The sequence below is a fragment of the Roseateles sp. GW821-FHT09H10 genome, assembly GCF_059415865.1.
The window spans coordinates 1,002,737-1,057,458 of record NZ_JBWKOB010000002.1; the positions used below are offsets into that span (position 1 = coordinate 1,002,737).

General features: G+C 69.5%; 55 protein-coding genes (2 of these 55 running past the window's edge). 29 read left to right on the top strand and 26 right to left on the bottom strand.

Annotated elements, in window-relative coordinates; all coding sequences use genetic code 11:
• The 4 genes from AC07OY_RS12690 to AC07OY_RS12705 form a co-directional block, all read right to left on the bottom strand.
• Positions 1–1,160: the 5' portion of a cytochrome P450 gene (locus AC07OY_RS12690; RefSeq protein ID WP_495042941.1), read on the bottom strand. The gene continues 301 nt to the left of window position 1, outside the view; 1,160 of the gene's 1,461 nt are visible here — the first part of the coding sequence; its start codon is at positions 1,158–1,160; the stop codon falls past the left edge of the window.
• A 69-nt stretch (positions 1,161–1,229) separates the two neighbouring features.
• A complete protein-coding gene (locus AC07OY_RS12695; RefSeq protein ID WP_495042942.1) occupies positions 1,230–1,679 on the bottom strand; it encodes a hypothetical protein in 450 nt (149 codons plus the stop codon).
• Positions 1,680–1,809: 130 nt separating this feature from the next.
• On the bottom strand, positions 1,810–2,271 hold the full coding sequence (locus AC07OY_RS12700; RefSeq protein ID WP_495042943.1) for a nuclear transport factor 2 family protein: 462 nt from the start codon (positions 2,269–2,271) through the stop codon (positions 1,810–1,812).
• An 8-nt stretch (positions 2,272–2,279) separates the two neighbouring features.
• Positions 2,280–3,686, bottom strand: coding sequence for an FAD-binding oxidoreductase (locus AC07OY_RS12705; protein ID WP_495042944.1), 1,407 nt, complete (start codon positions 3,684–3,686; stop codon positions 2,280–2,282).
• A 91-nt stretch (positions 3,687–3,777) separates the two neighbouring features.
• Here AC07OY_RS12705 and AC07OY_RS12710 point away from each other — a divergent pair, with 91 nt between their 5' ends.
• The 4 genes from AC07OY_RS12710 (at position 3,778) to AC07OY_RS12725 (ending at position 7,115) form a co-directional block, all read left to right on the top strand.
• Positions 3,778–4,005, top strand: a complete 228-nt coding sequence (locus AC07OY_RS12710) for a hypothetical protein (RefSeq protein WP_495042945.1) — start codon at positions 3,778–3,780, stop codon at positions 4,003–4,005.
• A 39-nt stretch (positions 4,006–4,044) separates the two neighbouring features.
• A complete protein-coding gene (locus tag AC07OY_RS12715) occupies positions 4,045–5,991 on the top strand; it encodes a methyl-accepting chemotaxis protein (RefSeq protein ID WP_495042946.1) in 1,947 nt (648 codons plus the stop codon).
• Between the two features lie 43 nt (positions 5,992–6,034).
• Positions 6,035–6,619 (top strand): cob(I)yrinic acid a,c-diamide adenosyltransferase, encoded by a 585-nt coding sequence (locus AC07OY_RS12720; RefSeq protein ID WP_495042947.1) that lies wholly within the window; start codon positions 6,035–6,037, stop codon positions 6,617–6,619.
• Positions 6,620–6,698: 79 nt separating this feature from the next.
• Complete coding sequence (locus tag AC07OY_RS12725; protein WP_495042948.1) at positions 6,699–7,115, top strand: GFA family protein; 417 nt, start codon at positions 6,699–6,701, stop codon at positions 7,113–7,115.
• Here AC07OY_RS12725 and AC07OY_RS12730 read toward each other — a convergent pair.
• The 4 genes from AC07OY_RS12730 to AC07OY_RS12745 all read right to left on the bottom strand — a co-directional run bounded on the left by AC07OY_RS12730 (position 7,112) and on the right by AC07OY_RS12745 (position 9,169).
• The gene (locus tag AC07OY_RS12730; protein ID WP_495042949.1) at positions 7,112–7,417 is read right to left on the bottom strand and encodes a hypothetical protein; all 306 of its coding nucleotides are present in this window, start codon (positions 7,415–7,417) and stop codon (positions 7,112–7,114) included. The genes AC07OY_RS12725 and AC07OY_RS12730 overlap by 4 nt on opposite strands.
• Entirely contained in the window at positions 7,414–7,800 is a 387-nt protein-coding gene (locus tag AC07OY_RS12735) for a phage holin family protein (protein ID WP_495042950.1), read from the bottom strand. The genes AC07OY_RS12730 and AC07OY_RS12735 overlap by 4 nt, the downstream gene beginning before the upstream one ends.
• Positions 7,797–8,105 carry an ElaB/YgaM/YqjD family protein gene (locus AC07OY_RS12740; protein WP_495042951.1) on the bottom strand — a complete coding sequence of 103 codons (309 nt, stop codon included), beginning with the start codon at positions 8,103–8,105 and terminating at the stop codon, positions 7,797–7,799. Before AC07OY_RS12740 ends, AC07OY_RS12735 begins: the two co-directional genes overlap by 4 nt.
• A 95-nt stretch (positions 8,106–8,200) precedes the next feature.
• Entirely contained in the window at positions 8,201–9,169 is a 969-nt protein-coding gene (locus AC07OY_RS12745) for a helix-turn-helix transcriptional regulator (RefSeq protein ID WP_495042952.1), read from the bottom strand.
• A gap of 121 nt (positions 9,170–9,290) precedes the next feature.
• Here AC07OY_RS12745 and AC07OY_RS12750 point away from each other — a divergent pair, with 121 nt between their 5' ends.
• Together AC07OY_RS12750 and AC07OY_RS12755 are read left to right on the top strand one after the other, a co-directional pair.
• Positions 9,291–10,334 carry a hypothetical protein gene (locus AC07OY_RS12750; protein ID WP_495042953.1) on the top strand — a complete coding sequence of 348 codons (1,044 nt, stop codon included), beginning with the start codon at positions 9,291–9,293 and terminating at the stop codon, positions 10,332–10,334.
• Positions 10,335–10,431: 97 nt separating this feature from the next.
• Positions 10,432–11,199 (top strand): PEP-CTERM sorting domain-containing protein, encoded by a 768-nt coding sequence (locus AC07OY_RS12755; protein WP_495042954.1) that lies wholly within the window; start codon positions 10,432–10,434, stop codon positions 11,197–11,199.
• 58 nt (positions 11,200–11,257) lie between these two features.
• Here the strand turns inward: AC07OY_RS12755 and AC07OY_RS12760 are convergent, their stop codons facing one another.
• The 3 genes from AC07OY_RS12760 to AC07OY_RS12770 form a co-directional block, all read right to left on the bottom strand.
• The gene (locus AC07OY_RS12760; RefSeq protein WP_439464501.1) at positions 11,258–11,776 is read right to left on the bottom strand and encodes a GNAT family N-acetyltransferase; all 519 of its coding nucleotides are present in this window, start codon (positions 11,774–11,776) and stop codon (positions 11,258–11,260) included.
• 130 nt (positions 11,777–11,906) lie between these two features.
• Complete coding sequence (locus AC07OY_RS12765; protein WP_495042955.1) at positions 11,907–12,560, bottom strand: 3'-5' exonuclease; 654 nt, start codon at positions 12,558–12,560, stop codon at positions 11,907–11,909.
• A gap of 10 nt (positions 12,561–12,570) precedes the next feature.
• Positions 12,571–12,885, bottom strand: coding sequence for a nucleotide pyrophosphohydrolase (locus tag AC07OY_RS12770; RefSeq protein WP_495042956.1), 315 nt, complete (start codon positions 12,883–12,885; stop codon positions 12,571–12,573).
• A 401-nt stretch (positions 12,886–13,286) separates the two neighbouring features.
• On the opposite strand from AC07OY_RS12770, the gene AC07OY_RS12775 reads away from it, so the two are divergent.
• The 6 genes from AC07OY_RS12775 to AC07OY_RS12800 all read left to right on the top strand — a co-directional run bounded on the left by AC07OY_RS12775 (position 13,287) and on the right by AC07OY_RS12800 (position 18,614).
• A complete protein-coding gene (locus AC07OY_RS12775) occupies positions 13,287–14,378 on the top strand; it encodes an SGNH/GDSL hydrolase family protein (protein WP_495042957.1) in 1,092 nt (363 codons plus the stop codon).
• Between the two features lie 28 nt (positions 14,379–14,406).
• Complete coding sequence (locus AC07OY_RS12780; RefSeq protein ID WP_495042958.1) at positions 14,407–15,075, top strand: OmpW/AlkL family protein; 669 nt, start codon at positions 14,407–14,409, stop codon at positions 15,073–15,075.
• Between the two features lie 145 nt (positions 15,076–15,220).
• Positions 15,221–15,601 (top strand): hypothetical protein, encoded by a 381-nt coding sequence (locus AC07OY_RS12785; RefSeq protein ID WP_495042959.1) that lies wholly within the window; start codon positions 15,221–15,223, stop codon positions 15,599–15,601.
• A gap of 78 nt (positions 15,602–15,679) precedes the next feature.
• The gene (locus AC07OY_RS12790) at positions 15,680–16,291 is read left to right on the top strand and encodes a PH domain-containing protein (protein WP_495042960.1); all 612 of its coding nucleotides are present in this window, start codon (positions 15,680–15,682) and stop codon (positions 16,289–16,291) included.
• Positions 16,292–16,915: 624 nt separating this feature from the next.
• Positions 16,916–17,338, top strand: coding sequence for a GNAT family N-acetyltransferase (locus AC07OY_RS12795; RefSeq protein ID WP_495042961.1), 423 nt, complete (start codon positions 16,916–16,918; stop codon positions 17,336–17,338).
• A gap of 136 nt (positions 17,339–17,474) precedes the next feature.
• Complete coding sequence (locus tag AC07OY_RS12800) at positions 17,475–18,614, top strand: GRAS family protein (RefSeq protein WP_495042962.1); 1,140 nt, start codon at positions 17,475–17,477, stop codon at positions 18,612–18,614.
• On the opposite strand, the gene AC07OY_RS12805 is transcribed toward AC07OY_RS12800, so the two are convergent.
• The 4 genes from AC07OY_RS12805 to AC07OY_RS12820 form a co-directional block, all read right to left on the bottom strand.
• Positions 18,615–19,061 carry a DUF6265 family protein gene (locus AC07OY_RS12805; RefSeq protein WP_495042963.1) on the bottom strand — a complete coding sequence of 149 codons (447 nt, stop codon included), beginning with the start codon at positions 19,059–19,061 and terminating at the stop codon, positions 18,615–18,617.
• A 35-nt stretch (positions 19,062–19,096) separates the two neighbouring features.
• Positions 19,097–19,930: a DUF6597 domain-containing transcriptional factor gene (locus AC07OY_RS12810; RefSeq protein WP_495042964.1), complete on the bottom strand. Its 834-nt coding sequence runs from the start codon at positions 19,928–19,930 to the stop codon at positions 19,097–19,099.
• Positions 19,931–20,126: 196 nt separating this feature from the next.
• Positions 20,127–20,756, bottom strand: coding sequence for a 7-carboxy-7-deazaguanine synthase (queE, locus tag AC07OY_RS12815; RefSeq protein ID WP_495042965.1), 630 nt, complete (start codon positions 20,754–20,756; stop codon positions 20,127–20,129).
• Complete coding sequence (locus AC07OY_RS12820; RefSeq protein ID WP_495042966.1) at positions 20,753–21,847, bottom strand: 6-carboxytetrahydropterin synthase; 1,095 nt, start codon at positions 21,845–21,847, stop codon at positions 20,753–20,755. The genes queE and AC07OY_RS12820 overlap by 4 nt, the downstream gene beginning before the upstream one ends.
• Positions 21,848–21,920: 73 nt before the next feature.
• Here AC07OY_RS12820 and AC07OY_RS12825 point away from each other — a divergent pair, with 73 nt between their 5' ends.
• The 4 genes from AC07OY_RS12825 to AC07OY_RS12840 are packed head-to-tail and all read left to right on the top strand — an operon-like array spanning position 21,921 to position 26,428.
• Positions 21,921–23,282 (top strand): MFS transporter, encoded by a 1,362-nt coding sequence (locus tag AC07OY_RS12825; RefSeq protein ID WP_495042967.1) that lies wholly within the window; start codon positions 21,921–21,923, stop codon positions 23,280–23,282.
• 55 nt (positions 23,283–23,337) lie between these two features.
• Positions 23,338–25,137, top strand: coding sequence for a GMC family oxidoreductase (locus AC07OY_RS12830; RefSeq protein WP_495042968.1), 1,800 nt, complete (start codon positions 23,338–23,340; stop codon positions 25,135–25,137).
• 2 nt (positions 25,138–25,139) lie between these two features.
• Positions 25,140–25,766, top strand: coding sequence for a gluconate 2-dehydrogenase subunit 3 family protein (locus tag AC07OY_RS12835; RefSeq protein WP_495042969.1), 627 nt, complete (start codon positions 25,140–25,142; stop codon positions 25,764–25,766).
• Positions 25,767–25,768: 2 nt separating this feature from the next.
• Positions 25,769–26,428 carry a 3-keto-disaccharide hydrolase gene (locus AC07OY_RS12840; RefSeq protein ID WP_495042970.1) on the top strand — a complete coding sequence of 220 codons (660 nt, stop codon included), beginning with the start codon at positions 25,769–25,771 and terminating at the stop codon, positions 26,426–26,428.
• A 3-nt stretch (positions 26,429–26,431) separates the two neighbouring features.
• On the opposite strand, the gene AC07OY_RS12845 is transcribed toward AC07OY_RS12840, so the two are convergent.
• On the bottom strand, positions 26,432–27,034 hold the full coding sequence (locus AC07OY_RS12845) for a GAF domain-containing protein (RefSeq protein WP_495042971.1): 603 nt from the start codon (positions 27,032–27,034) through the stop codon (positions 26,432–26,434).
• Between the two features lie 85 nt (positions 27,035–27,119).
• On the bottom strand, positions 27,120–27,890 hold the full coding sequence (locus tag AC07OY_RS12850) for a PEP-CTERM sorting domain-containing protein (RefSeq protein WP_495042972.1): 771 nt from the start codon (positions 27,888–27,890) through the stop codon (positions 27,120–27,122).
• A 182-nt stretch (positions 27,891–28,072) separates the two neighbouring features.
• Here AC07OY_RS12850 and AC07OY_RS12855 point away from each other — a divergent pair, with 182 nt between their 5' ends.
• Positions 28,073–29,092 carry a hypothetical protein gene (locus AC07OY_RS12855; protein ID WP_495042973.1) on the top strand — a complete coding sequence of 340 codons (1,020 nt, stop codon included), beginning with the start codon at positions 28,073–28,075 and terminating at the stop codon, positions 29,090–29,092.
• A 12-nt stretch (positions 29,093–29,104) separates the two neighbouring features.
• On the opposite strand, the gene AC07OY_RS12860 is transcribed toward AC07OY_RS12855, so the two are convergent.
• The 4 genes from AC07OY_RS12860 to AC07OY_RS12875 all read right to left on the bottom strand — a co-directional run bounded on the left by AC07OY_RS12860 (position 29,105) and on the right by AC07OY_RS12875 (position 33,817).
• Entirely contained in the window at positions 29,105–29,830 is a 726-nt protein-coding gene (locus AC07OY_RS12860) for a response regulator (RefSeq protein WP_495042974.1), read from the bottom strand.
• 103 nt (positions 29,831–29,933) lie between these two features.
• Positions 29,934–31,160, bottom strand: a complete 1,227-nt coding sequence (locus tag AC07OY_RS12865; protein ID WP_495042975.1) for a glycerophosphodiester phosphodiesterase — start codon at positions 31,158–31,160, stop codon at positions 29,934–29,936.
• A gap of 214 nt (positions 31,161–31,374) precedes the next feature.
• A complete protein-coding gene (locus AC07OY_RS12870) occupies positions 31,375–32,535 on the bottom strand; it encodes a sensor histidine kinase (RefSeq protein WP_495042976.1) in 1,161 nt (386 codons plus the stop codon).
• Entirely contained in the window at positions 32,525–33,817 is a 1,293-nt protein-coding gene (locus tag AC07OY_RS12875; protein WP_495042977.1) for a sigma-54-dependent transcriptional regulator, read from the bottom strand. The genes AC07OY_RS12870 and AC07OY_RS12875 overlap by 11 nt, the downstream gene beginning before the upstream one ends.
• Before the next feature lie 144 nt (positions 33,818–33,961).
• Between AC07OY_RS12875 and AC07OY_RS12880 the strand changes: the two genes are divergently transcribed.
• From AC07OY_RS12880 to AC07OY_RS12890, 3 genes are read left to right on the top strand one after another with little or no spacing between them, the layout of a single operon-like run.
• Positions 33,962–36,436, top strand: a complete 2,475-nt coding sequence (locus AC07OY_RS12880) for an FtsX-like permease family protein (protein ID WP_495042978.1) — start codon at positions 33,962–33,964, stop codon at positions 36,434–36,436.
• Positions 36,437–36,443: 7 nt separating this feature from the next.
• Entirely contained in the window at positions 36,444–37,718 is a 1,275-nt protein-coding gene (locus tag AC07OY_RS12885; RefSeq protein WP_495042979.1) for an efflux RND transporter periplasmic adaptor subunit, read from the top strand.
• Between the two features lie 2 nt (positions 37,719–37,720).
• Complete coding sequence (locus AC07OY_RS12890) at positions 37,721–38,404, top strand: ABC transporter ATP-binding protein (RefSeq protein WP_495042980.1); 684 nt, start codon at positions 37,721–37,723, stop codon at positions 38,402–38,404.
• A 35-nt stretch (positions 38,405–38,439) separates the two neighbouring features.
• Here the strand turns inward: AC07OY_RS12890 and AC07OY_RS12895 are convergent, their stop codons facing one another.
• Complete coding sequence (locus AC07OY_RS12895; RefSeq protein WP_495042981.1) at positions 38,440–38,883, bottom strand: hypothetical protein; 444 nt, start codon at positions 38,881–38,883, stop codon at positions 38,440–38,442.
• Positions 38,884–39,077: 194 nt separating this feature from the next.
• Between AC07OY_RS12895 and AC07OY_RS12900 the strand changes: the two genes are divergently transcribed.
• The gene (locus AC07OY_RS12900; RefSeq protein WP_495042982.1) at positions 39,078–42,149 is read left to right on the top strand and encodes a ligand-binding sensor domain-containing diguanylate cyclase; all 3,072 of its coding nucleotides are present in this window, start codon (positions 39,078–39,080) and stop codon (positions 42,147–42,149) included.
• On the opposite strand, the gene AC07OY_RS12905 is transcribed toward AC07OY_RS12900, so the two are convergent.
• Positions 42,136–42,963, bottom strand: coding sequence for an alpha/beta hydrolase (locus AC07OY_RS12905; RefSeq protein ID WP_495042983.1), 828 nt, complete (start codon positions 42,961–42,963; stop codon positions 42,136–42,138). The two genes, AC07OY_RS12900 and AC07OY_RS12905, sit on opposite strands and share 14 nt — an antisense overlap.
• Before the next feature lie 23 nt (positions 42,964–42,986).
• On the opposite strand from AC07OY_RS12905, the gene AC07OY_RS12910 reads away from it, so the two are divergent.
• The 5 genes from AC07OY_RS12910 to AC07OY_RS12930 all read left to right on the top strand — a co-directional run bounded on the left by AC07OY_RS12910 (position 42,987) and on the right by AC07OY_RS12930 (position 49,285).
• Positions 42,987–44,288 (top strand): M20/M25/M40 family metallo-hydrolase, encoded by a 1,302-nt coding sequence (locus AC07OY_RS12910; protein ID WP_495042984.1) that lies wholly within the window; start codon positions 42,987–42,989, stop codon positions 44,286–44,288.
• Between the two features lie 84 nt (positions 44,289–44,372).
• Positions 44,373–47,204: a xanthine dehydrogenase family protein molybdopterin-binding subunit gene (locus tag AC07OY_RS12915; protein WP_495042985.1), complete on the top strand. Its 2,832-nt coding sequence runs from the start codon at positions 44,373–44,375 to the stop codon at positions 47,202–47,204.
• Positions 47,201–47,728, top strand: a complete 528-nt coding sequence (locus AC07OY_RS12920) for a (2Fe-2S)-binding protein (protein WP_495042986.1) — start codon at positions 47,201–47,203, stop codon at positions 47,726–47,728. Before AC07OY_RS12915 ends, AC07OY_RS12920 begins: the two co-directional genes overlap by 4 nt.
• Positions 47,725–48,690 (top strand): hypothetical protein, encoded by a 966-nt coding sequence (locus AC07OY_RS12925; RefSeq protein WP_495042987.1) that lies wholly within the window; start codon positions 47,725–47,727, stop codon positions 48,688–48,690. The genes AC07OY_RS12920 and AC07OY_RS12925 overlap by 4 nt, the downstream gene beginning before the upstream one ends.
• Positions 48,691–48,706: 16 nt before the next feature.
• The gene (locus AC07OY_RS12930; protein WP_495042988.1) at positions 48,707–49,285 is read left to right on the top strand and encodes a cold shock domain-containing protein; all 579 of its coding nucleotides are present in this window, start codon (positions 48,707–48,709) and stop codon (positions 49,283–49,285) included.
• Between the two features lie 4 nt (positions 49,286–49,289).
• On the opposite strand, the gene AC07OY_RS12935 is transcribed toward AC07OY_RS12930, so the two are convergent.
• Together AC07OY_RS12935 and AC07OY_RS12940 are read right to left on the bottom strand one after the other, a co-directional pair.
• Positions 49,290–49,970 (bottom strand): class I SAM-dependent methyltransferase, encoded by a 681-nt coding sequence (locus tag AC07OY_RS12935; protein ID WP_495042989.1) that lies wholly within the window; start codon positions 49,968–49,970, stop codon positions 49,290–49,292.
• Between the two features lie 127 nt (positions 49,971–50,097).
• Positions 50,098–50,763 (bottom strand): glutathione S-transferase family protein, encoded by a 666-nt coding sequence (locus tag AC07OY_RS12940; RefSeq protein ID WP_495042990.1) that lies wholly within the window; start codon positions 50,761–50,763, stop codon positions 50,098–50,100.
• An 83-nt stretch (positions 50,764–50,846) separates the two neighbouring features.
• Between AC07OY_RS12940 and AC07OY_RS12945 the strand changes: the two genes are divergently transcribed.
• Positions 50,847–51,422 carry a hypothetical protein gene (locus AC07OY_RS12945; protein ID WP_495042991.1) on the top strand — a complete coding sequence of 192 codons (576 nt, stop codon included), beginning with the start codon at positions 50,847–50,849 and terminating at the stop codon, positions 51,420–51,422.
• A gap of 4 nt (positions 51,423–51,426) precedes the next feature.
• On the opposite strand, the gene AC07OY_RS12950 is transcribed toward AC07OY_RS12945, so the two are convergent.
• Positions 51,427–52,842 carry a peptide MFS transporter gene (locus AC07OY_RS12950; protein ID WP_495042992.1) on the bottom strand — a complete coding sequence of 472 codons (1,416 nt, stop codon included), beginning with the start codon at positions 52,840–52,842 and terminating at the stop codon, positions 51,427–51,429.
• A gap of 139 nt (positions 52,843–52,981) precedes the next feature.
• On the opposite strand from AC07OY_RS12950, the gene AC07OY_RS12955 reads away from it, so the two are divergent.
• Both AC07OY_RS12955 and AC07OY_RS12960 read left to right on the top strand, forming a co-directional pair.
• A complete protein-coding gene (locus tag AC07OY_RS12955; RefSeq protein ID WP_495042993.1) occupies positions 52,982–54,031 on the top strand; it encodes a serine hydrolase domain-containing protein in 1,050 nt (349 codons plus the stop codon).
• Positions 54,032–54,104: 73 nt separating this feature from the next.
• Positions 54,105–54,722 carry the 5' portion of an NAD-dependent epimerase/dehydratase family protein gene (locus AC07OY_RS12960; protein ID WP_495042994.1) on the top strand. Its footprint extends 396 nt past the window's final position, so 618 of the gene's 1,014 nt are visible here — the first part of the coding sequence; the start codon lies at positions 54,105–54,107; its stop codon lies beyond the right edge, outside the window.

Sequence of the window (54,722 nt, forward strand, 5' to 3'; positions counted from 1 at the left end):
AGATGGCTTTCGCTGACGGCATCGCGGCGCATGACGGCCATGACGATCATGCCGGTCGGCACCTGCACATCGCCGACGCGCGTGTCGCGCATGGCCTGCATGGTGTTGATGGGCGCCACCGGGCGCAGCCGCATGGTCTCGTGGGCGCAGGCCTCGATGAAGTCCAGCGCGGCCAGTTGCTCCAGGTCTGGCAGGGCGGCATCGCCCAGCACGCGGTCCACCTCGGCGCGGGCCAGGGCCAGGGCCTCGGGGTGCTTGAACAGCAGCCAGATCATCCAGGCCAGCGTGTTGGCCGTCGTGTCCTCGCCGGCCAGCAGCATGGTCAGCACATTGCCGGCCACCTGTTCGTCGTCGATGCCGCTGCCGGGCTCGTCGGCCGCCACCAGCATGCCCTCGAGCAGGTTGGACGGTTCCTGGTGGAGGGCCGGGTTGGCGGCCATGCGGGTGCGCGCCTTGGCGATGAAGCCCTGCACGGCGACATTCACCTCGGCCACGCTGTGGGTCAGGGCCTTGTCCTCGGCCGACGGCCACCAGCGCCACAGCGGCAGCGGCGCAAAGATGCGCTTGAACAGCATCGGGAAGATGCGGTTCAGGTGCTGCTGGATGACGTCCTCGTCGGACTGCAGCGTGTTGACATCCTCGCCGAAGGCCAGGCCGGCCACGGCGTCCACCGTGAAGCGCATCAGGTCGGCCTGCAGGCCTATGGTCCTGTCCTCTCGCGCCGCGACCTGCCAGCGGCCAACCAGGCGCTCGGCGACGCGCCGCAGGAAGGGGTAGTAGCGCCTCACATGCACCGGGTCCAGCCCGTGCATGACCATGCGGCGCTGGCGCTTCCAGACCTCGCCATTGGCGCCGAACAGGCCGGCGTTCAGGCCCATCTCGCGGCCCACGTCTTCCAGCCTCTGCGTGCGCCTGAAGCCGTCGGGACGGTCGCGCAGGGCCGTGCTGATCAGCTCATGGTCGCCGACGACGACGATGCGCCGCTTGCCCAGGCGCAGCTTGAAGACCGGCCCGAATTCCTCGCACCAGCCCTCGACCTGCTGGTGCACCCGCGTCGAGTCGATCTGCAGCAGATTGCCGAACACCGGCACGCCACGCGGGCCGGGTAAATCGTCGAACTGGCGCAGCGCGCCAACGGGAGGGGCGGCGGTGGTGTCCATGGGGGCAGTTTAGGAGGCGGCCTCAATGGATGCGCCGTTCAATTTGATGAGGCGCCTGCCCTGCTAGCTTCACTCTCTCGGAGGCCACTGTTCTCGAGTGGTCTCCGGTGGCCGGATGGTTTCAAGATTGCTTGAACGCGGTGCCGATGCGTCATGAGCGATCAATACAGCCACAGAGGCAAATATCGCAAGCATCCAAAGATAGCCGCCCAAGCCGAAACCGACGGACATGGCCGCGGCGCCCGCCCCATCGCCGCAACTCATGGCGGGCAGCAAGGGGCTCGCGATTGCACTTGCCACGGTGGCCATCACGATGAAAGGCCCCGGCGGCTTGCGCCTGAAAATCACGGACACCAAGATCCAAAAAAAACCGAGGTTTGCAATCCAACGGGGATCAAGGGTCAAAACTCCGAGCCAGCCCGTCAGCAGGACCTGAAGACCCAGCACGCTTTCGCCGCGCTGGCACATGAATATCGGCATGCCAAGGGATATCAGGTAGATCCCCAGAGAAAGCACCAACACGGAAACTTGAGCGCGCCTACCCATGGCGGTCAGACCTTTGTTTTACGCCGCAAAGATCTTCCCCGGATTCAATATCCCCAGCGGCCATCGACTGCGGCGATGGAGGCATTGATGTTCCCGGCCTCGTTCAGTTTGTGGGCTGCTGGGCAGGCATGCGGGTAACGTGGCTGACCACAATCGTCCAACGGCCGTCGGTGCGAACCAGCGTGTCCGTGAAGCGCACATCCAGGGCGAAGGGCTTGCCGCCGGAGCGGCCCTTCAGCGACGTGATGCCCTGCACGACCGCGGTGTCGCCATACACGCGCGCCGTCATGCTGTGGTTCTCGAAGCGCTCGTACTGCGGGTCACCATCGCGCACCTCCTGCAAGGCCTGCGCCCGGCTTTGAACTTCGGCCGTCGTGCTGACGAGGTTGAACTCCGGCGCGAGCAGGCGCTCCAGTGCCGCAAGGTCGCGCAGACGGAAGGCATCACAGGCGGCCTGAGTGGCGGCCATGGCCTGCTGCTCGGGGACCGAAGCCCCCAGCACTGGATGGAGGGCGAAAGCGGTCAGAACCAGGGCGATGAAATGCCGGATGCGAAGCGTGATCATGGCCAACCTCAACCCGCAAAGATCTTGCCGGGGTTCAGGATCCCCAGCGGATCCAGCGTCTGCTTCACCGCCCGCATCAGCGCCACCGCTTCGGCGCCCGTTTCGTCGAGCAGGAAGCCCTGCTTGTGCAGCCCGATGCCATGCTCGCCCGTGCAGGTGCCCTCCAGCGCAATCGCCCGCGCCACCATCTGCGCGCTCAGGCGTTCCGCCGTCTCCAGCTCCCGCGAATCAACGGGGTCCAGCAGATAGGCCATATGGAAGTTGCCGTCGCCGACATGGCCGACGATGAAGTAGGGCAGGCCGGCGGCCTCGACTTCGGCGATGCTGGCATTGATGTTCTCGGCCAGGCGCGAGATCGGCACGCAGGTGTCGGTCGTCACCGCGCGGCAGCCGGGGCGCATCTGCAGGCCGGACAGATAGGCGTGGTGCCGCGCAGTCCACAGCCGCGTGCGCGCCTCGGGCGTCGTCGCCCACTCGAAGGCTTCGCCGCCATGGTCGGCGGCCACCTCCTGCACCACAGCCGCCTGCTCGGCCACGCCGGCCTCGCTGCCGTGGAACTCCATCAGCAGCATGGGCGCTTCCTTCAGCCCCAGCTTGTCGTGGGCATTGACGGCCTTGATGGCGTTGGCGTCCAGCAGCTCGCAGCGCGCGATGGGCACGCCGATCTGGATGATCTGCATGGCGGTGCGCACGGCGGCATCGATGCTGGGGAAGAAGCAGACCGCGGCCGACACGGCCTCGGGCAGGGGATGCACCTTGACCGTCAGCTCGGTGATGACGCCCAGCGTCCCTTCGCTGCCGATGACCAGGCGCGTCAGGTCATAGCCGGCGCTGCTTTTCTTGGCGCGTGAGCCGCTGCGAACCACCTCGCCACTCGCCGACACGAAGCGCAGGCCCAGCACGTTCTCGCGCATGGTGCCGTAGCGCACGGCATTCGTGCCGCTGGCGCGCGTGGCGGCCATGCCGCCCAGGCTGGCGTCCGCGCCCGGGTCGATGGGGAAGAACAGGCCCTCATGCTTGAGCGCTTCGTTCAGCGCCTTGCGCGTGACGCCGGGCTGCACGGTGACCGTCAGGTCCTCGGCATCGACGCGCAGGATGGCGTTCATTCGCGACACATCCAGGCTGATGCCGCCCTGCACGGCCAGCAGATGCCCCTCCAGCGACGAGCCGGCGCCATAGGGGATGACCGGCACGCGATGCGTGGCGCACAGGGCCACGACACGGGCCACCTCGGCCTCGCTGTCGGCGAAGACGACAGCCTGCGGCGGCGGCACGTCGAAGACCGATTCGTCGCGGCCATGCTGCTCGCGCACGGCCAGGGCGGTCGAGCAGCGCTCGGCGAACTCGGCGCGCAGGGTGTCCAGCAAGGCACCTGGCAACGGCGTGACAGAAAAAGTTGTTTCAGGCGCGTTCATGTGACCGATTCCAGGGGGTCGAGAACCGATTGTGTTGCAGTGACGGCGCCATGGTGACAGGATCGCCACACAGCGAACCTGGGAGATCTGCATGGACCCCAATCTGCTTCTGCTCGTGCTTGTCGTCGTCGTGGCCCTGATCGCCTTCGGCGCCGTGCGCTTCGACCTGCTGGCCGCGCGCTGGCGCGAGGTCTTCAAGGACCCGCCACCTCCTCACGATGCGCCGCCCGCACCGCGCTGGACGCCGGCCGCGGGCCTGCACCCGCATGACGGGCCGGTGCACAAACCTGCGTTTCACAGAAGCGGCCGCCGGCACTGAACCGGCGCCAGAACAGGGCCTTGCAACGAGGAGAACGCCATGAGCCCGACAACGAAACTGGACAGCCTGACCATCAGCCGCAAGCTGATGCTGCTGACCCTGCTGGTGCTGGTCGCCATCGCCATACCGTCCGCCTTCCAGGTGCGCCAGTCGCGCCAGCTGGCGCAGGCGGCCCAAGGTGAACTCGACGGCCTGGCACCGGCGCGCCAGCTCGTGCGCCTGACCCAGCTGACCCAGCAGCACCGCGGCCTGTCCGCGGCCATGCTGGGTGGCAACGACGCGGTACAGGCACCGCGCTCGGCCAAGAACGCCGAGGTCGCCAAGCAGTTCGCCGCCGTGGATGCCATGCTCAAGGGCGAGGGTGCCAGCGAGGCCATGCGCCAGACCTGGCAGGACGCGCGCAAGCGCTGGGACAGCCTGTCCGGCCAGGTCGGAGCCAAGGCCTTGAAAGCAGGCGAGAGCAGCACCCTGCACGCCCAGCTCATCCAGGTCTATTTCAAGCTGCTGGACCAGCTCGTCGACCAGTCCGGCCTCATCCTCGACCCCGAGGCCGACACCTATTTCCTCATCAGCGCCACGCTGGCGCGCCTGCCCATGGCGACCGAGGCCCTGGGCCAGGCGCGGGCGCGCGGCGCCGGCTTCCTGGCCGAGGGCAAGATCGGCCCCGAGGGCCGCACCCTGCTGGCGGGCCTGGTGCAGCAGGCCCAGGACCAGCACAGCGGCATGGGTGTCGCCTTCGACAAGAGCTTCGCCGTCAATGCGGCGCTGAAGTCGCGCCTGGGCAGCAAGATCGCCGCGCTGGACGAGCAGGTGCGCGGCTCGCTGAAGCTGACCCGCGATGAGCTCATCGCCAAGGAAGAGCTGGGCTTTGCGGCGCCCGACTACATCGCCAGCTACACCCGCACCATCGACGCGATGTATGCCGTGGCCGAAGATGCGATGACGGCCCTGGACGAATTGCTGGGCGCCCGCGTCTCCAGCCTGCGCACCAGCAGCTGGGTGGTCTTCGGCCTGCTGGCCCTCATGCTGGGGGCCGTCTTCCTGCTGGCCCGCGGCATCTCGCGCAGCATCACCGTCCCGCTGCAGCATGCCGCCGGCCTCGCACAGCAGATCGCCGCGCGCGACCTCAGCGGCCATGTCGTCGTCAGCGCCCGTGACGAGATCGGCCAGCTCACCACCGCCTTGCTGGCCATGCGCGACAGCCTGTGCGGCGTCATCGGCGAGGTGCGCGACAACGCCGACGAGGTGGCCCAGGCCTCCCAGGAGCTGGCCTCGGGCAACCATGACCTGTCGCAGCGCACCGAGCAGCAGGCCTCGGCCCTGGAGCAAACCGCCAGCTCCATGGAGGAGCTGACCGCCACCGTGCGCAGCAATGCCGACCAGGCCGGCGACGCCAGCAGCCTGGCCCAGCGCGCCTGCACGGTGGCCATCTCGGGCGGCGAGGCGGTCGACCAGGTGGTCAGCACCATGGGTGCCATCGAGGCCAGCAGCCGACGCATCGCCGAGATCATCTCGGTCATCGACGGCATCGCCTTCCAGACCAATATCCTGGCCCTGAACGCAGCCGTAGAAGCGGCGCGAGCCGGCGAGCAGGGCCGCGGCTTTGCCGTCGTTGCGTCGGAGGTGCGGGCGCTGGCCGGGCGCTCCGCCGAGGCCGCCAAGCAGATCAAGCAGCTCATCACCGAGAGCGTCGGCCAGGTCGAGAACGGCTCCCGCCTCGTGCAGGGCGCGGGCTCCACCATGCACGAGACCGTGGCCGCCATCCGCTCCCTGGCCGACCTCGTCACGAGCATCAGCCGCGCCTCCACCGAGCAGAGCAGCGGCATCGGCCAGATCAGCGAAGCCGTCTCGCACATGGACCAGCTGACGCAGCAGAACGCTGCCCTCGTCGAGGAAACCGCCGCGGCCGGCATGAGCCTGCAGCAGCAGGCCGAGAAGCTGGCCGGCCTGGTCAACACCTTCCGCATGCCGGCGGCCCGACATTGAGGCAGGATGCGGGTCCGACCACAGACCCGCATCCGCCATCATCATGGGCAACCGACTTTCACAGATCGCCACCCGCACCGGCGACGATGGCACCACCGGCCTCTCGGACGGCAGCCGCGTGCCCAAGACGCATCTGCGTGTTGAGGCCATGGGCGATGTCGACGAGCTGAACTCCAACCTCGGCCTGCTGCTGGCCGAGCCCTTGCCCGACGACATCCGCGACCTGCTCGTCACCATCCAGCACGAGCTCTTCAACCTCGGCGGCGAGCTCTCCTGGCCGGGCGGCGAGCTGCTGAAGGAAGCCGCCGTGCTGCGCCTGGACGAAGCCCTGGAGCACTACAACGAGCATCTGCCGCGGCTGAAGGAATTTATCCTGCCGGCCGGCACGCGCAGCGCGGCCATCGCCCATGTCTGCCGCACCATCGCCCGCCGCGCCGAGCGCGCCGTCATCCAGGTGGCGGCCACCGAGACGATTCGCGCCGCGCCGCGCCAGTACCTGAACCGCCTGTCCGACCTGCTCTTCGTGCTGGCCCGCGTACTCAACCGCGCCAATCTCGACGGCCTGGGTGGCGACGACGTCTACTGGCAAAGCGAGCGCATGAAAAGGCTGGACACGGCAGAGAACTGATGCTCCTCGCGGGGACGGCGATGCTTGCGGCATCGAGCCGCAAGCAATTCACGACGTCAATTGAAGGAAGAGGTCTGCAATGAAGATCACCGGCCAATGCCATTGCGGCAACATCAGCTTCACAGCGCTGGCAGATCCCGCCCGGGTCTTTGCCTGCCACTGTGCCGACTGCCAGATCATTTCCGGCGGGCCTTTCCGGGCCGTGATTGCCGTTCCCGTTGATCAGGTCGGACTTCAGGGCACGCCCAAGAACTATGTGAAGGTGGCAGCCAGCGGCAACCGCCGGGCCCAGGCCTTCTGCGCGGACTGCGGCACCCAGCTCTTTGCCACCGAGGCGGACGAGCCCAAGACCCTGAACATCCGCCTGGGTTGCGTCAACGAACGTGCCCAGCTCAAGCCCACGGTGCAGGTCTGGCGCAGTTCGGCCATGCCCTGGCTGTCCGCGCTGGACGAGGCGCCCGCGCATGCGAAGGGCCGCGACAGCCCCCTCGTCTAGCGCTTGCGGCGGCCCCAGACCTTGTAGGCCAGCCAGGCCCAGCGCAGGACGCGCCAGAGCTTGCCGCGGCGGTCGCCTCCCGCACCGGCAAACAGCGCAGCCACACCGCTGGCTGAAGCCAGCACGACGGGGTTGGACAGCAGGTTGCGCCACGCCAGGATGCGCAGCACCCAGCCATCGGCGCGCTGGCCGATATCGTCCACGGACAGGACCGCCTGACCGCGCATCAGCTCGGAGGCCAGCAACAGATTGGCCTTGCGCTCGCTGCGCTGCCTCGGGTCGTCCGGGATGCGGGGAATCATGGCCCGGGATGGCGACGCAGCGCGTCGGCGTCGGCGCGCAGTTCACCGATGCTGGACTGGAACAGGCTGGCCGGCTGGTCGATCAACTGCTTGACCTTCAGCACGGCGACGACGGCGGCCGCAATCAGCACGACGGTGCTGATGCCCAGGGCCAGCAGGCGGTAGCTGTCCCACAGCATCACCGTGACGAGCACCAGGCCCATCAACAGGCCGAAGCCCGCGAGCAGCGCCGCCAGCACCGCCCAAAGCAGCAGGCTGGCGATGCGCTCCTTCTCCTCCTGAGCCTCGATGGCGAACAGCTCGAGCCGGATGCGCCCGAGGGTCAGCAACGAGACCCCGAGCCGCCGCAGCGGCGCGGAGACGGGCTCCTTGGCGTCGCTCAACGGCGCCCGATCAAGACGCCAATAGCGAGACCGACAGCGGCCGCGGCGCCGATGGCCTGCCAGGGCTTGGCGTGCACATAGTCGTCGGTGGCGGTGGCTGCGTCCTTGGCACGCTGGATGGCTTCATGCTGGGCGTCCAGCAGCTTCTCCTTGGCACCGGACAGCTGGTCCTGGATGCGGGCGCGCAAGGCCTTGACCTCGCCATCCGCCTTGTTCGTCGTGGCCGTCATCAGCGCGTCGATGTCATCCATCACTGCACGGAAATCGGAGGCCAATCTTTCCTTTGCCTGGCTGGTATCACTCATCGTGGGCTCCTAGGTCGGGGGGATCAAACACGCTTGAAGCCTAACGCGATTGGCCGGGGCCTGACACGCCTCACCACGAATGAAGCGGGCTTGTCCTACACGGCCGCGGCGGCCTGTTTCAGGCGCGCCGCAAAGGCCTCACGCAGGTCCGCCGGCGCGACGACTTCGACCTGACCCGCGTGGCGCAGCAGGTCCATCAGCAGTTCGGTGTCGTCGACATAGGGCAGGCGCAGGCGCCAGCGGCCGTCGGCCAGGAACGCGCTCTGCTGGGCCGGATGCCACTCCTCGCGCGACACCCAGGCGGCCGTCTCGGCGCTGAAGACCAGCTCGGCCTGGCGCGGCGTACCGCCGGCGAAGATGCCATAGCCCTGGTCCAGCTCGGCCTCCAGCTCGGCCAGGGGCACGGGCCTGGCCTCGGTCTCCAGCAGCGTCGCGGCCTCGATGCCATCCAGCGCGAAGCGGCGGTAGGCGTCGCTGGCATGGCACCAGGCGTCCAGATACCAGGCGTGGCGGTGATGGACGAGGCGCTGCGGCGAGATCTCGCGTTCGCCGGCCACGGTGTCGCGCTTCTTGCGGTAGCGGATGGCCAGGCGACGGCGCTTGACGACGGCACTGCCCACGGTCTCGAAGCTGTCGCTGGCCACGCGCCGCCTTGCCGTGCCGATGAGCTTGACGCGGCGCCTGAGCTCGTCGGCTTCGGCCGCGTCGACACCCAGCATGCCGGTGATCTTGTCGAACATGGGCTGCAGATGGCGGCCGACGACGCCCTGTTCGTCCAGGCCGGCCAGCATCTGCTGCATGGTCAGCAGGGCATGCAGCTCGGCCTCGTTGAACCAGACGCCGGGCAGCTCATGCTTGCCGCCGCGCCACTGCTGGCCGAAGCGGTAGCCGTTCTCGCCGGCGTCGTACTCGATGGGCGCGTCCAGACGCTCGCGCAGATAGGCCAGGTCGCGCTTGAGCGTCGCCGGCGACACCTCCAGTGCCTCGATCAGCGTCGCGAAGGACACGCAGCCCCGGGAGCGGATCAGCTGTTCGATCTTGTAGAAGCGTTCGGTGCGGTCCATGGATGAAAGCTGAAAATATTTACAGTGTTTTCGAGGTGGATCATCTCATGAGCCAGCTGGCGCACAGACTGCTTGCAAGGCCCGCGATTCATCGGCGTGCCTCTCACTTCAGGAGTCAGCCATGCAAGCCGTCATCAACACCCAGATCGCCGCCCGTCCCGCCCTGGTCCAGTTCGACCTGGACATGGACGACGCCCCCGCCGCGGTCAGCGCCCACGAGCGCACCGGCCTGGCCCTGGGCCGCGACTACGCCCTGCATGGCGTCACGCCGCCCATCGCCCACCTCTACCCCCAGTCGCCGCTGCAGCGCGGCTGGCTGGCCGCCCGCGGCCGCCCGGTGCGCACGCCGGCCAGTGCCCAGGTCGAACGCTGGCTGTCCCTGCGCACCCATGCCTGGGCGCGCGGCCGCAGCTTCGAGGACATCCAGCTGACGCCCCATCACCTGGCCCAGCTCGACACCGCCCACTGCCCCATCACCCGCGAACTGCTGGACGATGACAGCCGCAGCATCGACCGCGTCCGCGACGACGCCGGCTATGCCGCCGGCAACCTGGCCTTCATGAGCCGCCGCGCCAACCAGGCCAAGGGTCAGCGCGACCACGCCGCCCTGGCCGACATGGCCTCCAGCTGCGCCGCCGGTCCCATCACCCGCATCGCCGGCCTGGCCGAGGCCGAATGGGAACGTCTGGCCGTGCTGGCCAGCTTCGTCACGCCCCTCGCCCATGAAGAAGCCGCCCTCGTCCCGCTGCGGGTGCTGCCGCCGAATCGCCTGCGCCTGTTCAACCCCATCCAGGCCCTGCAGGCCCTGGTGACCCGCCAGCTCGCCACGCCGGGCTGGAGCGCCCGCCTGAGCCGCCTCGAGGCCCTGCTGCCGACCGACACGCTGCGCACCGACTTCAACCGCTTCCTGCTGGCCCTGGCCCCGCGTGTGCTGGCAGCTGCCGAGCTGCAGGAGCCCCACCAGATCCGCTGGGCCCTGGAAGACGCCTGGACCCTGCCCCTGGTGCAGAAGCGCTGGGCCCGCTTCGCCCTGCAGCTGAGCGCCGAGCAGGCCGAGAACCTCGTCGAGCGCGCGGCCGCCAAGAAGCTCAGCCCCGTGCACATCCAGCGCCACGACGACGCCACCGACGGCTGGGCCCTGGCCTCGGGCGGCTACGCGGCCTGAGCAGCCCCCCGCAGCCACGGGGGTGGGCGCGGCAGGGCTGTCACGGGGCCTTCACCGCCGCACCGGACAGTGCGGCGATCTTCCCCTGGAGACCCTCATGAAAAAGCATCTCGCCCTGGCCGCTGCAGCCATCGCCGCCATCGCCTCCCAGAGTGCCGTCGCCGCCCTGGGCGCCGGCGATCTCGTCTTCACCGCCTTCAATGCCGACGAGGACGGCTGGGCCATGGTGGCCTTTGCCGACATCACCGCCGGCACCACGGTCTACTTCGGCGACAACGAATGGAACGGCAGCGCCTTCAACACCGGCGAGAGCTTCCACAAATGGGTCAGCGGCAGCAGCACGATCGCCGCCGGCACCGTCATCCGCTTCAGCAAGACCGACCAGGCCTCGCTGTCGTCCTCGCTGGGCACGCTGAGCCGTGAAGCGGTCAGCGGCAGCGCCAACTACGGCACGGCCAACAGCAATGAAGTCATCTACGCCTACCTGGGCAGCAGCGCCACGGCCCCGACGACCTTCCTGAGCGCCATCACCAACGGCAACTTCGCCGTGGACGGCAGCATTGCCGGCACCGGCCTGACCGAAGGCCTGAACGCCATCCGCCTGAACAAGAACGCCACCGGCACCACGCCCGACTTCGGCCAGTACAACGGCCCGCGCAGCGGCCAGGCCAGTTTCGCGGCCTACAAGGCCCTGGTGGGTGATGTGTCCAACTGGACCGTGGACACCAGCAACGGCAACTACGCCGGCACGGTGCCCGACGCGACGGCCTTCGCGGTGACGGCCGTGCCGGAACCCCAGACCTACGCGCTGATGCTGAGCGGTCTGCTGGCCGTCGGCTTCATGGCCCGCCGCCGCAAAGGCTGATCCCCAGCCCTGAACGACAAAGCGCCCCGCGGGGCGCTTTTTTCATCGCGCGATCGTCTCAGACGAGAGAACGATGCAGGCGGATCTCTTCGACGCGGGCGCCACCGACTTCCGTCGTGCGTGCGCTGCCCAGCTCGCGCTTGAAGCCGGCCAGCTCGAAGAAGCGCAGGGCGCGCTCATTGCGCAGATAGCACCACAGCGTGGCCTTGGTGCAGCCCTCTTCCTGCAGGCCGTCGCGCGTGGCATCCCACAGCGCCAGGCCCACGCCCTTGTCCCAATGGACCGGGTCGGCAAACAGAGCCCAGACCTCGCCGGTCGTGGCCGGCGTGCCCTTGTCGCGCGAACGGTCGAAGCCGGCGAAGCCCATGATCTTGTTGTCAAGATGAGCCACGATGACCTGCGGCTCGCAGAGGTCGATGGCTTCACGCCAGAAGGCCTGGCGCTTTTGCACCGACATCGCATCCAGCGCGGCAGCGGGCAGCAGGGCCTTGTAGGCATCCTGGCTGGCGGCGACGTGGATCTCGGCGATGGCCTTGGCATCGCGCAGGGTGGCGGGGCGAACCTGGATCACGGACATGGAAACTTGAAATAGCACGGGACGAAAGGGCGCGATTGTCCTTGCCCCGATTCGCCAACTGGGGTCTTGACAGAATTTTTTATGGGCCCACTGCGCGAACTCGTCACGCACATCGAGCCTGGTTCTGCACTCAGGCCAGCACCGTCGCCGCGCGCCTGCCCTTCACATGCTCGACCAGTCCCCGCCTGAGCCAGCGCAGCGGCGTCTTCTGCAGTTGCTGCATCAGCGCATGGTCGACGGCCATGCCGCCGAGGTCCATGGCGAAGCGACGCGCGACCTCCGCTTGAACTTTCAGTAACAACTCCGCCGTCACGCGCGCATCGGCCATGGCCCGGTGGGCACGGCCATCGAAGCGGATGTCGTGGAACTGCGAGATCGCTCCCAGGCCATGGCTTCTGGCCTCGGGCCAGAGCCGGCGCGACAGCAGGACGGTGCAGGCGAACTCGTGGGCCGGGTCGCGAACCAGGCCGGCTCTCTCCATCTCGGCCAGCCAGAAGCCCCGATCGAAAGAAGCGTTATGCGCCACCAGCGGACAGCCCGCGGTGAAACGGGCCAGTTCGCACATGACGCTGGCCGAGTCAGGCGCATCGGCCAGCATCTCGTTGCTGATGCCGGTCAGAGCCTGGATCTGGGGCGGCACCCAGGCGCCGCTGTTCATCAGGCTGCTCCAGGCATCGACGACGACGCCGTCCCGCACCAGCACGGCGGCGATCTCGGTGGCCCGGCCACCCGTGGTGGGCCCGAGGCCCGTCGTCTCGAAGTCGATGACGGCGATGGTTTCCATCAGGACTTCCTCAAGACTTCTTGGGCGGATGCTTGATGGCATTCATCGCCAGCTTGCGCTCGACGGCGGCATCCAGGTCGACACCGCCATGGTCGGCGATCTGCACGAGATACAGCAGCACGTCCGACAGCTCCTCGCCGAGATGGCGGCGTTGGTCCTCGTCGAGGGTCAGGGATTGCTCGGGCGTCAGCCACTGGAAGATCTCCAGCAGCTCGGCGGCTTCCACCGTCATGGCCATGGCAAGGTTCTTGGGCGTCTGGTAGGGCTGCCAGTCGCGGTCGGCCGCGAACTGGCGCAGGCGCTGCTGCAGGGTCGGGATGTCCATCGGAGGAGCGCTTGGAAGGTCGTTGAAGCGCCGAAAGTGTCCGATGTATTCCTAAACGGTATTCAAGATTTCAAAGGTAGTGGTCGTAGTAGAGCGCCGCCCGCGCTGTGGACAAGCAAAAAAATGCCTTGTGGCACAAGCGCTTGGCTGCGGCACAAGCCTGTGCGCCGCCACCGGGACGAGTTGACCCGCGATTGGGAACAACTTCGACCCAGGCCCTCAGCCTGTGGATATCTGTGCTGTTGTCCCAGCCTCATCCACAGACTTGCTCCTGGCCTTCAGCGTTGATTCTTTACGCGCACTGAGGGGAAAAACGAACGACCGTTCTAAAAAGCTGCCGCTAGAGTTGCGCTCCCGAATTCAATGCGCCGTGCTGTCGCGGTGTCGCCCAGGAGACAACAATGAAACCCTTCCTCACCCGGATCGCCGCAGCTTCGGCGGCACTGATGGCCAGCGTCCTGGTCGCGGGTTGCGGCGGCGGCGGTGCCACGGCCGACACGACGCCCAAGTACACGCCGACCGCCGTGGTGTCCTTCGGCGACAGCCTCAGCGACCAGGGCACCTACAAGGTCGGCACGGTGGCAGCCCTCGGCGGCGGCCAGTACACCGTCAACGGTGTCGGCCCGCACTGGCTGGAGCGCATCGCCACCCTTTACGGCCTGCCCAAGCCCTGCCCGGCCCAGCAAGGCCTGGACGGCCTGGCCTCCCAGGGCTTCGCCGTGCCCGTCAAGAACAACGCCGGCTGCTATGCCTATGGCCAGGGTGGCGCGCGCGTGACCAACCCCGTCGGCCCCGGCAACAAGCTGCTGGGCGGCGCGAATGCGGTGCTGGGCCAGCTCACGGTGCCCGTCGTCACGCAGATGCAGAACCACCTGACGGCCGCCGGCGGCAGCTTCAAGGGCACCGAACTCGTCTTCGTCTATGCCGGTGGCAACGACGTCTTCATCAACCTCGCCACCGTGCAGGCCACCATCGCCGCCGGAGGTGACCCGACGGCCGCCGCCACCCAGGGCGTGACCGAAATGGGCAAGGCCGGCGCCGAGCTGGCGGGTTATGTGAAGGCCCTGGTGCTGGGCAAGGGTGCGAAGAACGTCGTCGTCATCAACCTGCCCGACGTCAGCCTGACCCCCTTCGCCAAGAGCCTGCCCGCGGCGACGCAAGGCCTGGTGCTGCAGATGGTCAACACCTTCAACGACCAGCTCAAGACCGGCCTGGCCGGCTCCGACGTGGGCTGGGTGGATGCCGCCAAGGGCGTGCGCGAGCAGATCGCCGATCCCGCCAAGTTCAGCCTGACCAATGTCACCGTGCCGGCCTGCGACCTCAGCGCCGCCAAGAACCCGCTGGGCTCCTCGCTGGTCTGCAGCCCCAACAACGTCATCTCCGGCGATGTCAGCAAATACCTGTTCGCCGACACCGTCCACCCCACTCCCTATGGCAATCAGCTGCTGTCGCAGGTGGTGTCCCTGGAACTGGCTCGCAAAGGCTGGCTCTGAGTCCGCGTGACCCTTTCAGGAGAACTTCATGAAAAACATCAAATCCCTGTTCGCCGTCGCCCTGGTCTCCGCCTGCGGCCTGGTTCACGCGCAATCGGCCGGCAGCATCGTCGTTTACGGCGGCGCAGCCCAGATCAACCCCCAGGTCGAGAGCGGTGACCTGAGCGCACCCAGCCTGTCCGGCACCAAGATCGACGTGAAGAAGGCCAGCTCCTTCGTCGGCGGCGTGACCTACTACTGGACCGACAACATCAGCATCGACCTGCCCATCGCCGCGCCCTTCAAGCACGACGTGGTCGGCGCCGGCGCCATCGAAGGCTCGGGCAAGCTGGGCACGGTCAAGTCCCTGCCGATGACGCTGCTGGCCCAGTACCGCTTCGGCGAAGCCAACAGCACCTTCCGCCCCTTCGTCGGTGCCGGCCTGACCTATGGCTATTTCTTCAAGCCGCGCGCCACGGCCGCGCTGTCCGGCCTGACCGGCGGCTCGCCCAGCAACCCGACGACCCTGTCGATGAAGCGCAAGCTCGGCACCACCTTCGAGCTGGGCGGTGCCGTCAACGTCACCAAGGACTGGTCCGCCAGCCTGTCGGTCACCAAGACCCTCATCAAGACGACGGGCAGCCTGTCCACCGGCCAGACCATCGAGACCACGCTGGACCCGGTGTCCATCAAGTTCGGCGTCGGTTATCGCTTCTGATCGGCCCAGGCCATCAGCGCAAGGGAGCTTTCGGGCTCCCTTTTTCGTTGGCGCACCTCGGATAGGCGCATGACGGGAAGTTCTCCGACATGCCGCGGTGCGGCGGGCGGACAGACTCGGCCATCCCAGCGAATTCGAGGTCGCCATGCGAATCCATCCCCTTGCACCGCTGATCGTCGTCATTGCCGCCTTGACTGCCTGCAGCAAGTCTGCCGATGCCCCGCGCGCCCCGGCACCTGTTGCCGCCTCGATTGCGCCCAGCGGCTGGGTCGGCCGGTGGCAGGGGCCCGAAGCCACCTTCCTGGAAATCTCCGGCGGCCCCGGGACCTATACCGTCACGGTGCAGAACCTCGACGGGCCGCGCAGCTTCGAAGCCAAGGCCGGCAGCGACACGCTCACGTTCACGCGCGATGGCGTGCTCGAAACCGTCCGCGCCGGCACCGGCCCCGAGACCGGCATGAAGTGGCTGGCCGACAAGCGCGACTGCCTCATCATCAAGACAGGTGAAGGCTATTGCCGCGCCTAGGTGGCCGGCGTTGATATTCACGCGTCCTGCGGCAGGCGGTGGGAGGACACTCGCGCCTCCCTCTAGCGTGGAGCTGTGATGTTCAAGAAACTGGCTTCCGAGGCCCTGGGCCTCAGCGATATCGGCGTCATCGTGCCGGCCGCCGACTTCGGCAAGGTGGACGCCGACGACTACCTGTTCAGCGAGGACGGCGAGAAGATCTTCTTCCTCATCAAGTCCAAGAAGGACGAGTACTGCTTCACCAACCTGGCCCTGGTGCATGTGGACGGCGAATCGGCGGTCTCTTCCAAGCGCGTCATCAAGCGCTACGACTACCTCAGCCACCGCATCAGCCGCGTCACGCTGGAAACCGCCGGCACTATCGACATGGACGTCGAGATCAAGTTCCACATCGGCGAAGGCCCGCCCTTCAGCATCGACGTGCGCAAGAACTTCATCGAGCAGCTGAAGGACCTCTACAAGGCACTGCACAGCATCGGCAAGCTGCAGGAGCGCGACGAGCAGGCGCGCACCATCGCCATGCAATGCCTGGGCGTGACCGGCCAGATGTTCAAGATGGGCCACGAGGTCAGCGAGGAGGCGGTCAGCCGCCACTACCTGCAGCTGCTCAACACCGTGAACAGCGTCGTGCTGGACAAGCTCAGCCGCAAGGACTACGGCGGGGTGTTTGAGCGGTATATCCAGAACTAGCGCGAAGTCAGGCTCCCAAGCCTGTCGAACGGCGGATCAGCGCCTTTCGACGGGGACAACCTGCCTGGCGAGAACCAGCAACCCGGTGTCGCTTTTGCCGGTGTTTCATCGGCACAGTCCTTGTCCATCAAACACTTGCGACGGGGGCGCTGGTTTTATGCAGCAGGGGTTGTCGCTCTAGAACACGTTATGTCTCGCCCTATTAAGCCTCTTGGGAAGTCCGCGCTTGCGTTCGCATGGGTCAATGCGGCCGTCTTCATTGTTGCCGCGGCTTGGGGAACCCATGCAGAGGCGAGTCAGTTGCCACTGGCGGGTCTGCGGCGAATTGCCGGCGATTTATTCATAGCATGGCCACTCGCGGCTTTCGCCAGTTGCGTCGCGGTTCAACTCTCCGTGAAGCGGCTTCGTTCTCGCGAGAGCCTTCTATTCACATCCGGCGTGCTAGCGTGTGCATGGCTCGTACTCGCGCTGTACGTTTCGCCTGGCCCCGCGGTTGGGCTGGGATTGCTCTCGGGCATGCTGTACCGGCATGTGGTCGCGGATGAGGCATAACCTGCCATTGGAGCGGACCGCCTTCGGCGCCCGCTCACCTTCACGTTGGGCTTCGTAGGCACCGCCAATCCTTTGCTCACCATCCGCCCTGCATCGCCCGAAGACGCGGCCGCACTGCAATCCCTCTACGCCGAAGCCATCACCAGCGCCGACTGGCTGCCGGAAAGCGCCAAGCAATCACCGCGCTTCGCCGAGGTCTCCGTGAACGAGGTGGTTCACGTCGCGGTTCGCGGCGATGGCGAACTGCTTGGCCTGGTGTCCGTGCAGGTGGGCGACCCCTTCATCCACCACCTCTATGTGGCTCCGATGGCGCAAGGGCAAGGCGTGGGGCAGCAATTGCTGGCATCACTCCGGCCCTGGCTGCCCAAGCCCTGGCGGCTGAAGTGCGTCAGCCGCAACACACGAGCCATGGCCTTCTACGGCAGGGCCGGTTGGCGCGAGGTGGGCGCCGGCGAATCGGAGCATGGCGCCTATGTGGTGCTCGTCAATGACTGACTGAGCCGCGGCACGCAGGTTTCAATCGTTTCCGAGCGGCGCAACAAATGCAGCCCAAAGTCCGGCTGGCCGCAGCGGTGTTGAAACCCGGCGTCCGCACACTGAAAGGCATTCCAACAGCCTCCGGATGCCCGCCATGCAACTCGCCGCGTCGACTTCCTCCCGTCCCTGCGCCCGCTTCGACGCCCAGGTCGAGCAACTGCACCGACTGGCGCGTGCCGTCGAGGTCGGCAGCCCGGGCGCGCGTGCCGGCCTGCAGCAATGGCTGGACGGCGTGCAGCATTCCGACGACCCGCGCCATGTGGGCCTGTATGTCTTCGGTGCCGCGCTGGCGCAGCGCCTGGAGGGCCGCACGGCCGCCCAGGCCAATCTCTATTTGCAGCGTTACGAGCGCGGTCAGATCGAGCTGTTCAACCTGCTCGGCCGGGCCCTGCCCTTCGTTGGCCTGGCGACGGCGGTCTGCAACCAGGCCATTGCTCAGGCCTGCCGCGGCGCGCGCAGCGCCGTCGTGATCGACGTCGGCATCGGCACCGGCCGGCAGATGCTGCAACTGCTGCCGACGCTGGCCGCGCAGGGCCTGCGCGAGCTGACCCTGATCGGCATCGAGCCGGCCGAAGCCGCGCTGCAGATGGCACACACGCAACTGGTGCAGGCCGCAGGGGAACTCGGCCTGGCGCTGCACATGCTGCCGGTGCTGGGCAGCGTCGAATCGCTGGAGGAGGGCCCATGGGCGCTGATCCGCGGTGCCTGCGCCGGCGCCTCGCCGATCATCAATGCCAGCTTTGCCCTGCACCACATCGACGATGACGCGCAGGGCCGCGATCAGCGTCAACTCGTGCTGCAGCGCCTGCGTGCTCTCGACTCCGCGCTGCTGGTGCTGGCCGAGCCCGACGTCGACCATCTGGAGACAGCCCTCTACCCGCGCTTTCGCAACTGCTTCGCGCATTTCAGCGCCGTCTTCGACACGCTTGACCGGCTGGACCTGGCCCAGGCGGATCGCGATGCGCTGAAGGTCGGCTTCTTCGGCCGTGAGATTGCCGACATCCTCGGCCAGCCCGAGGGCCGCCGCAGCGAGCGCCATGAATCGGCCGCCCAATGGCTGCGCCGCCTCGCCGATGCCGGTTTCGATGTGGCGATCGACGAAGAAGCCGCTGCGGCCGGCACCGCGCTCGGGCCGGTGCAATTGCGCCGTCGCGCCTATCACTGCTCGCTGGAGGCTGGCGGCGAGCCGGTGGTGGCCCTGTTCTGCGCGCGACCGCAACGCGCCCTGCACTAGTCAGCGCGCCACCGGCTTGAACACGAAGCGCTGTGACTTCTCCGTGCCTTCGAGTTCCGCCACCAGCTCGCCCTCGGCATTCAGCAAATAGCGGATCAGCTTGGGATGGTCATGCGCCGGGTTCTCGAAGGTGGCGCTGTTGGGGCCGCTGGCGGTCAACCGGAATTCAGTCTTGGGCTTGCCGCCCGGCTGGGCCACATAGACGACGGCGTCCTTGCGGAACTCCACCCGCAGGAACTCGAAGCCGACGGCGCGATCGCCCTTCAAGGTGCGTGAAACGCCCAGCATCAATCCGCCTGCCTCTTCGGTCCAGCGCTCGTCGAACACCAGCGGACCGGAACGCCCCTCCCAACTGCCCTTCATGAAAGCGAGATCGGCCGGCCCGGCGGCGCTGGCGGCCGTGGTGAGGGTGGCCGCGAGGACGGCGATGACAAGGCGAGCGAGCATGGAAGTCCTCCGTGGGATGGAGTCCCCAGGCTAGGTCAGGCGGCCTTGGCGGTCTTGGACGAAACGGTCAGGAAGAAGTCGGTCAGCGGATCCGCGTCGGCCAGCAACTGGCGTGGCGCCAGGCCGCTGAAGGCACGGAAATCGCGATTGAAATGGGCCTGGTCGCAATAGCCGCATTCCAGCGCCACCTGGGCCCAAGCGCGGGCGTCGGATTCGCGCTGCTGCTCGAACACGCGCTGGAAGCGCAGCAGGCGGGCGAAGCGCTTGGGCGCCAGGCCGACGGCGGCCTCGAAGCGCCGCCGCAGCTGGCGCTCGCCCAGCCCCAGGGCGCTGCCGAGGCTAGGCATGTCCAACTGCCCGGCGGCGGCTTGCAGACGCTGGCTGGCATGAGCCATCAGCGTGTCGGCCGGGCGATGCCGGCCTTGCAGCCAGGCCATCAGCAGCGCCATGCGCGAGGCCGGGCCGCGAGCCCGGCGCAAGCGCGCAGCCAGCGGTGAGAGGTCCTCGCCCAGGGCTGCATCGAGGTCGGTGATGCAGTCCCGAAAGCGCTTCATCGTGCCGTCGACAAAGGCAGCGGCCCCGGCGGGGTGGAAGTGCAGGCCCACCGTGTCGATCTCGCCGGCGGGCTTCACTTCGACGCGATGGGTCATCTGCCCCACCAGCAGCCGTGCGGGCTGCTGCTTCCAGCTGCCGTCGCTGCCCAGTTCCTGGAAAGGTGCGCCGAGCTGGAAGACAAACTCCATGCAGCCATCAGGCAGGATGCGATGACCCTCGGGCAGGGCCGCGGCGCTCGCGCCGCGCATGAACCAGCAGGACTCGACATGGGCCGCCAGTGCCCCAGTCACCGGCAGGCGATCGAACCGCAGCATTCAGTCATCCATTCCGCATTCGCTGTCCCCGCAGTCGACGAAACCGGAGTATTCCGGGCCGAGCGCTGGGCCGCTCCCGAGCCGGCCCGCTATGGCGATGTGCTTGCGGCTCGATGCCGCAAGCATCGCCGTCCCCGCGGGGGACCGGGCAGACTCACCGCGTTCAGCGGTGTGCGGCTGGACGAGGGGCGCCATTTCAGGCAATGCCCACCACCTTGTGCATCTGCACCGACAGCCGCCATTGCGGGTGTTCCATGCAGTACTTCACCGCCGCCTTGGTGTGCTCGCGCTGCAGCACCGAGTCCATGGGCTGCAGGAAGAAGTTCTGGAAGTCCAGATCGGCAAAGCGCTCCGGCTGGGCCAGCGGCTGCGGATAGACCAGCTTGAGCTCATGGCCCGAGGTCAGCACGAGCGGCGCATCGGCCTTGGGGCTGACGCAGATCCAGTCCAGGCCTGGCGGCGCCGGCTGGGTGCCGTTGGTCTCGACGGCGACCTCGAAGCCGCGCGCATGCAGGGCGTCGATGAGCGGCGTGTCCAGCTGCAGCAAGGGCTCGCCGCCGGTGCAGACGACATAAGGTTTCCCACCGCCGGGCCACGCTTTCGCGATCGCATCCGCCAACGCATCCGCCGTCGCGAACTTGCCGCCGCCTTCACCGTCCGTGCCGACGAAATCGGTGTCGCAGAAGGTGCAGACGGCCGTGGCGCGGTCCTGCTCGCGGCCGGTCCAGAGATTGCAGCCGGCAAAGCGGCAGAACACGGCCGCGCGGCCGGCCTGGGCGCCTTCGCCCTGCAGCGTGAAAAAGAGTTCTTTAACGCTGTACGTCATACGGGGATCAATTCTTCGGAGTCGGCCCGGCTGACGATGGCGCCGGAACCGCGCGTCTCGTAGAGGTCGACGCGGTCGATCTGCGGCAGCACGCTGCCGCCTTCGTTCAGCACCCAGGCCGCGATGGACGCGGCATCGCCATCGGGGAGGTTGGCGATCTCGAACAGCGGGTGGTGGTCCAGGCGCTTGAAGAGGGGGTTGAACAGGGTCTTCACATCGCCGAAGTCCACCGTCCAGCCCATGACCTGGTCCAGCGGTGCGGCCAGGTGCAGGCGCAAGGTGAAGGTGTGGCCGTGGATGCCGGCCAGCGGATGGCCCTCGGGCGCGTGGCGCATGCGAACGGCACTGTCCAGCGTCATCTCCTTCCAGATGCGGTAGTTCTGGCCATTGAAGTTGGCGCCGCTGGAGCCGGTCTCGTAGACGGTCACCCAGCTCAGCTCGGGCAGCTCGGGCTTCAGCTTCTGCCACAGCCAGGCCGAGATGTTCTCGCTGGTGGGGTTCTGCAGACCCGGGATGTCGTTCAGGCAGCGGTAGTTCAGCTCGAAATGCAGCGGCGCCCAGACCTCGTCGAGGTGGTCGTAGTCGATCGACAGGTCGCGCTCGCCGAGGTCAGCGTTCGCGTGCAGGATCACCTCGAAGCCATGGCCATGCATGCGGCCGCACTGGTGGCCGGCCGGCACATTCGGCAGCTGGTGGGCGGCCTGGAAGCGGTAGCGCCGCCAGACATGGGCATGGCCGGCGTTGTCCAGGTCCACGCCGCTGTGCGTGGTGCTCTGCACGCCGACCTGCACGATGCCCGGCACCTCGAGGCGGCTGCGCACCCAGCGTGCGAGGTTCTCGTCGGTGGGTTCGGCCAGGTGGTCGTTCAGCAGCGCATGGTCCAGCGGCGCCACCGTGTCGGCCATGCGCGCCCGCAGCGCCTCGACCTCGCCGCCCGGGAAGGCCGCCCAGGCCGCCGGCAGGGCCGTGCGGACGGTGGCGAAATAGCTGTGGCCATGCAGGCCATGGCTGCGGTGCGAGGCGGGCAGGGCGGGAATGCGGCAGGCCGACTCGAAGCCGGCTGAGGCACAGTGCAACACGGAAAGGGACATGCCCCGATTGTCGCGCGGCCCTTTCTGGCCTGTCTTGACTTGAAGTGGGCTTGAGCTTTTAGCCTCCACCGCCATGAATCTTGCCGACCCCGTCGACGCGCCGGACAGCGCGCCTGAAAAACTTTTCGCCCCCGGCCGCAGCGCCGCCTGCATCGGCGCCATCGCGCTGATCTCCATGCTGGCCTTCGAGTCCATCGCCGTCGCCACGGCCATGCCGGCCGTGGCCGAGGCACTGAACGGCCTGCCCTATTACGCCCTGGCCTTCGGCGCGACGCTGGCCACCTCGGTGCTGGGCATGACGGCCGCCGGCCAGCTCTGCGACAAGCGCGGGCCCTACCGCGCGGCGCTCGCCGGCCTGGCGGCCTTCCTGGCCGGCCTGCTGATCGCGGGCTTCGCGTCCTCCATGCCGGTGTTGGTGCTGGGCCGCGCGCTGCAAGGCCTGGGCAGCGGCGTGCTGGGCGTGACGCTGTATGTCGGCGTCGGCCAGGTCGTGCCGCCGTCCCTGCATCCCAAGATGTTCGCGATGTTCGCGGGCGCCTGGGTCGTGCCTGGCCTGGTCGGGCCCGCGCTGGCGTCCTTTCTCGTGCAGTTCCTGAGCTGGCGCTCGGTCTTCCTGGTTGTCGCGGCGGCGGTGCCGGTGGCGGCTGCCCTGGTGCTGCCGGCCCTCAGGCGCGTCGGCACCGGCACCGGCGAAGAGCTGCGCTGGGGCGCCATGCGCTGGGCCCTGCTGGCCAGCGTCGGCGCCCTGACCCTGCACGGCGCCAGCCAGCAGACCGGCACGAACTCGGCCCTGCTGTTCGCGGCCGGCCTCGTCGCCGCCGGCATTGCCGCCCGCCTGCTGCTGCCCACCGGCACGCTGACGGCGGCGCGCGGCCTGCCGACGGTCATCCTACTGCGCGGCCTCATCGCGGCCACCTTTGCCAGCGCCGAGGCCTTCCTGCCGCTGATGCTGACCCAGCATTTCGGCTGGAGCCTGACCCAGGCCGGCATCGCGCTGAGCGCCGGCGCCGTCACCTGGAGCATTGGCAGCGCCGTGCAGGCCCGGGTGCAGAAGCCCGAATCGCGCCGCCTGCTGCTGCCCGCCGGCTTCACGCTGACGGCCCTGGCGCTGATGGTCGTCATCGCGCCGCTGCTGTTCACGGCCCTGCCCTCGGCCCTGGTCTTCGCGGGCTGGGCGCTGGTGGGCCTGGGCATCGGCCTGTCCTTCCCCATCCTGTCGGTGCTGCTGCTCAAGCTGTCGCCGCCCTCCAGCCAAGGCAGCAACACCTCGTCCCTGCAGCTCTGCGACGCGCTGACCAGCAGCGCCGCGCTGGCCCTGGCCGGCCTGCTCTTCGACCCCGTCACGCGCCAGGTCCTGCCGGTGCTGCTGCTGGCGCTGGGCCTGGTGACGGCGGCCGCGCTGCTCAGTCCGCGGGCCCAGCCCAAGACGAGCTGAAAACGCTTTCTCGTGGTGGCACACTGCGCCGGCGTCTCTTACGAGGAGGAACGGCATGGGTTGGGTGACACCGCGCACATTGGCGCGGGAATACGACGTCATCGTCGTCGGCTCGGGTGCGGGCGGGGGCCAGACGGCTTACACGCTGGCCCTCGAAGGGGTGAAGGTGCTGATGCTGGAAGCCGGTCGCCACTACGACTTCCGCACCGAGACGCCGATGTTCCAGACCAGCGCCGACGCCCCGCTGCGCGGCGCCTCCACGCCGGACAAGCCCTTCGGCTTCTACGACGCCACGGTAGACGGCGGCTGGCAGGTGCCCGGCGAGCCCTACACGCAAGCTTCCACTGACCCGCAGCAGCGCTTCGACTGGTGGCGGGCCCGCATGCTGGGCGGCCGCACCAACCACTGGGGCCGCATCTCGCTGCGCAACGGCCCCTACGACTTCAAGCCCCACAGCCGCGACGGCCTGGGCTTCGACTGGCCGATCAGCTACGAAGACGTCGCGCCCTATTACGACAAGGTCGAGATGCTGGTCGGCATCTACGGCAGCGCCCACGGCCTGGAGAACACGCCCGACTCGCCCGAGGGCTGCCTGCTGCCGGCACCGGCCCTGCGCGTCGGCGAGCGCCTCATCCAGAAGCACGCCGCGCCGCTGGGCATCCCGGTCGTTCCCATCCACCGCGCGGTGCTGACGAAGAAGCTCGACGACGCCCGCATCCCCGCCCTGCTGCACCCCGGCAACCCGCGCGCTCAGGCCCTGGTCGCCCAGTCCATGCGCGAGCGCGCCGCCTGCTTCTGGGCCACACCCTGCGGCCGCGGCTGCTCCATCGGTGCCACCTACCAGAGCCCGGCCGTCCACCTGCCGCCCGCGATCGCCAGCGGCAATCTCGACGTGCTCTGCGACGCCATGGTCTACGAGGTGACGACCAAGGACGGCAAGGCCCGCGGCGTGCGCTTCGTCGACCGCAAGAGCGGCAAGCACATCGAGGCCAAGGCCCGCGCCGTCGTGCTGGCGGCCAGCGCCTGCGAGTCGGTGCGCATCCTGCTGAACAGCAAGCCCGGCGGCCTGGCCAACTCCAGCGGCAAGGTCGGCCGCTACATCATGGACACCGTTGGCAGCGACCTGTCCGGCCAGGTGCCCGGCCTCGAGGCCCTGCCACCCCACAACGAGGACGGCGCCGGCGGCGGCCACGCCTATGCGCCCTGGTGGCTCTACGGCCAGCAGGGCCGCGACTGGGAGAAGAAGCTCGGCTTCCCGCGCGGCTATCACATCGAGATCGGCACCGGCCGCCGCATGCCGACCTCGGGAACCGGCGCGGGCCTGGAGTGGCTGACCCAAGGCAGCTATGGCGCGAAGTTCAAGCAGGACGTGCGCCGGCTCTACGGCAGCTTCGTCTACCTGTCGGGCCGCGGCGAGATGATCCCCAACGAGCAGTCCTGGTGCGAGCTGGACCCGACGGTAAAGGACCGCTTCGGCATCCCCGTGCTGCGCTTCCACTGGCAATGGGCCGAGCACGAGACCCGCCAGGCCGCCCATATGCAGAAGACCTTCGCCGACATCATCACCGCCATGGGCGGCCGCGTGGCCGGCGGCGGGCCCGAGCTGGATGGCAAGAAGGCGATTGCGCCGGGCGGCTCCATCATCCACGAGGTGGGCGGCACCCTCATGGGCGCCGATGCGCGCAGTTCGGTCACCAATGGCTGGGGCCAGACCTGGGACGTGCCCAACCTCTTCCTGTCCGATGGCGCACCGTTCGCGTCCAATGCCGACAAGAACCCGACGCTGACCATCATGGCCCTGGCCTGGCGCCAGGCCGACCACATCGTCGACCGACTGCGCAGGAAGGAACTCTGAGCATGGACCGCAGAACCACCCTGCAATGGATGCTGGCCGCCAGCGCGGCCCTCGGCGCCGAGGTGTCCGCCGGCGCGACGCCCGCCAAGCGCTCCGGCGGCAAGGCCGCCAAGGGCTATGGCACCGACCCCAAGCTGACCCCCAGCTATCGCAGCGGCGAGCTGTGGCCGCTGAGCTTCACGGCCGAGCAGGCGCGCACGGCCCAGGCCCTGTGTGGCCTCATCATCCCGGCCGACGACCAATCGCCCAGTGCCGCGCAATTGAAGGTCCATCTCTTCATCGACGAATGGATCAGCGCGCCCTACCCCGATCAGGCCCGGGACAAGCCCGTCATCGTTGACGGCCTGGCCTGGCTGGATGCCGAAAGCCGCTCGCGCTTCCAAAAACCGTTTGCCGAGCTCGACGTTGCCGCGCAGTCTCGGATTGCCGACGACATCTGCTGGGTGCAGAAGGCCAAGCCCGAGCACGCTGCCGCCGCGCGCTTCTTCAAGCGCTTCCGCGACCTGACGGCCGGCGGGTTCTACACGACGCCCGAAGGCAGCAAGGATGTCGGCTTCGTGGGCAATGTGCCCTCCGTCACCTTCGACGGACCACCGTTGAAGGTCCTGCAAATCGTTGGAGTCAGCTGACCATGAAAGCCACCCTGATCGCCGCCAGCCTCGCCGTCGCTGCTACAGCCCAAGCCGCCGACATGAACATCAACACCCTGAGCGCCGAGGAAACCGCGGCCGGCTGGAAGCTTCTGTTCGACGGCAAGAGCCTGGACAACTGGCGCGCCAGCGATGCGCCAGGGAGCTTCAGCGTCAAGGACGGCGCCATCATCGTGCAGGGCCCGCGCTCCCACCTCTTCTACGTCGGCCCCGTGCAGCAGCACGACTTCAGGAACTTCGAGTTCAAGGCCGACGTGATGACCTTTGCCAAGGCGAACTCGGGCGTTTACTTCCACACCCGGTGGCAGGAGGTCGGCTGGCCCAACCTCGGCTATGAGGTGCAGGTCAATAACTCCCACAGCGACCCCAGCCGCACCGGTGGGCTGTGGGGTGTGCAGGACTTCCCCAAGGTCATCGCTCCCGACGGCCAGTGGTTCACGCTGACCGTCCGCGTCGAAGGCAAGCGCGTGACCACCTTTGTCGGTGGCGACAAGACGGCCGACTACACCGAGGAGTCGCCCATCGTGCGCAAGAAGGGCCTGGAGCAGCGCTATCTGGCCAGCGGCACCTTTGCCTTGCAGGGCCACGACCCCGAGAGCACGGTGCACTTCAGGAACATCAAGGTCCGGGTCTTGCCGTGACGCTCAACGCGGCTCGCCAGAGCCCGTGATCTCGGGGAAGGGCGCCGGCTCCGTCGGCTGCCACTCCACCTGGGTCGGCGCAAAGTCCATGCGCGGCTCGACGTCCACCTTGCGTGCCACCAGGCGGGCACATTGGCGCAGGCAGGCCAGGGCGCTCTGCTGCAGGTCGGGCTGGGCCTCGGCGCTGAAGCAGCAGACCGTGCCGTAGACGCGGCCATCGGGCAGCACGACCGGCGTGCTCAGGTGGGCGCCGACGGGGATGCCGGGGTCGAACAGCTCGCCGCGCCTCACCAGCTCGCGGGCGTCCGGCACCAGCTCGGGCATGCGGCCCGAGACCACCTGCTGGCAATAGCTTTCCTCCAGCGGCGCCGCATCGCCGGCATGCAGGCCATGCTGCTCCCCACCGTCGACGAAGCGGAACACCCGCTCGCCATCGACGAACTCCGACACGAAGACCACATCCATCTGCAGCTGCTTGCGCAGCAGCAGCAGCACGTCGGTGATCTGCCGGTCCAGCGCGGCGTCATAGCTGTCGGCCGTGGCGACCAGCAGTTCGGAAATCTTGACGTCCAGCGCCTGCTGGTCCATCGGGTCCAGATACGACATGCGAGCGACTCCGGCATTGAAGTGACGCCATCATCTTCGTGGATCGGCCCGACAGTCGAGTAACCGACGGCGACGGCGGGTGAATTCATGCACGCGCCAGGCGCCGCCGTGCCCAGGGCAGCACGGCCAGGCCGCCCAGCATGAGCGCGTAGCTGGAGGGCTCTGGCACCGCCGAGGTCATGAACTGGCCCGAGGCCGAGGTGACGCTGAGGCCTGCCGGCAGCTCCCAGCCGAAGCGGGCCGTGTGGGAGTAGTCGGCGACGGCGCCGCCCTCGGCAAAAACCGACAGCGAGGCATAGGTGTAGAGCACCAAAGGGCTGCCGTCGGCGGGCATGACGAAGCTGCCGCTGATGCTGCGCGTCTGGTATTTCGCATCCAGGTAGATGGGCTTGCGCCAACCCTCGGCGTTGGTGCCGACGTAGAAGTTGCTGTAGGCCGACGAGCCGCTCCACCATTTGCCGCGCGTCGTCTTGCCGTCCACTGACCAACTCCAGGTGATCTCCTCGCCCGGCTCGTAGTCCCCGCCGGCCTCGATGGTGATCTTGTCCCAGTACCAGGCGTCGGCGCTGGTGCCCCAGTTGCATTCCAGCATGTCGGGCCGGCAGCCCTTGCGCAGCACCGGGTTGTTGCTGGACCAGGCATAGGCATGCAGGGTGCCGTCCACCAGCGAGGCGGAGGAGACGCCCTGCACATTGACCGTGGCGTAGTTGTTGCTGGCGCTGGCGTGCCCGCTGCCGCCCAGGGTCTGGCCGCCGGCATAGGCGCTGGCGCCGGAGAAGCCAGTGGGCTGGCCGCCCGAGGCCAGGGCGCTCAGGGCCGTCGAGCAGGACAGGGCAAGGATCAGGCGCTGTTTCATCGGGCGTTCCGGTGGAGGTTTTGATGGCCGCCAGTGTGTTTTCCGGGCCTGTCGGACGCATCGCCCACGGGGAGCCATTCGAGAGCCATGGCCTTGTCACAAATGCTGGCTCCCCGAGGGCGATGCGCCGAGGGCGCCTGCGGCCGACGATGCCGGCCATCCCCTCAACGCCGGAGCCCGCCATGTCCCCGTCCATCCCAACCACCCTGATGCTCGGGCTTGCCTGCATCGGTGCGCTGCCCCACGCCGCGCTCGCCCAGTCACCCCAGCAGCGCCGCCTGGTGCTGGACATCGAACTGCAGCGCCAGGGGCCGGTGCAGTCCGGCGCAGACCGCGGCGAGCAGACCTTGAGCCAGCGCTGGCAGTTCAGCGCCCTGCTGCAGACCGACGGCACGCCCATCCCCTACAACCCGCTGGACCCCGAGGACCAGCGCCGCCAGGCCGAGGCCGCCCAGTCGGCCCAGCGCATGGCCGCCGCGGCGCCCCTGGCGGCAGCGCCCGACTGGCGTGCCATGCAGGCCAAGGCCCAGGCGCTGCAGGCGCGCTGCGGCAACGACAACGCCTGCCTGATGCGCGAGGCCTCCGCGCTGAGCGCCGCCGCCATGCCGGGCGTCAACCCGGGCAGCCAGGGCCGCATGCAGGCCTATGGCCATGCCGCGGCGGCCTGCGAGCGCCAGCCCGCCGGCAAGGCCCGCGAGGCCTGCCGCGCCGACGCCCGCCGCCAGGCCGGCGGGGGTGCGGATGCGCCGCAGGACAGCGGCCCGGCCACGCCCTATCTGCTCTTCACCGGACCCATGGCCTGCGGCCTGCAATGGAGCGCCAAGCTGGACGAACGCGTGCAGGGCCGCTTCAACGATGTGCAGGGTGTCGTGAACTACACCGAGACCGCGCAGGGCCAGGAGACGCGCCGCGACGACACGCCCTGCCCGACGCTGCAGGCCGTGCTCGACACCCGCACCGGCCGCGTCTGGACCTATGTCGGCCTGGTGCCCCAGGACGTGCAGGGCGTGCAGACCCGCGAGGAAACCAACCGCCGCAAGCAGCGCCACGAGGGCCGCATCGGCCTGCAATGGCGCGAGGCCCAGGTCTGGCTGCAGCAGCATCTGCTGCGGCTCAGCTCAGAGGGGCAAGATCAGGCGAAGCTGCCGGCCGGTGCCGGTCAGGCCGAGATCAGCATGAAGTGGAGCTTTCGGCCGGCTTGAGGCCGCCGGCGGTCAGGCGCTTGGGGGCGCCCGCAGATCGCTGACGCGGCGGCCGCGCTTGCTGGCGGCGCTGCGCAGGTGCACCAGGGACTCCACGCGCTTGAGCAGTTCGCGGTCGTTCCAGGGCTTCTTGAAGATGCCGTAGACGCCTTCGATCTGGCCGACGCGGCCGTGCAGCTCGTCGTGGCCGGTGATGGCGATGACGGGCAGGTCCTCGGTGTTCAGGCTGCCGTGCACATCGGCGATCAGCTCGAAACCGTCCTTGTTGGGCATCTCGAGGTCGGTGATCAGCACGGCGATCTCGGGCTTCTCGTCCAGCTGGGCCATGGCCTCGTTGCCGTCGTTGACCTGGACCACGGTGAAGCCGGCGCCTTCCAGCAGGCGCTTGAGCTTGGTACGCACGACGGCGGAGTCGTCGGCGATCAGCACGGTGGCCGGGCCCTCGGGCACCACGGGCGCGGCCTTGGGGGGCTGCATGGGCGAGGGGGCCGTGACGAAGGCGCTGGCCATGGACGGACCGGCATTGGGGCCGATCGGCAGCGGCGGCAGCACCACCGGCGCGTTGGCGCGCTGATGCCCCTCGGGCGGGCGCGGCGGCGGCGTGTACTCGCGCGGCGGACGGTAGTCGTCACGCTTGAAGGCGGCGATGAGCACGATGATGGCGAGCGGTATTGCGATCAATACCGGCATCAGATAGGCGCCCAGCAACTCCTGCAGCTCGTGAAACATCGACTCCATCCCCGGGGTGTAACAGCGGGCAGCCTAACATCCACCAAAGCGTCACACCATCGAGGAAGCCCGGCATATCTGCACGATATGCGGGCTGTTTGCACCTGTTTACTCAGTCGCGGCTGTTGACGCAGCCGCGGCCGTTGACCAGGCAGCGGGCGTAGCCAGGGTCATTCTTCAGCAGGAACATGGCCCGGGCGGCGAAGGCGGTGTCGGCAAAGTCGGAGAACAGGCCGTCCACGCCCAGCTCGTAGAAGGCCAGGTATTCGTTGATGGCATTGCCCTGGTGGTTGCTGGCCAGGCGCTTCGGTTCGCTGCGGAAGGTGTAGGGGTGGACCACCAGGCCGAGCTTGTGGGCGTTGGCGACGATGTCGCTGGCGGGCAGTAGCTTGCGGTCGCGCTCGTCGACGAGGCCGTCGCCGTTGCTGTCGGCGCAGCCGCCGCCAGCCGCCACGGTCTTGCAGGCGCTGGAGATCAGATAGACCTTCCAGGGGCCGATGCCGTCGGCATAGGTCCTGACCTCGGCGAGGCCGGCCGGCGTCAACAGGTCCTTGAACAGGCCGGCGCGGCCGGACACGACCCAGTCATAGGGCTTGTCATAGGGCTTGGTGAAATCCAGGCTGCCGTCGGCATTGACGTCGTTGGCATCCACCAGCTGCACCAGGCGGACGCTGGACTTGCTGCGCAGGTATTTGAGGTTGGCCGTCTCGAAGGACTGCACGATGACCGGGGCGCCGCGGTGGTTCCAGCCGGCGCGGCTCAGCACGCGCAGCAGGCGGTCCTCCAGGGCCAGGCCGAGCTGCTGGTGGTAGGTCGGGTGCTTGGTCTCGGGATAGATGCCGATGCGCCGGCCTTCCTCGGCCGACTTGCGCTTCACGAAGGCGATGACCTCCTCCAGCGTCGGGATCTCGAACTTGCCGTTGAAGCTGGCGTCGCGGTCGCCCAGCGGCTGGATGGCGCGCAGGGTCTTGATCTCGGCCAGCGTGAAGTCGCTGGCGAAGAAGCCTTCCTCGGCCGCGCCGTCGACGATGGCGACGCGCTTGCGCGAGGCGAACTGCGGCAGCGTCGAAACATTGGTCGTCGCGATCAGGTTGGGTTCGTGGCGGGCGATGAGGTGGCCGTCCTTGGTGGCGACGAGGTCGGGCTCGATGTAGTCGGCGCCCAGGGCGATGGCCAGGGCATAGCCCTCCAGCGTGTGGTCGGGCAGATAGCCGGGCGCGCCGCGGTGGCCGATGACCAGGGGCGCGTTCTCGGCACGGCCGCGGTCGTGGGCGGTGGCACCCAGCGAGGCGAGGGCGAGCAGGCAGAGGCCGGCCCAGCGAAGACTTGTTTTGATCATGGGGTTCTCCAGTCAGGACCGCGCAGGCTAGAAAGCCTCGGTGACAGGGTGGTGACCCGTCACTCCCTAACTCGACCATTGCCTGCGGGCCGAGCGCCGGGCCGCTCCCTAGCCGGCCCGCCTTGGGCGATGTGCTTGCTGGTCGACCCGGCAAGCATCGCCGTCCCCTCGGGGGACCGGCCAAGGTACTCCGTGGACGAGGGGCACCAGGAAGTCAAAAGGTCAACACGAAGCAGGCGCCGCCGCCGGGCCGCTTGGCGTGGCGCACCGTGCCCCCCAGGCCATGCACCAGCTGGCGCACGACAGCCAGGCCGACGCCGCTGCCGCCCTCGCGGGTCGTGAAGAAGGGCGTGAAGATGCGCGACTCCAGCCCCGGCGTGACGCCCGGGCCGTTGTCGGCCACCGTCAGCCGCAGCCGCGCGCCGCGGCTCAGCCGGGCCTCGATGAGCAGCTCCGGAGCCGGCCGCCCGGCGCAGGCCTGCAAGGCGTTCTGCGCCAGGTTGATCAGCACCTGCTCCAGCTGGGCCGTGTCGGTGCGCAGGGCCAGGCTGGCGGGTTCGACGCTGACGGCCACGCACCCGCCCGCCGCTTCCCAGGCCGGGGTGACGAGTCGTTGCACGGCCTGCAGCAGCGGCAGCAGCGGCGTGTCGGCCAGCGTCGGCGCGGGTGGCTGGCTGACGCTGCGGTAGCGCTCGACGAAGGCCTGCAGATGCGAGGCCCGCCGCGCCATCGCCGCCAGGGCGGCCTGCAGTTCCTCGTGCTCGCCGGCTTCCAGCAGGGCCGGCGCGCTGCCGGCCAGCGACGCGATCGGCGTCAGCGAATTCATGATCTCGTGGGTCAGCACCTGCACCAGCTGGCGCCAGGCGGCCAGGGCCTCGGTCTCCAGCTCCGACTCGATGGGGGCCAGGGCGGCGAGGCGCCAGGCCTGGCCCTGCACCGTCAGCGCCGACACCGCCAGCACAGCGCGCTCCTGGCCATGTTCCGTGGGCAGGGTGACGACGCGCCGGCCGGGCTCGGCCTCCAGCAGGGCGAGCAAGGCGGCCGGCTCGACCGACCGGCCCGGCGCGATGAGGCGGCGGGCCGCGGCGTTCAGCGCCAGCGGCGGCGCGCCGGCCACCAGGCGCCACAGCGCGAGCGGGGCATGCTCGAGGGCCGCATCCAGGTCGGGGCGTGGCGCGGGCGGTGGATCGGGCGGCAGGGGCTCGGGCTGGCGGGCCAGCCTTGTCAGCCACGCCCAGCCGAAAGCGGCTGCCATGAGGCCGGCCAAGGCGCAGGCGACGAGTACGCGTGGTGCGTTCAGCCAGGCCACGGCCCCGCCGGCGCTGGCGGCCATCACCAGCGCAGACGCAGCGACGCGAGCACGCTCAAAGCCCATGCTTGTCCAGCTTGCGGTACAGCGCCGCGCGGCTGACGCCCAGCAGTTTGGCGGCCTGGCTGATATTGCCGTCGGCCTGGGCCAGGGCCGCCTGCACGGCCTCGCGCTCGCGCTGGGCCAGGTCCAGGCCGGGTTCAACCGGCGCGGACACGGCAACCTCGGCCAGGCCGAAGTCCGCGAACGTGAAAACCGGCCCGCGCGCCAGCAGCGTCGCGCGCTCGCAGGCCTGGCGCAGCTCGCGCACATTGCCCGGCCAGCGGTAGGTGGTCAGGCGCGCCAGCGCATCCGGTGTCAGCTCGACGGTGCGCTTGGCGAAATGGGCCAGGTAGTGGCGCAGCAGCAGGGCGACGTCGCCCGCGCCGCGCTCGCGCAGTGGCGGCACGCGCAGCACCACCGTGTTGAGGCGGTAGAGCAGGTCGGGCCGGAAGCGCTTGGCATCGAAGAGCTCGGCCTCGGCCACATTGGTGGCGGCCAGCACGCGCACGTCGACGGCCACGGGCCTGTCGCTGCCCAGCGGCGTCACCTCGCGGCGTTCCAGCGCGGCCAGCAGCTTGGCCTGGCTGGCCAGCGGCAGATTGCCGATCTCGTCCAGGAACAGCGTGCCGCCCGCCGCCGCGACGAAGCGCCCGGGCCGCGATTCGCGCGCATCCGTGAAGCTGCCGCGCCGGTGGCCGAAGAGTTCGCTCTCCACCAGGGCCTCGGGCAGGGAGCCCATGTCCACGGCCAGCAGCGGGCCGGCCGAGCGTGGCGAGGCGCGGTGCAGGGCGCGCGCCACCAGCTCCTTGCCGACGCCGTTCTCGCCGAGGATGAGCACGCTGGCTTCGCTGGCGCCCACCTGCGCGATCTGGGCACGCAGCGACTGCATCGCGGCGGACTCACCGAGCAGTTCGCCTGCTGCGGGCGCCGGCGCACGGCGAGCCAGCGCCGCCTGCACGCAGGCCACCAGCCTCTCGTTGGGCCAGGGCTTGGTGATGAAGTCCACCGCGCCACCCTTGAGCGCCTGGACGGCCAGCTCGACCTCGGCATAGGCCGTCATGACGATGACCGCCGGCGCATCGCGGCGCGCGACGACCTCGCGCAGCAGGGCCAGGCCGGCCGCGCCGTCGCTGGCGCCGGGGCTGAAGTTCATGTCCAGCAGCAGCACGTCGGGCGCGATCTCGTCCAGGGCCGCGCCCAGCTCGGCCGGCGCGTGCCGCACGGCCACGGGGCCGAGCCGGCGCAGGGCCAGGCGCGCGGCCAGGGCCACATCGGGGTCGTCGTCGAGGATGAGGATGCCGGCCATGAGAGGGCGCGACTCTAAGCGGCCACGGTCCGCGCCGGCAAGGCGGTGTCCGGAAGCGGACAGTGGGCTTGTCCGCTTCCGGACAGCCGCCAGCGCCTCTCCCCGGGAAACCGGCCTGGCCCGTCTCTTGCACTGAGAGCGTCCATGATGCTTGCCTCCCCCCTCTTCTGGCGCGGCGCCTGGCGCCAGCTGCGTGCCGAGCCCGGCCCGGCCGCCCTCGTCATCCTCGGCCTCGCCCTGGGCCTGGCGCTCACCCTGCTCACGGCGAGCTTCCTGCAGGACGTGCTGCGGCCCGACACCGGCCTGCCCGAGCGCGAGCGCCTGGTCAGCTTCGAGTTCCAGGCGCGCGGCCCCGGCGGCATCCGCACGGAATGGTTCGGCGCGGTGCCCACCGTGCCCCTGGCTGCCGGCCTGCGTGCCAACGGCGCGCCGGTGGCGGAGATGAGCCGGGTGCTGTCCACGCAGCTGTTGGCGCGCGCCAGCGATGCCCAGGGCGTGCAGCGCAGCACGCGGCTGGACATCGGCCTGGTGGACGCCGGCATCCAGACCCTCTTCGGCCTGCGCCCGCTGGCCGGCGACCTGGATGCGGCACTGTCCACACCCGAAGGCGTCGCGCTGAGCGCCCAGGCCGCCGAGAGGCTGTTCGGCACCGTGAACGCGGTGGGTCGCAGCTTCACCATCGCGCTGCCGCCCGACCCCGAGGGCCTGGCCCCCGCGCACCAGTTCACGCTGACGGTCAAGGCCGTGCTGCCCACGCCCAACCCCAACGGCCTGCTGTACTTCGATGCCTTCGGCGGCTTCCACGCGCCGGCGGCCAAGGCCTATCTGGCGCGCTCGGACAGCTGGTACCTGGCCACGGGCCGCCTGTTCGCCCGCCTGCAGCCCGGCGCCCGGCCCGAGCAGCTGACCGCGCTGGCCCAGCAGCTGCTGGATCAGCAACCCATCCCGCCCGGCTTCCCGATGGACTTCCTGAAGGGCGGCGGCAAGGCGGGCTATGTCCGCGCCATGCCGGTGGCCGACTTCGGCCTGCACGGCGCCGGCAGCCCGCAGCGGCGGCTGCAGCTGGGCAGCCTGGCGGCCGCGGCGGCGGGCGTGCTGGCCCTGGCCGTCATCAACTTCGTCAACCTGTGGAGCGTGCGCACGCTGCGCCGCCAGCGCGAGATCGGCCTGCGCAAGTCCCTGGGCGCCGGCGCGGGCCAGCTCGCCCGGCAGTTCTTCGCCGAAGCCGCCGTCGTGGCGGGCCTGGCCGGCCTGCTCGGGCTGCTGCTGGCCTGGTGGGCGACGCCGCTGGCCGAGGTGCTGATGCAGCGCCCCTTCCACGCGCCCGTGCTGGCGCCGGCCATGGTGCTTCTGACGCTGCTGCTGTGCGCTGTGATCGCCGCCTTCAGCGCCCTGCCCCTCACCACCATCGCGCTGCGCGTGCGGCCGGCCGAATCCCTGGCCGGGCGCAGCCACAGCGAAGGCCGTGCCAGCCGCTGGCTGCGCCGCGTCATGACAACGCTGCAGTTCGGTGCCGCCGCCGTTTTCGCAACGCTGGCCTTCACGGTGCTGTGGCAGGCCGAGCACACCGCCGACATCCCGCGCGGCTTCGAGACCCAGGACCGTGTCGCCATCGAGCTGCCCTGGGAGGCCCAGCCGGCCCAGACCCAGGCGCTGCTGGCGCGCATCCGCAGCTGGCCCGAGGTCATCACCACGGCCGCCGCCGAAGACGTGCCGGGCCGCGACTTCGCCAGCTGGTATGGCGAGTTCACCGGCGCCGGCGGCAGGTCGGTCAGCCTGCGCACCGGCGTCGGCTTCACGCCGGGCTATTTCCAGCTCTACGGCATGCGCGTCATCGCCGGCCGCCTGTCGGCCGACCACGTGGCCGAGGTGGCCCGGCTGGGCATCGTGCTGGACCGCAGCGCCGTGCGCGCCCTCGGCTTTGCCAGCCCCGAGGCCGCCGTGGGCCAGCAGATCGGCACCGGGCCCAACATCGACGACGGCAAGCCCGCCACGGTGGTGGCTGTCATCGAGGACATCCGGCTGGAGGGCCCGCGCAGCCCGCCGCAGCCGCATGCCATCCGGCCGGTGATGGAGCGCGGCCAGGGCGTCATCGGCGTGCACAGCCGCGACCCTCAGGCCACGCGGGCCAAGCTCGCGGCCCTGGTCAAGGAACGCTTCCCGGATGCCGACGCCAGCGCCCTGACCATGCGCGACATGCTGCTGCAGAAGGTGGTGGACGACACCCGCCTGGGCCGCGTCGTCGGCATCGCCGGCCTGATGGCCCTGGGCCTGGCGGCCGTGGGCATCTATGCGCTGGCGGCCTACACGCTGCGCAGGCGCGAGCGCGAGATCGTGCTGCGCAAGCTGCACGGCGCCGGCCCGGGCGCGGTGGCCGGCCTGCTGGCGCGCGAGTTTGCCGGTGTGCTGGCGGTGGCCTGCGCCTTCGGCCTGCCGGTGGCGGCCTGGCTGTCGCAGCGCTATCTGGCGGACTTCGTCGAGCGCGCGCCGGTGGGGCCGGCCTCGCTGTGGGTGCTGCTGGCGGCGACTGCGCTGCTCGTCGTGGTGACGGCACTGGCCGTGGCCCGCCACCTTTTCGCGGCGCTGGCATTGCGGCCGCTGCAGGCCTTGAGAGGATGAACGGCCGATGACCGACATGGCGGATCAGCGGCTGATCTCCGGCGCGGACATGGACCGCCGCGTGAAGGCGCCTTCGCGTCGCTGGGCCATAGCGCTTGCCGGCGCGCTGGCCCTCGCCGCGGTCGGCCTGCTGGCGCGCCATTGGCCGAGCGGCGTGCCGGTGGCGCGGGCCGACGTGGAGATTGCCACGTCGCGCATGGGCGACTTCCGCGATGTCGTCGTCGGCCGCGCGGCGGCCCGGCCCCTGCAGTCCGTGCTACTGGACGCGACCGAGGACGGCCGCGTCGAGCAGGTGCTGGTCAAGGACGGCGAGCGCGTCGAGGCCGGCCAGCTGCTGGTCGTGCTGTCGAGCAGCCAGCGCGCCCAGGAGCTGATGGCGCGCTCCAGCGAGGCGGCCCAGCAGCTCGCCAACCTGGCCACCTTCCGCGCCGGCCTGGCCCAGGCCCAGGCGGCCCAGCGCCGCGAGTTGACCCAGGCCGAGTTCGAGCTGGAGCGCGTGCGCCGCCTGCATGAGCGCAACCGCGAGCTGGGCCGCCAGGGCTTTCTGTCGCCCTCCGCGCTGGAGGACTCGGCCGACAAGCTCGCCATGGCCCAGCGCCTCTTCACCCAGCTGCAGGCCGACGGCCGCGAGGAGCTGCGCACGCGGGAGCAGTCGGTCGAGGCCATGCAGCGCGCCGTCACCGACCTGGACCGCCGCCTGGCCGCCATGCGCGCCGCCAGCGAGGGCCTGGCCGTGCGGGCACCGGTGGCCGGGCGGCTGACCGGCCTGACCCTGCAGGTCGGCGAGAGCCTGCGCAACGGCACGCGCATCGCGCGCCTGGACAGCCTGGGCCGCTTCAAGCTGGAGCTGCGCCTGGACGAGTTCCACCTCGGCCGCGTGCGCGAGGGCCTGGCCGCCACGCTGGCCCATGGCGGCCGCGAGCATGCGCTGCAGGTGGTGCGCATCGACCCGCAGGTCAAGGACGGCCGCTTCAGCGTCGAGCTTGGCTTCGATGCCGAGCCGCCGCCGCTGCAGGTCGGCCAGAGCCTGGACGTGCGCCTGACCTTGGGCGACCCGACGCGCGCCCTGTTGCTGCCCGATGGCGGCTTCTACACCGACACCGGCGGCGCCTGGGCTTTCGTGCTGGACGCCGATGGCCGCCACGCCCGGCGCCGCGAACTCAAGCTCGGCCGCCGCGCCGACGGCGTCGTCGAAGTGCTGGGCGGCCTGCAGGCCGGCGAGCAGGCCGTCGTCTCGCCCTACCGTGCCTTTGCTTCGGCCCAAACCCTCCAACTGGATTGACCATGTTCCAACTCAAGCACCTCACCAAGACCTTCCGCAGCGGCGACATCGAGACCACGGCCCTGGACCGCATCGATCTCGACATCGAGGCCGGCGAATACCTCGCCATCACCGGCCCCTCGGGCTGCGGCAAGTCCACGCTGCTGGGCATCCTCGGCCTGCTGGATGCGCCCAGCGGCGGCGAATACTGGTTCGACGGCCACAACGTCGCGGGCTGGGGCGAGAAGCAGCTCAACAGCCTGCGCCGCGGCCGCATCGGCTTCGTGTTCCAGAGCTTCAACCTCATCGACGACCTCAGCGTGGCCGAGAACATCGCGCTGGCGCTGGAATACGGCGAGCTGCCGGCCCGCGCCCGCCGCGAGCGCGTCGCCGAGGTCATGGAACGCCTGGGCCTGAGCCACCGCGCCGGCCACCGGCCCAGCCAGCTGAGCGGCGGCCAGCAGCAGCGCGTGGCCATCGCCCGCGCCATCGCCGCCCGCCCGGCCCTGCTGCTGGCCGACGAACCCACCGGCAACCTCGACAGCGCCCACGGCGCCGAGGTCATGCGCATCCTGCGCGAGCTCAACGCCGAGGGCACGACCCTGGTCATGGTGACCCACTCGCTGGAGCATGCGGCGCAGGCCTCGCGCACGCTGCGGCTGCTGGATGGGCGGGTGGTGGTGGATGCGGTTAGCGCGTTGGCCTAGAGAAAAGCGCTGCGGGGTGAGCGGCAGCTTGGTTCTTAGGAATCGAAACCCAGTCCCCGGGAGACGAACTCCTCGAACTCCATTCGCCAGGCGTTGCGCTCGTACTGGGGGGCCAGCATCACGAATGCTCGGCAGACGCCTTTGCCCTTTTTGCGATAGAGCGCGAACTCCTCGAAACGCAAGGGCTCAACCTCTTTGGCTGACGTTGGATATTTGCTGATCCATTGCCGCTTCTCGGCTTCAAGCTGCTCCAAGCGCTGTTCGCGCGCGCCGAGCAACGCCACGGCGTAGTCAAGCAGTTCGGGGGCTGGCATCGAATGCTGGTCTTGAGCGATGGAAAACTGGAATCCGTTATAGGCGCCTCGCCACTCCGCCTCGTGGGGCACCCAGGCCAGCGTTCCGAGTGCGGGATGCTCAACCACGCTCTGCGGTTGTTCTCGAGCTTTGAAGAGGCGTTGCCAAAACATGTGCGGTGCCATGCTTTCGATGTCGGTCGAGCAGCGTAGCCGAGCATGGCGTCATGCTCGCTGCGAGGAAACCGCCCATTTCCAGGTGATGCGCGGCTTCATGGCCGATCCGCAACGCAGCCTGCGTGACTTGTTCGCCGGCTGGCGGCCCGGCTTTACACCCGGCCTGACAGCGCCGTCAACCGGCGCCTTTAGGATGCCGGCCCATGCACCCCCTAATTCAAGGCCTGCTCGGCCTGCTGCTGCTTGGCGGGGCCGTTGCGGCCCGCGCCGACGCCGGCCTGGGCCCGCTGGAGGTGCAGTTCCGCAGCGTGACGGTGCCGCAGAACTCGGTACCGGCCATCGCCCAGGACCGCGCGGGATTCATGTGGATCGCGACGAACAAGGGCATCACGCGCTACGACGGCTATCGCCTGCGGCCCATCGAGCAGGCCGGTGACACGACGGCTCGGCGCAGCCTGGGCTGGGTGCGGGCGCTCAGCGCCGCGGCCGATGGCCGCATGTGGATAGGCACGGAGTTCCAGGGCCTGGTGGCCTATGACCCCGAGCAGGACCGCGTCGAGAACCATGGCAGCGCCCAGGGCGGCGGCGGCCCGCAGGCCACCATCCGCGCGCTGGCCGCGGCGCAGGACGGCAGCGTCTGGGTCGGCACCCTCGGCCAGGGCCTGTACCGCTACACGCCGGCGGCCAAGCGCTTCGAGGCCCATGAGCTGCGCTGGCGCGGCCAGGCCGAGAAGCGCGTGCTGGCCCTGCAGGTGGGCGCCAACGGTGTCGTCTGGGCCGGCCACTGGCGCGGCCTGGCCCGCTTCGTCAACGGCGCCTGGGAGAACCTCGTGCTGCCCGGCCTGGAGGCCGGCATGCCGGTGCCGGCCCTGGCCGAGGACCGCAGCGGGCGCATCTGGCTGGGCACGCAGGACGGTCATCTGGGTGTCGTCGAGCAGGGCGTGGTGCGCTGGGTGCAGACGCTTGGCATGCCCATCAACGCCATTGCCGAAGCCGCCGACGGCCGGCTCTGGGTCGGCGGCAAGGTGGGCCTGTTCTGGGTCAACCCGGCCAGCGGCGCCGTCGAGGCCCGGCTGCGCCAGGACCCGCGCCGCGTCATGGGCCTGGCCGGCAACGACATCAGCGGCCTGCTGCGCGACCGCAGCGGCGCCATGTGGGTCAGCGGCTACGGCCTGGGCGTGCAGCGCCATCTCTCCCACCCGGCCCTGGCCGTGCGCGGCCCCGACGGCGACCTGAACAGCCCGCTGGCCGAGGCCGATGTGCGCGCCTTGCTGGCGCTGAAGAACGGCGAGGTGCTGGCGCCGACGCAGACCGGCCATATCGCCCGCCTGGACGGCCGCCCGGGGCGAGACCTGGCCACGCTGGGCGAATGGCCGCGCGAGCGCCGCAGCGTCGTCGAGATCATGGCCGAGGCGCCCGACGCCAGCCTGTGGATGGCCGCGGCCGGCCGCCTGGAGCACCGCGCTGCCGACGGCCGCCTGCTGCGCGACTGGCCCCTGGACGGCGGCCGCGCCCAGCAATTGCTGCTGCGCGCCGACGGCAGCATCTGGCTGGGCATGCAGGAAGGCCTCTACCGCCTCGCCGACGCCGGCGCCGCGGCGCTGGAGCGGGTGCATCCCCTCGGCGGGCCCCTGCATGGCGGCATCTATGTGCTGAGCCCGGCGCCGGATGGGCGCCTCTGGGTCGGCGGCCAGCAGGGCCTGTTCCGCGAGAAGACGGCCGGCGAAGGCGGCCTGGAGGTCGTGCCCCAGGCGCCGGACCAGGCCCTGGCCAGCCCCATCGTCATGGGCCTGCTGTGGGGGCGCGATGGGCGGCTGTGGGTGGACACGCCGGTCAGCGGCCTGCACCGTCTCAAGGGCTGGGACGGCGAGGGCCGCGCCCGCTTCGAGCGCATCAGCGAGCGCCACGGCATGGAGGGCGTGTTCGGCGGCAATCTGCACGAGGACGAGCAGGGCCGCATCTGGAGCCAGCTCTATGTCTACGACCCGGCGGCCGACCGCCTGGACAGCTTCGGCAGCGCCGAGGGCGCCAACTTCGGCAGCTTCTGGTTCTTCGCCAGCACCGAGCTGCCCGGCGGCGGCCTGCTGTTCGGCGGCAGCCGCGGCCTGCTGCGCGTGCTGCCCGACGCCTACCGCGCCCAGCGCACCACGCCGCCCCTGGTCATCAGCGGCCTGCGCGTCAACGGCCAGCCCTGGGAGCTGCCGCGCCCGGCCCAGGGCCTGACGCTGCCGCCCGGCAAGCGCAGCCTGTCCATCGAGTTCGCCGCCCTCGACTACGCCGACCCCACGCGGCTGCGCTACGAATTCCGCCTCGAGGGCCTGGACAGCGACTGGACCCGCGTCGACGCCAGCGGCCGCAATCCCAGCTTCGGGCCGCTGAAGCCCGGCCACTACACGCTGCAGGTGCGGGCCACGGCCCACCAGTCGCTGTGGGGCGCCGAGCAGCTGCAGCTGCCCTTCACGCTGGAGCCGGCCTGGTGGGAGACGGACGCCGCGCGCATTGGCGGCGTGCTGGCCGCGCTGCTGGCCATCTGGGCCTGGATGCGCTGGCGCACACGCTCGCTGCGCCTGCGTGAAGCCGAACTGCAGGGCCTGGTGGACGAGCGCACCGCCGAGCTGCGCGAGCTCAGCCTCACCGATGCCCTGACCGGCCTGCGCAACCGCCGCTACCTGGAGCTGCGCCGGGACGACGACCTGCGCCTGTGCCTGCGCCGCTTCGAGACGCCCGACGCCGACGGCCCCGGGCCGGATGCCGACCTGCTGCTGCTGCTGCTGGACCTGGACCACTTCAAGCGCATCAACGACGTGCACGGCCACGCGGCCGGCGACGCGGTGCTGGTGCAGCTGGCCGAGCGCCTGCGCGGCGTCTTCCGCGAGACCGATTCCCTGGTGCGCTGGGGCGGCGAGGAGATCCTGGCCCTGGCCCGCGAGACCGACAGGCGCGATGCCGCCGAGCTGGCCGCCCGCGTCTGCGCCGCGGTGCGCGACCAGCCGTTCGAGATCGGGCCCGGCGAGACCGTGCATGTGACGGTGTCCATCGGCTTCTGTGCCTTCCCGCTGGACCCGCGCCACCCGCGGCTGTGGGACTGGCGCGCCTGCCTGGCCCTGGCCGATTCGGCCCTCTATGCCGCCAAGGCCCAGGGCCGCGACGGCTATGTGGGCGCCATCCGCGCCAACGGCCTGTCGCCGCGCGAGGCGCCGGATGGCCTGCCCGCCTGGCGCGCCGAGAAGCGCCTGCAGACGGCCAGCAGCGCCACCGCCGTCAACCCAGCTTGAAGAGCTGCCTCAGCGCCGACGGCAGCTCCGCCCGCCACGCGGCCTCGTTGTGCTCCGCCTCGTCGGCGATATGCAGGCCGAGCTGCTCGGCCGGCAGCAGGCGCGCCAGCCGCTTGTGCATCTGGCGGGTCTGGCCGGCCATGCGGCCGCCCTCGCGGCCGCCGGCGTAGAGGTGGACTCGGGTGTCCGCCGGCAGCTTGGCCTTGGCGGTGTCGTCGAAGAGCTGGGGCGCGGCCCAGTAGGACGGGCTGAACAGGCCATAACGGCCGAACACCTCGCCATGGCTGAGCATCGCCGAATGGCTGATGAGGCCGCCCAGCGAGCTGCCGATGAGGGCCGTGTGCTGGCGCTCGGGCCGGGTGCGCCAGCCGGCGTCGATGAAGGGCTTGACCGTCTTCGCGATGAAGTCGAGATAGGCCGGGCCTTCGGCCTTGCCCAGGCGCTCATGGTCGTAGGGCGCCATCTCGCTGTTGCGCTTGTCGGCGCCGTTGTCGATGCCGACCACCAGGGCCTCGAAGCCGGTCTCGCGGGCCAGCGCATCCAGGGTCTCGTCCACGCCCCATTCACCGGCAAAGCTGGTGGCCGCGTCGAAGAGGTTCTGGCCGTCGTGCATATAGATGACCGGGTAGCGGCGCAGCGCGTCGTGGTCGTAGCTGGGCGGGCGGTACAGGCGCAGCGTGCGCTGGCGGTTCAGGCCCGGCATGGCCAGGGGCTCGGGCAGGACCTGGACGCTGCTCGAGGCCGTGGACGGCGCAGCCGCCCAGGCGGGCAGGCAGGGCAGCAGAGGCAGGGTCAGCAGCAGGCGGCGTTGCATGGCGGTTGGGTCACACTGAAAGCATGAAGATGATGCACGCTATCCGAACCGCTGTCGCCCTGCTGCTCGTCACGGGGGCGGCCCAGGCCGCCGGCCTGGACACGGCGGAGGCGCAGATCGTTGCCAACGTGAAGCGCCTGACCCCCGACGCGCTGAAGCTGCTGGAGCGCAGCGTCCTCGTCAACAGCGGCACGCTGAACCCGGCCGGCGTGCGCGAGGTGGGCGCCCTCTTCGGTGCCGAGTTCGAGGCCCTGGGCTTCAGCACGCGCTGGGTCGACATGCCGGCCGAGATGCGGCGCGCCGGCCATCTCGTCGCCGAGCGCACCGGCCACCAGGGCAAGCGCGTGCTGCTGATCGGCCATCTGGACACCGTCTTCGAGAAGGACAGCCCCGTGACGCCTTGGGCCAGCGACGGCAAGCGCGTGCGCGGCCAGGGCGTGTCCGACATGAAGGGCGGCGACGTCATCATCCTGCTGGCGCTGCGCGCGCTGAACGAAGCCGGCGCCTTGAAGGGCACCACCGTGAGGGCCGTCTTCACCGGCGACGAGGAGCGCGTCGGCGCGCCGGCCGAGGTGGCGCGCGCCGCGCTGATCGAGGCGGCGAAGCAGAGCGACGTGGCCCTGGCCTTCGAAGGGGCGGCCCGGGACGAGCAGGGCCGCGACACCGCCACCATCGGCCGCCGCGCCTCGGGCACCTGGCGGCTGGACGTGACGGCCCGCACCGGCCACTCCGCCGGCGTCTTCGGCCGCGACGGCCATGGCGCCCTGTATGAGGCGGCCCGCGTGCTGAACAGCTTTCGCGACCAGCTCATGGAGCCCGACCTGACCTTCAACGCCGCCACCCTCGTGGCTGGCACCAGCGCCAAATGGGACGACGCCGAGAGCCAGGGCCAGGCCTTCGGCAAGACCAATGTCATCCCGCGCGACGCCCAGGCGCGCGGCGACCTGCGCTATCTGACCGAGGCCCAGGGCGCCAAGGCCCGCGAGCGCATGCGGGCCATCGTCGAACAGGCCCTGCCGGGCACCAGGTCCAGGATCAGCTTCCACGAGAGCTATCCGCCGATGGCGCCCACGCCCGGCAACCTGAAGGTGCTGGAGGCCTATTCGGCGGCCAGCGCCGATGCCGGCCTGGGCGCCGTCGTCGCCTTCCCGCCGGGCCAGCGCGGCGCCGGCGATGTGCAGTTCGTGGCGCCCTTCGTCGACAGCCTGGACGGCCTCGGCGCCGCGGGCGGCGGCGCGCACACGCCAGACGAGTGGCTGGAGATCGCGTCCATCGAGCGCGGTGCCATCCGCGCGGCCCTACTGATCTATCGGTTGACGCGCTGAGACCGCAACCCAGGCAAAACCCCGCCTGAACGCAGCGGCCCGCAGCGCCAAACTCGCATCCCATCACAGCGATGGGAGACAGGCGTGTCGCAGAACACAAACGGGCCGTTCCAACTGACGCGGCGCCGCGTCATCGGCAGCGGCGCGGCGGCGGTGACGCTGCTGGTGCATGAGCTGGCGCTGGCCCGGCCGGCCGCCCTGAAGAACCCACGCGCGCGGCCCCAGCCCGAGGGCACGCCGGTGCAGCCGCAGACACCGCCGGGCGCGCCCGACTGGTCCGGCGGCCCCGGCAAGGCGCGATTCCGCATCGACGGCCTGGCCAAGGTCACGGGCCAGAAGATCTATGCCCGGGACTTCCGCGCCATCGACATGCCCGGCTGGCCGCAGACCGAGCGCATGGCCATGATCCTGCGCGCCACCGATCCCAACCGTGCCTTCGCCGGCCTGGACCTGCAGCGCCTCAGCGAAGTGGGCGCCGTGCCGCTGCAGACCATCACGCAGACGCCGCTGGCGGGCTATCCCTGGCCGCAGAGCGACCTGGCCTCGCTGAACCTCTCCCTGCCCTTCTCCAGCGCGGGTGCCGACGGCGTCTCCCAGCTGCTGGTGCCCGTCGGCGCGGCGCCTCAGTTCTATGGCCAGCCGGTGGCCATCCTGATCTTTGCCGACGGCAATACCTACCGCCGCGCCAAGCGGGCCCTGCAGTTCCAGCCCGGCGTCGTGCAGACCGGCGGCCTGGCCGCGCCGCCCAAGCAGCCCTGGGTCATGGCCTACAGCCCGGTCAACTACCTGACGCGTTATGAGGCGCCAGGCCTCGAGCCCTTCTCGCAGGTGCAGGTGGGCTATGCCTCCGACCCCTACCAGCCCGACTCGTCCAGCCAGCCCTGCAACAGCCAGGCCCGCCAGCTGCGTGGCCGCATCGACCACGCGCTGCAGGCCCCCAGCCCCAACGTGCTGCAGATCGGCGGCAGCTACAGCACCCAGGTGCTGGACCCGATGTTCATGGAGCCCGAGGCCGGCCTGGCCTGGCTGGACCGCTCCAAAATTGAGAAGGAGGGCGGCACGCTCCACCTCGTGCTCGGCACCCAGGCCACCAATGGCGACTCGGGCGACAGCCTGGACCTGTTCAAGGCCTGCCCCACCGTCAAGGTCGCGACCGTGGTGCTGAACTCCTGCTACCCCGGCGGCGGCTTCGGCGGGCGCGACGTGTCGACCTTCCCGCCGCTGCTGGCCGTCACCGCGGCCCTGGCCGACGGGCCGGTGCGCATCGCCCAGGACCGCTACGAGCAGTTCCAGGGCGGGCTCAAGCAGCTGGCCAGCCACATCACCCAGCGCATCGCGGTGGACGTGAAGACCGGCAAGTTCCTCGCCTTCGGCAGCCAGCAGGTCCTGCCCTCGGGCGGCCAGAACAACTACAGCCAGTTCGTCGCCATGCTGGCCGCCTATTGCGGCCTCAGCGGCTATGACATCAAGCAGGCCTATGTGGACGCCATCGCCCAGCCCAGCACGGGTGTCGTGGCCGGCTCCATGCGCGGCTTCGGCGGGCCCCAGGCCAGCTTCGCGGTCGAAACCCTGGTGGACGAGGTGGCCGTGGCGCTGAAGCGCGACCCCATCGAGCTGCGCCAGATCAATGCCCTGCGCGAGGGCGACCGCACCATCACCGGCGCGCCGCTGCAGCAGCCCATGCGCCTGCACGAGATCTGCCGGCGCTCGCGCGAGCATGCGCTGTGGCGCGACCGCGAGGCCGTCAAGCGCCGCAAGGCCCGCGAGGGCATCCGCTATGGCGTTGGCTTCGCGCTGGCCAACCAGGCCTATGGCACGGGCAAGGACGGCGTGATGGCCGAGGTCGCGATGGACGCCATCGGACGCCTCACCGTGCGCACCAACTGCGTGGACATGGGCAATGGCTCGGCGACGACGCTGGCCCTCTCCACCGCCGGCTGGCTGGGCCACAACGCCCACGACATCGTCATGGGCGATGTCGGCAGCTTCAACGCCCTGGGTGTCAGCACCTACAAGGAAGGCAACTGGAGCGATCCCAACTGGACGGCGGCCTTCGCGATGTCCAGCAGCGCCTGTCTCACCGCCTTCCATCAGGTGCATGTCACCGAGCAGGCCAGCCAGGTGCTGTTCCAGGCCGGCCTGCTGCCGGCGGCGGCGGCGCTCTGGGGTGTGCCGCTGGCCCAGGTCCAGGGCAAGACGGCCTGGGACAAGGGTCATCTGACGGCACCGGGCCTGGCCGCGCTGACGCTGCGGGCGCTGGCCGCCCAGGTGCAGAAGGCGGGGCTGACGTCGGCCGCCATGGTGCATGGCTGCTATGAGGGCTCCTGGGTGGCCGGCAGCTATGCCGTGCCGGTGGGACCGCCGCTGCAGTTGCCCGTCGACGGGCTGTCGCTGCGGGCGGCCGGGCAGTCGGCCTGGACGGTGGTGCTGCGCCAGAACGTCGTCCCGCCCAAGCCTCAGGCGGCGCTCTACGGCCGCAGCCTGTATGCGCCGTCGGGCGTGCTGGTGGCCGTCGAGATCGGCCCCAAGAGCCATGAGCCGCGCGTCGTCGATGTGCAACTGCTGGTGGATGCCGGCAAGGTCATCCAGCCCGACCTGCTGATGGGCCAGGCCCAGGGCGGCATCGCCATGGGCATAGGCTATGCGCTGCTCGAGGACCTGCCGCTGGAAGCCGGCGGCGCGGGCGACGGGCGCTGGAACCTGGACCGCTATCACGTGGCCCTCAGCGCTGACGTGCCACTGGCGCGCATGAGCATCACGCCCCTGCCGACGGACGAGACGACGGGCAAGGGCATTGCGGAGGCGGTCCTGTGTCCGATTGCGCCGGCCATCGGCAACGCCATCGCCCATGCAACAGGCCAGCGCTTCCGCTCCCTGCCCATCACCGCCGCCGATATCGAAAGGGCCTTGGCATGAGCGATCAACTCGTCCCCGTCCAGTTCCACGTCAACGGCCGGCCGGTGAAGGCCGAAGTGCCGAACGACCTGCCCCTGGTCGACTTCCTGCGCGAAGAGCTGGGCCTGTCCGGCACCCGGCTGTGCTGCGGCATCGGCGTCTGCAAGGCCTGCACCGTGGCCGCGCGCCGCGTGCCTTCCAGCCAGGCCCAGCCCATGCTCGCCTGCTCGACACCGGTTGCGTTGCTGCAGGGCCAGAGCATCACGACGGTGGAAGGCACCGGCAGCATGGAGAAACCCAGCGCCGTGCAGCAGGCCTTCCTCGACCACTTCGCCTTCCAGTGCGGCTACTGCACGCCGGGCTTTGTCATGGCGACCGAGATGCTGCTGGGCCGGCTGCGCGTGCAGCCCGTCAAGCGCGACCGGCTTGATGCGGCGATCGAGGACGCCGTCGGCCAGCACATCTGCCGCTGCACCGGCTATGCCCGCTACCACCAGGCCATACGCGCCGTGGTGCTGGCAGAGAAAGGCCTGGTGACCGCATGAGAGCGCTGCTGCTTATCCTTGTGGCGGGCGCCGCCCAGGCCGAGACGCTGTACGAGTACGGCCGCCAGTGTGCCGAGCAGATCAGCGAGATCCCCGCCTTCAGCTGCATGGCCGGCGAGGAGATTCCCATCACCATCGATGGCAAGGCCGTGCCCGCCGACAAGGCGCCGCCGAGTTGCGACCGCCCCTCGCTGCTGCACCAGGCCGATGCGCAAAGCCAATGCGTGCCCGGCAGCCGCGCCCTGGTGCTGCGCGACGACAAGACGGCCCAGATCAGCGCCATCTGCCGCAAGCAGGTGGCGCGTCCGGCGGGCAGCCACTTGTTCGACGAGATCAACGTCATCTCGCACAGCCTCAAGGACGGCAAGACCTGCTGGTTCACGGCCAAGGCCAAGGCGCCGCTGAGCGCGGCCACCGGCATCGACGGCCGCGCCGTGCCCTCGCCCAGCACCTTGAAGCGGCCGGCCGTGCCGGCCGACAGGGTCTGGCAGACGCCCAGGCAGGTCGCCTGGAGCCAGCCCGCCTGCATCAACTGCCACGACAGCGGGCCCTTCATGTATTCGCCCTATATCGCCCAGACGACCCAGCTGCCCGGCGACCCCTTCGGCTTCTACGAGCCCAAGGCGATTGGCGAGGACTTCAAGAAGGCTTGGGCCAAGCTGCATGCCTTCGGCATCACGACGCGCGGCAATGCCTGCACGGCCTGCCACCGCATGGGGAATATGAACTCCTGCCAGGTCGCCATGAAGCAGTCCACCGGCCAGGCGCCACAGGAGGGCGGCGACGAGTGGTCCAAACGCTTCCCGCAATCGCATTGGATGAGCCCCGGCAATCTGCACAGCCAGGCGCAGTGGAACGAGCAGTTCAGCGAGAGTTTGAAGAAGCTGGCGGCTTGCTGCGAGAACCCGAAGGGGGCGGGGTGCCAGGTGGTGGAGTACGGGGCGAAGGCGCCCCGGCGCTGATGCTGGAGCAGACGTCGTGCGGTTCACCGGCATCCTGCGGTCCTGGAACGACGAGCGCGGTTTCGGCTTCATCGCGCCAGCACAGGGAGGTTCCGAGCTGTTCGTGCACGCCAGTGCCTTTGCTCACGACGGCTCGATGCCCGCAGTCGGGGAGACGCTGAGCTTCGAGCGCGGCGTCGGCAAGAACGGCAAGCCCCAGGCCATCAATGTCGTTCGTCTGGCCGTCGGCACCGACCTCAAGCCGTCGCGTAGTCGACCGGCCAGGGTGAGCGGCAAGCCCGGCAAACCGTGGTTGATCTGGATCGTGGCCTTGGCCCTCGCCATCGCTGCGGGCGGCTGGGGCTACCGCAAATACCAGGCGCATGCCCATCGTCGCCATCTCGAGGCCATGCCACCGGTGGCTGCGCCGGCGCCCGAACCCGGCGTTGCGCCCTACGCCGCGTTCCGCTGCGACGGCCGCACGCACTGCTCGCAGATGACGTCGTGTGCCGAGGCCACCTGGTTCATCCATCACTGCCCCGGCACGCAGATGGATGGCAACCGCGACGGGGTGCCGTGCGAACAGCAGTTGTGCACCGGTCTTGGCGCTCGTTAAGCCCTCACCCGCGAGAGAAGCGCATCAACCGCCCTCGATAGTCCGGCCTCCCGGCCTCCGCATTCAGCAGCACCTCGCTGAACTCGAATCCCAAGGCCGCCAACCGCTTGCCAAACGCGGCGCGGTTGCCGCGGTTGGGGTCGACGATGAGCAGCTCGCAGCGCGGCAGCGCATGCTTCTCGATGAAGGCCGCCAGCGCGCCGCCGTCGTCGCGTTCGTAGAGCACATCGCTGCCGATGATGAGGTCGAAGCGCCCCTGCACGCGGGGTGCGCCGCCTTCGGCGATGACGGCGTCCTCGCTCCAGTCGCCATGGCAGTAGCGCATCGGCGAAAGCTCATTGAGCCGCAGGTTCTCGAGCAGGAAGGCACCGGCCAGCGGATGGATGTCGCTGGCCGTGACCTCGGCGCCGCGGCGGTGGCAGACCAGGCTGGCCAGGGCCAGGCCGCAGCCGATCTCCAGGATGCGCTCGCCCTCAGACAGGGGCCGCACCGCCATGGCGGCGGCGAGGTGCAGGCCCGAGGGCCAGACCTGGCCGAACAGCGGCCATTGGGCCGACGAGATGCCCAGGGCCTCGGCGGCGCCGCGGGGGTCGGCGAACTGGTCGTGGTCGAACAGGGAGCGGATCTGCAGGTCCGCCGCGCCATCGATGGCGAGGGTCTGGACCTTGACGTCGTAGCCGGGCATGCGCCCTCCGGGTGAGCTTTGCGTGGATCGCAATGCGACACAAGGAGGTCAGCGCCGCTGATTCACAGCGGCCGGGCGACAGGCCTGCGGGCAAGACGGGAGAGCCGCCAGTGTAGGCGGCGCGCCTTCAGCTCATCAGGTCGTAAGGCCCACCCCGCTCCAGCGCCTTCTTGTAGGCCGGTCGCGCATGGATGCGGGCCAGGAAGTCCTTCAGCTTGGGATGGCCATCCATCCCACCCCGCGCCGCCGCGGCTTCGACGGGGAAGCTCATCTGCACATCCGCCGCCGAGAACTCGTTGCCGGCAAACCAGGGCCTTGCCTTCAGCTCACCCTCGAGGAACTTCAGCTGCGCATCGATAGTGGGCTGCACGAAGCCGCCCAGCACCTTGTCGGCAATTCCCTTGGCAATGGGCTTGACGAAGAAGGGCATGGGCGCGCGCTTGATCTTGCTGAAGACCAGCTTCATGACCAGGGGCGGCATGGCCGAACCTTCGGCGAAATGCATGAAATAGCGGTAGTGCAGCAGGTCCTGCTCGCCGGTGGGCTTGAGGCGGCCCTCGCCGTATTTGTCCACCAGGTACTCGAGGATGGCGCCGCTCTCGGCCACCGTCAGCCCGCCGTCGGTGATGACGGGCGACTTGCCCAGGGGGTGCACCTTGCGCAGCTCGGGCGGCGCCAGCGAGGTCTTGGCATCGCGCTGGTAATGCTGGATCTCGTAGGGCAGGCCGAGCTCTTCGAGCAGCCACAGCACGCGCTGCGAGCGGGAGTTGTTGAGGTGGTGGACGGTGATCATGCGGGCCAGTGTAGGCATCCACCCGGGCTTGCTGCGGCCCTGAACGGCCCGTTACGCTCGCGCACGCGTCAGGGAGTCATCTCATGGGATCGTGGCCATCGCTGGAAATCGCCAAGCTTGTCGTCGGCGTGCTGACGCCGCTGTCCGTCGCCCTGCTGGGCTGGTTCTTCAGCCGCCAGCTCAAGCGGCTGGACCTCAGCAACTGGACCAACCAGAAGCTCATCGAGAAGCGGCTGGCCATCTATGACGAGATCGCGCCGCGGCTGAACAAGCTGCTGTGCTTCTTCACCTGGGTCGGCTACTGGAAGACGGTCTCTCCCGCCGAGGCCATCCAGGCCAAGCGCGAACTGGACCGCACCCTCAACATCTACCGCCACGTCTTCGAGGTGGAGGTGTACCGCGCCTACCAGGACTTCATCGAGGCGCTGTTCGAGACCTACACCGGTGCCGGCCAGGACGCGCGGCTGCGCGCCCTGATCTTCGGGCCCGACGGCGACCGCCGCAGCGACTGCGGCTATACCTGGGACGAGGACTGGACCGTCAGCTTTTCCGAGCCCGGCAAAGCCGCCGGCAAGCCCGAGGTGAGGGCCCGGTACAAGGCGCTGATGGCGGCACTGACGCGCTCGCTCGGCGTGGCCACGCCGGACCACGCCGCCTGAAGCCTCAGGCCTTGGCGAGCGCGTCGTCCGGCGCCAGCAGCCGGCCGAAAGCCAGCTTGACCAGCAGCAGGCCCACGCCGGCCGCCGCCACCAGCGCGGCGTGCAGCATCCAGAACTTGGAGCCCGGCATGGTCTCCAGCAGGCCGGCCAGCCAGCCGACGAAGGTGTTGCCGAAGAACAGGTGCAGGTAGTAGATGCCGATCATCACGCCCTGCAGGCCGCGCGGCGCGGCGCGCGAATACAGGGCCAGGCCCACCGGCATGATGTTGGCGAAGCCGACGTTGTTCACCAGGGCATAGGCAAACGACCACAGGATGCTGAAGCGCGCGCCGCCGCTCTCGATGCCCAGGGCCGGGATCATCAGCAGGGCCGGCGCGCAGGCGGCGACGAAGCAGCCCAGGGCCATCTTGGTGATCTCGTCCGGCTCGCGCTTGCGGGCGGCCCACCAGCGCCAGAAGGCCAGCGACGCCAGCATCATGCCGGTGCTGGTCAGCGCATCCACGGCCTGCAGCCAGGTCACGGGCACGGTGAAGCCTGCGACAACCATGTCCATATGCTGCTGCGACCACAGCGGGAAGCCGTTGTTGTATTGCTGGTTGCCGACGATGGACAGCATCAGGATGGGCAGGATGGCGACGAGCAGCACCACCTGCAGGATGGCCCGCTTGCCCAGTGGCGGACGGACTTCCTGCTTGCCAGCCTCGCGCTTGGGCTCCGGCGGCAGCCAGCGGCGGCCGGCCAGGTAGACGAACAGGCCGATCAACATGCCCACGCCGGCCGAGCCGAAGCCCCAGTGCCAGCCCACCTTCTCGCCCAGCGTGCCGCAGACGATGGGGGCGGCAATGACTGCGATCTGCACCGCCAGCATGAAGATCTGGAAGGCGCTGGCGCGGCGCTTGTCGCCCGGTGCGTAGAGGTCGCCCACCTGGGCCGCGATATTGCCCTTGAAGCAGCCCACGCCCAGCAGCAGGCAGCCCAGGGCCGGCAGCAGCGCGGCCTCGAAGGCCATCAGGAAATGGCCCGTGGCCATCAGCAGGGCGCCGATGACGACGGTCCTGGTGCGGCCCAGCCAGCGGTCGGCGATGAGGCCGCCGAAGATGGGCAGCAGATAGACCAGGCCGACGTAGAGGCCGAAAACGGCCGAGGCCAGCTGCTGCGGCGAGCGCGGGCCGGTGACGTTCTCTATGGCTCCGCGCAGCGCATCGATGCCTGCCACCTGGCCGATATTGGCCGGCATGAAGAGGTAGTTGCTGAGATAGAGCACCAGCAGGGCCTGCATGCCGTAGTAGCTGAAGCGCTCCCACAGTTCGCAGAAGGACAGCCAGCCCAGGCCGGCGGGGTGGCCGAGGAAGGATCGGTCGTGGCGGGCGCGTGCGTCGCTTGTGGCGTCGCTGGCCGCGGTCAGGGTGGCGGAGGTCAACGTGGTCATCCGGTTCTTGCGGGAGGCGCGACTGTCGCTGCGCCAGCGCGGCGTGGCAATCGGCAGTGGCCCGGGCATGACGGGGGTCATGCCTGAGGTGGGCATGGAATGATGGCCGCCCGCAAGGCAGGAGAAGCATGTGAAGACAGGGTTGATCGCTTGGCTGGCGCTGTTGGCCCTGCCCTCTGCCTGGGCCACCCAGCCCCCGGCACCACCCACCGTGCAGGAACTCGAGGCGCTGCTGGCTGCTCATGACGTGCCGGGCGTGGCCGTCGCGACGCTGAAGGACTGCGAGCCGCAGGGCCAGGCGATCGTGGCCGGCCGGGCCTCCCTGCATCCGCCAGGCCCGGTCACTGCGGCGACGGTCTTCGAGGCGGCCTCCCTGTCCAAGCCGGTCTTTGCCTGGCTGGTCATGCAGCTGGTGGACGAGAAGCTGATCGACCTCGACCGGCCTTTTGCGCCGGCCTTCGACTACGCGCGCATTCCCGACAAGGCGGCCTATGCGCAGCTGACGCCGCGCCTGGTGCTGACCCACCGCACCGGCTTGCCCAATTGGGTCGACCACCGCACCGAGTTCCACCTGCGCACCGCGCCCATCCCGTTCAAGGAAGCGCCCGGCACGGCCTACAGCTATTCCGGTGAAGCCTTCCAGCTGCTGCAGGCCTTTGTCGAGCACCAGACCGGCCGCACGCTGCAGGCGCTGTTCCAGGCGCGGCTGGGTCGCTGGATGCCTCAGTCCAGCTTCGTCCGCCCTCTGCCCGCCGGCACCACGGCATCGCGCGGCTATCGCAGCGCCAAGGAGGCCAGTGGCGGCCGCGACATGAGCAATCTGACGGACCATGCCCTGGCCGCGGCGTCGTTGGTGACCACGGCGCAGGACTACGCGCGCTTCCTGTCCCTGGTGTGCAAGCGCGAGGGTCTTTCGCGCGCGGCCTATGACGACATGCTGCGGCCTCAGGCGCCCGTGCCCCAGGGGGATTCACCCCACCCCAGCTCGCGTGGGCTAGGCTGGTCCATCACCGACCTGGGAGGAGCGACCTTGATCAGCCACAACGGCAACAACGACCAGTACCGCGCCTTCGCCGGCTTTGTGCAGCAAAGCCGCGACGGCATCGTCATCCTGAGCAACGGCGTCAGGGGCCGCGAGCTGATCGAGGCGCTGCTGCAGCCGGCGCCCAAAGCGCCATGAGCGCCGCGCCGGTCCTTCCCAAGCAAGCTCGCTCCCGCTTGGCGGGACAGCGCGAAGCGCGAAGGGTGCATCAATGAGCGATCGCATCCTCGTCACCGGCGGCAGCGGCTATATCGCCGGCGTGCTGATCCGCCATCTGCTGGCTGCCGGCTGGCAGGTGCACACCACGGTGCGTGACCTCAAGCGCGAACCGGCGCTGCGTCAGCTGCTCGGTGTGGGCAGCAGCGATCAGCTGCGCTGCTTCGCTGCCGACCTGATGCACGACGCTGGGTGGGCCGAGGCGGCCGCCGGTTGCAGCCACCTGGCCCATCTCGCATCGCCGCTGCCGGTGGGCGTGCCGCGCGATGCCAACGAGCTCATCGTGCCGGCCCGCGACGGCGCCCTGCGCGCGTTGAAGGCGGCGCGCGATGCCGGCGTGCAGCGCGTCGTCATGACCTCCTCCGTCGCCGCCATCTCCTATGGCCACGGCCCGGGCGACCACCATTTCACCGAGGACGACTGGACGCGGCTGGCGTCGCCCGGCATCCCGCCCTACATCCAGTCCAAGACCATCGCCGAGCGCGCCGCGCGCGACTGGGTGGCGCGCGAGGGCGGCGGGCTGGAGTTCTGCACCGTCAACCCGTCGGTCGTGCTCGGGCCGGTGGCCAGCGCCGACTACTCGGCCAGCGTCGTCATCGTGCAGAGCCTGCTG

Coding starts and splice junctions, on each gene's coding strand:
- AC07OY_RS12700 (WP_495042943.1), bottom strand. CDS start 2,271: ATGATCACGCTTCGCATCCGGCATTTCATCGCCCTGGTTCTGACCGCT.
- AC07OY_RS12705 (WP_495042944.1), bottom strand. CDS start 3,686: ATGAACGCGCCTGAAACAACTTTTTCTGTCACGCCGTTGCCAGGTGCC.
- AC07OY_RS12710 (WP_495042945.1), top strand. CDS start 3,778: ATGGACCCCAATCTGCTTCTGCTCGTGCTTGTCGTCGTCGTGGCCCTG.
- AC07OY_RS12715 (WP_495042946.1), top strand. CDS start 4,045: ATGAGCCCGACAACGAAACTGGACAGCCTGACCATCAGCCGCAAGCTG.
- AC07OY_RS12720 (WP_495042947.1), top strand. CDS start 6,035: ATGGGCAACCGACTTTCACAGATCGCCACCCGCACCGGCGACGATGGC.
- AC07OY_RS12725 (WP_495042948.1), top strand. CDS start 6,699: ATGAAGATCACCGGCCAATGCCATTGCGGCAACATCAGCTTCACAGCG.
- AC07OY_RS12730 (WP_495042949.1), bottom strand. CDS start 7,417: ATGATTCCCCGCATCCCGGACGACCCGAGGCAGCGCAGCGAGCGCAAG.
- AC07OY_RS12740 (WP_495042951.1), bottom strand. CDS start 8,105: ATGAGTGATACCAGCCAGGCAAAGGAAAGATTGGCCTCCGATTTCCGT.
- AC07OY_RS12745 (WP_495042952.1), bottom strand. CDS start 9,169: ATGGACCGCACCGAACGCTTCTACAAGATCGAACAGCTGATCCGCTCC.
- AC07OY_RS12750 (WP_495042953.1), top strand. CDS start 9,291: ATGCAAGCCGTCATCAACACCCAGATCGCCGCCCGTCCCGCCCTGGTC.
- AC07OY_RS12755 (WP_495042954.1), top strand. CDS start 10,432: ATGAAAAAGCATCTCGCCCTGGCCGCTGCAGCCATCGCCGCCATCGCC.
- AC07OY_RS12760 (WP_439464501.1), bottom strand. CDS start 11,776: ATGTCCGTGATCCAGGTTCGCCCCGCCACCCTGCGCGATGCCAAGGCC.
- AC07OY_RS12765 (WP_495042955.1), bottom strand. CDS start 12,560: ATGGAAACCATCGCCGTCATCGACTTCGAGACGACGGGCCTCGGGCCC.
- AC07OY_RS12770 (WP_495042956.1), bottom strand. CDS start 12,885: ATGGACATCCCGACCCTGCAGCAGCGCCTGCGCCAGTTCGCGGCCGAC.
- AC07OY_RS12775 (WP_495042957.1), top strand. CDS start 13,287: ATGAAACCCTTCCTCACCCGGATCGCCGCAGCTTCGGCGGCACTGATG.
- AC07OY_RS12780 (WP_495042958.1), top strand. CDS start 14,407: ATGAAAAACATCAAATCCCTGTTCGCCGTCGCCCTGGTCTCCGCCTGC.
- AC07OY_RS12785 (WP_495042959.1), top strand. CDS start 15,221: ATGCGAATCCATCCCCTTGCACCGCTGATCGTCGTCATTGCCGCCTTG.
- AC07OY_RS12790 (WP_495042960.1), top strand. CDS start 15,680: ATGTTCAAGAAACTGGCTTCCGAGGCCCTGGGCCTCAGCGATATCGGC.
- AC07OY_RS12800 (WP_495042962.1), top strand. CDS start 17,475: ATGCAACTCGCCGCGTCGACTTCCTCCCGTCCCTGCGCCCGCTTCGAC.
- AC07OY_RS12805 (WP_495042963.1), bottom strand. CDS start 19,061: ATGCTCGCTCGCCTTGTCATCGCCGTCCTCGCGGCCACCCTCACCACG.
- AC07OY_RS12810 (WP_495042964.1), bottom strand. CDS start 19,930: ATGCTGCGGTTCGATCGCCTGCCGGTGACTGGGGCACTGGCGGCCCAT.
- queE (WP_495042965.1), bottom strand. CDS start 20,756: ATGACGTACAGCGTTAAAGAACTCTTTTTCACGCTGCAGGGCGAAGGC.
- AC07OY_RS12820 (WP_495042966.1), bottom strand. CDS start 21,847: ATGTCCCTTTCCGTGTTGCACTGTGCCTCAGCCGGCTTCGAGTCGGCC.
- AC07OY_RS12825 (WP_495042967.1), top strand. CDS start 21,921: ATGAATCTTGCCGACCCCGTCGACGCGCCGGACAGCGCGCCTGAAAAA.
- AC07OY_RS12830 (WP_495042968.1), top strand. CDS start 23,338: ATGGGTTGGGTGACACCGCGCACATTGGCGCGGGAATACGACGTCATC.
- AC07OY_RS12835 (WP_495042969.1), top strand. CDS start 25,140: ATGGACCGCAGAACCACCCTGCAATGGATGCTGGCCGCCAGCGCGGCC.
- AC07OY_RS12840 (WP_495042970.1), top strand. CDS start 25,769: ATGAAAGCCACCCTGATCGCCGCCAGCCTCGCCGTCGCTGCTACAGCC.
- AC07OY_RS12845 (WP_495042971.1), bottom strand. CDS start 27,034: ATGTCGTATCTGGACCCGATGGACCAGCAGGCGCTGGACGTCAAGATT.
- AC07OY_RS12850 (WP_495042972.1), bottom strand. CDS start 27,890: ATGAAACAGCGCCTGATCCTTGCCCTGTCCTGCTCGACGGCCCTGAGC.
- AC07OY_RS12855 (WP_495042973.1), top strand. CDS start 28,073: ATGTCCCCGTCCATCCCAACCACCCTGATGCTCGGGCTTGCCTGCATC.
- AC07OY_RS12860 (WP_495042974.1), bottom strand. CDS start 29,830: ATGGAGTCGATGTTTCACGAGCTGCAGGAGTTGCTGGGCGCCTATCTG.
- AC07OY_RS12865 (WP_495042975.1), bottom strand. CDS start 31,160: ATGATCAAAACAAGTCTTCGCTGGGCCGGCCTCTGCCTGCTCGCCCTC.
- AC07OY_RS12870 (WP_495042976.1), bottom strand. CDS start 32,535: ATGGGCTTTGAGCGTGCTCGCGTCGCTGCGTCTGCGCTGGTGATGGCC.
- AC07OY_RS12875 (WP_495042977.1), bottom strand. CDS start 33,817: ATGGCCGGCATCCTCATCCTCGACGACGACCCCGATGTGGCCCTGGCC.
- AC07OY_RS12880 (WP_495042978.1), top strand. CDS start 33,962: ATGATGCTTGCCTCCCCCCTCTTCTGGCGCGGCGCCTGGCGCCAGCTG.
- AC07OY_RS12885 (WP_495042979.1), top strand. CDS start 36,444: ATGACCGACATGGCGGATCAGCGGCTGATCTCCGGCGCGGACATGGAC.
- AC07OY_RS12890 (WP_495042980.1), top strand. CDS start 37,721: ATGTTCCAACTCAAGCACCTCACCAAGACCTTCCGCAGCGGCGACATC.
- AC07OY_RS12895 (WP_495042981.1), bottom strand. CDS start 38,883: ATGGCACCGCACATGTTTTGGCAACGCCTCTTCAAAGCTCGAGAACAA.
- AC07OY_RS12900 (WP_495042982.1), top strand. CDS start 39,078: ATGCACCCCCTAATTCAAGGCCTGCTCGGCCTGCTGCTGCTTGGCGGG.
- AC07OY_RS12905 (WP_495042983.1), bottom strand. CDS start 42,963: ATGCAACGCCGCCTGCTGCTGACCCTGCCTCTGCTGCCCTGCCTGCCC.
- AC07OY_RS12910 (WP_495042984.1), top strand. CDS start 42,987: ATGAAGATGATGCACGCTATCCGAACCGCTGTCGCCCTGCTGCTCGTC.
- AC07OY_RS12920 (WP_495042986.1), top strand. CDS start 47,201: ATGAGCGATCAACTCGTCCCCGTCCAGTTCCACGTCAACGGCCGGCCG.
- AC07OY_RS12925 (WP_495042987.1), top strand. CDS start 47,725: ATGAGAGCGCTGCTGCTTATCCTTGTGGCGGGCGCCGCCCAGGCCGAG.
- AC07OY_RS12935 (WP_495042989.1), bottom strand. CDS start 49,970: ATGCCCGGCTACGACGTCAAGGTCCAGACCCTCGCCATCGATGGCGCG.
- AC07OY_RS12940 (WP_495042990.1), bottom strand. CDS start 50,763: ATGATCACCGTCCACCACCTCAACAACTCCCGCTCGCAGCGCGTGCTG.
- AC07OY_RS12945 (WP_495042991.1), top strand. CDS start 50,847: ATGGGATCGTGGCCATCGCTGGAAATCGCCAAGCTTGTCGTCGGCGTG.